Source organism: Streptomyces sp. NPDC019890 (assembly GCF_044903445.1).
Classification (GTDB): domain Bacteria; phylum Actinomycetota; class Actinomycetes; order Streptomycetales; family Streptomycetaceae; genus Streptomyces.
On record NZ_JBJDQK010000011.1, the window covers coordinates 210586 to 267662 of the forward strand.

48 protein-coding genes, 2 pseudogenes and 1 riboswitch (2 of these 51 only partly in view) are annotated in these 57077 nt (G+C 71.1%); of the genes and pseudogenes, 16 read left to right on the plus strand and 34 right to left on the minus strand.

Translation table 11 applies throughout. From position 1 onward, the window contains the following. The 16 genes from ACI2LP_RS27465 to ACI2LP_RS27540 form a co-directional block, all read right to left on the minus strand. Window positions 1-367, minus strand: partial view of a hypothetical protein gene (locus ACI2LP_RS27465; RefSeq protein WP_404727193.1) — the start only. 755 nt of this gene lie to the left of the window's left edge; only the first 367 of its 1122 coding nucleotides appear in the window; the start codon lies at window positions 365-367; the stop codon falls past the left edge of the window. After that, the gene (locus ACI2LP_RS27470) at window positions 364-1692 is read right to left on the minus strand and encodes a hypothetical protein (RefSeq protein ID WP_404727194.1); all 1329 of its coding nucleotides are present in this window, start codon (window positions 1690-1692) and stop codon (window positions 364-366) included. Before ACI2LP_RS27470 ends, ACI2LP_RS27465 begins: the two co-directional genes overlap by 4 nt. Continuing rightward, window positions 1689-3128, minus strand: coding sequence for a hypothetical protein (locus tag ACI2LP_RS27475; protein WP_404727195.1), 1440 nt, complete (start codon window positions 3126-3128; stop codon window positions 1689-1691). The genes ACI2LP_RS27470 and ACI2LP_RS27475 overlap by 4 nt, the downstream gene beginning before the upstream one ends. A gap of 3 nt (window positions 3129-3131) precedes the next feature. Further along, window positions 3132-5303 carry a putative baseplate assembly protein gene (locus tag ACI2LP_RS27480; protein ID WP_404727196.1) on the minus strand — a complete coding sequence of 724 codons (2172 nt, stop codon included), beginning with the start codon at window positions 5301-5303 and terminating at the stop codon, window positions 3132-3134. Then, the gene (locus tag ACI2LP_RS27485) at window positions 5300-7465 is read right to left on the minus strand and encodes a hypothetical protein (RefSeq protein WP_404727197.1); all 2166 of its coding nucleotides are present in this window, start codon (window positions 7463-7465) and stop codon (window positions 5300-5302) included. Before ACI2LP_RS27485 ends, ACI2LP_RS27480 begins: the two co-directional genes overlap by 4 nt. After that, complete coding sequence (locus ACI2LP_RS27490; protein ID WP_404727198.1) at window positions 7462-7941, minus strand: GPW/gp25 family protein; 480 nt, start codon at window positions 7939-7941, stop codon at window positions 7462-7464. Before ACI2LP_RS27490 ends, ACI2LP_RS27485 begins: the two co-directional genes overlap by 4 nt. Beyond that, window positions 7938-8669: a phage baseplate assembly protein V gene (locus ACI2LP_RS27495; RefSeq protein WP_404727199.1), complete on the minus strand. Its 732-nt coding sequence runs from the start codon at window positions 8667-8669 to the stop codon at window positions 7938-7940. Before ACI2LP_RS27495 ends, ACI2LP_RS27490 begins: the two co-directional genes overlap by 4 nt. 7 nt (window positions 8670-8676) lie before the next feature. Further along, window positions 8677-9891 carry a phage late control D family protein gene (locus tag ACI2LP_RS27500; RefSeq protein WP_404727200.1) on the minus strand — a complete coding sequence of 405 codons (1215 nt, stop codon included), beginning with the start codon at window positions 9889-9891 and terminating at the stop codon, window positions 8677-8679. 6 nt (window positions 9892-9897) lie between these two features. Beyond that, window positions 9898-10599 (minus strand): LysM peptidoglycan-binding domain-containing protein, encoded by a 702-nt coding sequence (locus ACI2LP_RS27505; protein WP_404727201.1) that lies wholly within the window; start codon window positions 10597-10599, stop codon window positions 9898-9900. After that, window positions 10599-10820, minus strand: a complete 222-nt coding sequence (locus ACI2LP_RS27510) for a putative phage tail protein (protein ID WP_404727202.1) — start codon at window positions 10818-10820, stop codon at window positions 10599-10601. Before ACI2LP_RS27510 ends, ACI2LP_RS27505 begins: the two co-directional genes overlap by 1 nt. A gap of 63 nt (window positions 10821-10883) precedes the next feature. Next, on the minus strand, window positions 10884-11399 hold the full coding sequence (locus ACI2LP_RS27515) for a phage tail protein (protein ID WP_404727203.1): 516 nt from the start codon (window positions 11397-11399) through the stop codon (window positions 10884-10886). Continuing rightward, entirely contained in the window at window positions 11396-13009 is a 1614-nt protein-coding gene (locus ACI2LP_RS27520) for a phage tail sheath subtilisin-like domain-containing protein (protein ID WP_404727204.1), read from the minus strand. The genes ACI2LP_RS27515 and ACI2LP_RS27520 overlap by 4 nt, the downstream gene beginning before the upstream one ends. 13 nt (window positions 13010-13022) lie before the next feature. Beyond that, window positions 13023-13478, minus strand: coding sequence for a phage tail protein (locus ACI2LP_RS27525; RefSeq protein WP_266484108.1), 456 nt, complete (start codon window positions 13476-13478; stop codon window positions 13023-13025). Between the two features lie 61 nt (window positions 13479-13539). Then, the gene (locus tag ACI2LP_RS27530) at window positions 13540-15363 is read right to left on the minus strand and encodes a phage tail sheath family protein (RefSeq protein WP_404727205.1); all 1824 of its coding nucleotides are present in this window, start codon (window positions 15361-15363) and stop codon (window positions 13540-13542) included. A 14-nt stretch (window positions 15364-15377) separates the two neighbouring features. After that, on the minus strand, window positions 15378-16109 hold the full coding sequence (locus ACI2LP_RS27535) for a hypothetical protein (protein WP_404727206.1): 732 nt from the start codon (window positions 16107-16109) through the stop codon (window positions 15378-15380). Then, window positions 16106-16738, minus strand: coding sequence for a DUF4255 domain-containing protein (locus ACI2LP_RS27540; protein WP_404727207.1), 633 nt, complete (start codon window positions 16736-16738; stop codon window positions 16106-16108). Before ACI2LP_RS27540 ends, ACI2LP_RS27535 begins: the two co-directional genes overlap by 4 nt. A 556-nt stretch (window positions 16739-17294) precedes the next feature. Here ACI2LP_RS27540 and ACI2LP_RS27545 point away from each other — a divergent pair. Then, a complete protein-coding gene (locus ACI2LP_RS27545) occupies window positions 17295-18128 on the plus strand; it encodes a DUF427 domain-containing protein (RefSeq protein ID WP_404727208.1) in 834 nt (277 codons plus the stop codon). 66 nt (window positions 18129-18194) lie between these two features. Here ACI2LP_RS27545 and ACI2LP_RS27550 read toward each other — a convergent pair whose 3' ends face one another. Genes ACI2LP_RS27550 through ACI2LP_RS27565 form a run of 4 tightly spaced genes read right to left on the minus strand, consistent with a single transcriptional unit; the run spans window position 18195 to window position 22311 of the window. After that, window positions 18195-19853, minus strand: coding sequence for a cation acetate symporter (locus ACI2LP_RS27550; RefSeq protein WP_404727209.1), 1659 nt, complete (start codon window positions 19851-19853; stop codon window positions 18195-18197). After that, a complete protein-coding gene (locus tag ACI2LP_RS27555; protein WP_404727210.1) occupies window positions 19850-20260 on the minus strand; it encodes a DUF485 domain-containing protein in 411 nt (136 codons plus the stop codon). Before ACI2LP_RS27555 ends, ACI2LP_RS27550 begins: the two co-directional genes overlap by 4 nt. Beyond that, the gene (locus ACI2LP_RS27560) at window positions 20257-20598 is read right to left on the minus strand and encodes a hypothetical protein (RefSeq protein WP_404727211.1); all 342 of its coding nucleotides are present in this window, start codon (window positions 20596-20598) and stop codon (window positions 20257-20259) included. Before ACI2LP_RS27560 ends, ACI2LP_RS27555 begins: the two co-directional genes overlap by 4 nt. A gap of 54 nt (window positions 20599-20652) precedes the next feature. After that, window positions 20653-22311, minus strand: coding sequence for a long-chain fatty acid--CoA ligase (locus ACI2LP_RS27565; RefSeq protein ID WP_404727212.1), 1659 nt, complete (start codon window positions 22309-22311; stop codon window positions 20653-20655). 269 nt (window positions 22312-22580) lie between these two features. Here ACI2LP_RS27565 and ACI2LP_RS27570 point away from each other — a divergent pair, with 269 nt between their 5' ends. After that, window positions 22581-23726 carry a GAF domain-containing protein gene (locus ACI2LP_RS27570; RefSeq protein ID WP_404727213.1) on the plus strand — a complete coding sequence of 382 codons (1146 nt, stop codon included), beginning with the start codon at window positions 22581-22583 and terminating at the stop codon, window positions 23724-23726. Beyond that, complete coding sequence (locus ACI2LP_RS27575) at window positions 23711-24355, plus strand: response regulator (protein WP_404727214.1); 645 nt, start codon at window positions 23711-23713, stop codon at window positions 24353-24355. The genes ACI2LP_RS27570 and ACI2LP_RS27575 overlap by 16 nt, the downstream gene beginning before the upstream one ends. Before the next feature lie 27 nt (window positions 24356-24382). On the opposite strand, the gene ACI2LP_RS27580 is transcribed toward ACI2LP_RS27575, so the two are convergent. Both ACI2LP_RS27580 and ACI2LP_RS27585 read right to left on the minus strand, forming a co-directional pair. Then, window positions 24383-24928, minus strand: a complete 546-nt coding sequence (locus ACI2LP_RS27580) for a DUF5988 family protein (protein WP_404727215.1) — start codon at window positions 24926-24928, stop codon at window positions 24383-24385. Window positions 24929-25006: 78 nt separating this feature from the next. Continuing rightward, window positions 25007-26328 (minus strand): annotated as a pseudogene (locus ACI2LP_RS27585) (beta-ketoacyl synthase N-terminal-like domain-containing protein). A gap of 618 nt (window positions 26329-26946) precedes the next feature. Between ACI2LP_RS27585 and ACI2LP_RS27590 the strand changes: the two are divergent. The 6 genes from ACI2LP_RS27590 (at window position 26947) to ACI2LP_RS27615 (ending at window position 31711) form a co-directional block, all read left to right on the plus strand. Continuing rightward, window positions 26947-27606 carry a hypothetical protein gene (locus tag ACI2LP_RS27590; RefSeq protein ID WP_404727216.1) on the plus strand — a complete coding sequence of 220 codons (660 nt, stop codon included), beginning with the start codon at window positions 26947-26949 and terminating at the stop codon, window positions 27604-27606. A 112-nt stretch (window positions 27607-27718) separates the two neighbouring features. Beyond that, entirely contained in the window at window positions 27719-27964 is a 246-nt protein-coding gene (locus ACI2LP_RS27595) for a ferredoxin (protein ID WP_404727217.1), read from the plus strand. After that, the gene (locus tag ACI2LP_RS27600) at window positions 27954-29345 is read left to right on the plus strand and encodes an NAD(P)/FAD-dependent oxidoreductase (protein ID WP_404727218.1); all 1392 of its coding nucleotides are present in this window, start codon (window positions 27954-27956) and stop codon (window positions 29343-29345) included. Before ACI2LP_RS27595 ends, ACI2LP_RS27600 begins: the two co-directional genes overlap by 11 nt. A gap of 142 nt (window positions 29346-29487) precedes the next feature. Beyond that, entirely contained in the window at window positions 29488-30717 is a 1230-nt protein-coding gene (locus ACI2LP_RS27605) for a cytochrome P450 (protein WP_404727219.1), read from the plus strand. Between the two features lie 128 nt (window positions 30718-30845). After that, window positions 30846-31295, plus strand: a complete 450-nt coding sequence (locus ACI2LP_RS27610) for a helix-turn-helix transcriptional regulator (RefSeq protein ID WP_404727220.1) — start codon at window positions 30846-30848, stop codon at window positions 31293-31295. A 5-nt stretch (window positions 31296-31300) separates the two neighbouring features. After that, window positions 31301-31711 carry a VOC family protein gene (locus ACI2LP_RS27615; RefSeq protein WP_404727221.1) on the plus strand — a complete coding sequence of 137 codons (411 nt, stop codon included), beginning with the start codon at window positions 31301-31303 and terminating at the stop codon, window positions 31709-31711. Between the two features lie 53 nt (window positions 31712-31764). Here the strand turns inward: ACI2LP_RS27615 and ACI2LP_RS27620 are convergent, their stop codons facing one another. From ACI2LP_RS27620 to ACI2LP_RS27630, 3 genes and pseudogenes are all read right to left on the minus strand, one after another. Then, entirely contained in the window at window positions 31765-32529 is a 765-nt protein-coding gene (locus tag ACI2LP_RS27620; protein ID WP_404727222.1) for an MBL fold metallo-hydrolase, read from the minus strand. A gap of 191 nt (window positions 32530-32720) precedes the next feature. Beyond that, entirely contained in the window at window positions 32721-33698 is a 978-nt protein-coding gene (locus ACI2LP_RS27625) for a GlxA family transcriptional regulator (RefSeq protein WP_404727223.1), read from the minus strand. Window positions 33699-33855: 157 nt separating this feature from the next. After that, a pseudogene (locus ACI2LP_RS27630) lies at window positions 33856-34029 on the minus strand (short-chain fatty acyl-CoA regulator family protein); the annotation flags it as partial. Window positions 34030-34130: 101 nt separating this feature from the next. Continuing rightward, window positions 34131-34325: riboswitch (cobalamin riboswitch) on the plus strand. A gap of 159 nt (window positions 34326-34484) precedes the next feature. On the opposite strand from ACI2LP_RS27630, the gene metE reads away from it, so the two are divergent. Next, complete coding sequence (metE, locus tag ACI2LP_RS27635; protein ID WP_404727224.1) at window positions 34485-36809, plus strand: 5-methyltetrahydropteroyltriglutamate--homocysteine S-methyltransferase; 2325 nt, start codon at window positions 34485-34487, stop codon at window positions 36807-36809. A gap of 91 nt (window positions 36810-36900) precedes the next feature. Here metE and ACI2LP_RS27640 read toward each other — a convergent pair whose 3' ends face one another. The 8 genes from ACI2LP_RS27640 to ACI2LP_RS27675 form a co-directional block, all read right to left on the minus strand. Beyond that, window positions 36901-37110: a Trm112 family protein gene (locus tag ACI2LP_RS27640; protein WP_404727225.1), complete on the minus strand. Its 210-nt coding sequence runs from the start codon at window positions 37108-37110 to the stop codon at window positions 36901-36903. Beyond that, window positions 37100-38008 (minus strand): DMT family transporter, encoded by a 909-nt coding sequence (locus ACI2LP_RS27645; RefSeq protein ID WP_404727226.1) that lies wholly within the window; start codon window positions 38006-38008, stop codon window positions 37100-37102. Before ACI2LP_RS27645 ends, ACI2LP_RS27640 begins: the two co-directional genes overlap by 11 nt. A gap of 4 nt (window positions 38009-38012) precedes the next feature. Further along, a complete protein-coding gene (locus ACI2LP_RS27650) occupies window positions 38013-38732 on the minus strand; it encodes a class I SAM-dependent methyltransferase (RefSeq protein ID WP_404727227.1) in 720 nt (239 codons plus the stop codon). Then, window positions 38729-40081, minus strand: coding sequence for a condensation protein (locus tag ACI2LP_RS27655; protein ID WP_404727228.1), 1353 nt, complete (start codon window positions 40079-40081; stop codon window positions 38729-38731). Before ACI2LP_RS27655 ends, ACI2LP_RS27650 begins: the two co-directional genes overlap by 4 nt. Further along, window positions 40078-44307, minus strand: a complete 4230-nt coding sequence (locus tag ACI2LP_RS27660; RefSeq protein WP_404727229.1) for an alpha-(1->3)-arabinofuranosyltransferase family protein — start codon at window positions 44305-44307, stop codon at window positions 40078-40080. The genes ACI2LP_RS27655 and ACI2LP_RS27660 overlap by 4 nt, the downstream gene beginning before the upstream one ends. Before the next feature lie 97 nt (window positions 44308-44404). Then, window positions 44405-45175 carry a class I SAM-dependent methyltransferase gene (locus tag ACI2LP_RS27665; RefSeq protein WP_404727230.1) on the minus strand — a complete coding sequence of 257 codons (771 nt, stop codon included), beginning with the start codon at window positions 45173-45175 and terminating at the stop codon, window positions 44405-44407. A 7-nt stretch (window positions 45176-45182) separates the two neighbouring features. Then, window positions 45183-46364 carry a glycosyltransferase family 4 protein gene (locus ACI2LP_RS27670; protein ID WP_404727231.1) on the minus strand — a complete coding sequence of 394 codons (1182 nt, stop codon included), beginning with the start codon at window positions 46362-46364 and terminating at the stop codon, window positions 45183-45185. Window positions 46365-46533: 169 nt separating this feature from the next. Beyond that, window positions 46534-47484, minus strand: a complete 951-nt coding sequence (locus ACI2LP_RS27675; protein WP_404727232.1) for a DUF3068 domain-containing protein — start codon at window positions 47482-47484, stop codon at window positions 46534-46536. Between the two features lie 166 nt (window positions 47485-47650). Here ACI2LP_RS27675 and ACI2LP_RS27680 point away from each other — a divergent pair, with 166 nt between their 5' ends. Together ACI2LP_RS27680 and ACI2LP_RS27685 are read left to right on the plus strand one after the other, a co-directional pair. Beyond that, window positions 47651-47815: a hypothetical protein gene (locus tag ACI2LP_RS27680; RefSeq protein ID WP_360865470.1), complete on the plus strand. Its 165-nt coding sequence runs from the start codon at window positions 47651-47653 to the stop codon at window positions 47813-47815. Window positions 47816-47840: 25 nt separating this feature from the next. After that, window positions 47841-49055, plus strand: a complete 1215-nt coding sequence (locus ACI2LP_RS27685) for a PucR family transcriptional regulator (RefSeq protein ID WP_404727233.1) — start codon at window positions 47841-47843, stop codon at window positions 49053-49055. 63 nt (window positions 49056-49118) lie between these two features. On the opposite strand, the gene ACI2LP_RS27690 is transcribed toward ACI2LP_RS27685, so the two are convergent. Next, entirely contained in the window at window positions 49119-50459 is a 1341-nt protein-coding gene (locus ACI2LP_RS27690; RefSeq protein ID WP_404727234.1) for a tetratricopeptide repeat protein, read from the minus strand. A gap of 138 nt (window positions 50460-50597) precedes the next feature. On the opposite strand from ACI2LP_RS27690, the gene ACI2LP_RS27695 reads away from it, so the two are divergent. The 4 genes from ACI2LP_RS27695 to ACI2LP_RS27710 form a co-directional block, all read left to right on the plus strand. After that, entirely contained in the window at window positions 50598-51944 is a 1347-nt protein-coding gene (locus ACI2LP_RS27695; protein ID WP_404727235.1) for a M64 family metallopeptidase, read from the plus strand. A 112-nt stretch (window positions 51945-52056) separates the two neighbouring features. Further along, window positions 52057-54516 carry a SpoIIE family protein phosphatase gene (locus ACI2LP_RS27700; RefSeq protein ID WP_404727236.1) on the plus strand — a complete coding sequence of 820 codons (2460 nt, stop codon included), beginning with the start codon at window positions 52057-52059 and terminating at the stop codon, window positions 54514-54516. A gap of 66 nt (window positions 54517-54582) precedes the next feature. After that, the gene (gene polX / locus ACI2LP_RS27705; RefSeq protein WP_404727237.1) at window positions 54583-56325 is read left to right on the plus strand and encodes a DNA polymerase/3'-5' exonuclease PolX; all 1743 of its coding nucleotides are present in this window, start codon (window positions 54583-54585) and stop codon (window positions 56323-56325) included. Between the two features lie 86 nt (window positions 56326-56411). After that, window positions 56412-57077, plus strand: partial view of a serine/threonine-protein kinase gene (locus ACI2LP_RS27710; RefSeq protein ID WP_404727238.1) — the 5' end (the start) only. Its footprint extends 1029 nt past the window's final position; only the first 666 of its 1695 coding nucleotides appear in the window; its start codon is at window positions 56412-56414; the stop codon falls past the right edge of the window.

Consider the following 57077-nt stretch of genomic DNA (forward strand, 5'->3'; position numbering starts at 1 on the left):
CATCCACGTCCTCGACGCAGCTGACCGGGATGTCGTTGCCCAGGCCGTCCACCGCGTGGCCCTCGCCGATGCGCACCGCACCGCGGGCGCAGCAGTCGCAGCTGACGGCGAGCCCGCACAGGACCGCGCCCTGTCCTTCGGGCGATACGTAACGCAGCCGGTTGTGGAGGCGGATGCGCCCGGTGGTCCAGGCGGCGAGCTGTCCGAGGTCGTCCTCGGTGAGCAGCTGGCCCGCCGAGAAGACCGGACGGACCGGTCCGCCCGCCCTGAATCCGGCAGGTGAGGTGATGGACGCGGTGCTGCCGCTTCCGCCGCAACCGCAGCCGCAGTCACGGGGACCGGCGGTGTGTGTGCCGGAGGTGGTCATGGCTGCCCCTCAGTGGTCTCGCTGTCGTCGGCCGCGCTGTCCGTCCGGTCGATGGGTTCCGCGTCGGCCTCGGCCTCGGCGGCCGGCCGGTGGTTGTCGATGAAGATCCAGCTCTCGAAGACGCCGGCCGCGCCTGCGGGCGTCCCGGAGGTGCGGGGTCCGCAGCCGTCGGGCGGCAGTAGCCCCGGACGGTGGGCGACCGGGCCGCCGGGCTGCGGTACCAGCCCGCCGGTGTGGGTGCCGTCCACCGGGTCGCCGCAGATGTCGAGGACGAACGGGGTGCGCAGCACCAGGTGGATCCGGTCGCCGTCGTTGAGGTACTCGATGTCCGTCTGCCGGATCGTGATCCGGTCCGTGGTCTCGTCGTCCGGCCCGTCCGTGTCGATCCGGGTCTCCAGGCGCATGACGGTGCCGTGGACGCCCCGCCCGCCGGTGACCTGGAACAGGTCGGCGATACCCGGGTCCTGGAGGGTGGCGGCGCGCACCGGCCGCGAGAAGCGGATCCGCAGGCCGCTTTCGCCCAGCAGTACGCGGGCCTGCTGGGTGGTCAGCCGGCCGCCGTGCGGCCAGGAGATGCCGGTGATCACGGTCGCGGGACGCCGGGAGAGGGGCCGGCGGACCTCGGGATGGATCTGCCCCGGGGCCAGCGCGCGGTCGGGGCGTACGTGGTTCACGCGGGCGAGCAGCAGCCCGGGGCCGAAGATCCTGCCGTCACCGCATCCGTGCTGCTCCGGTGCGCCCTCGGCGGGCGGCTCGCAGGGGTACGGAGGGTCGCAGGAGTCCGGCTCGGGCCGCCGGGTCGTCGCCCGCAGGGCGAAGCCTTCGCGGATGTGGGCGTAGGCGGTGCGCGGGAGGCCGTCGCAGGCTTCGGTGTAGACGGCGCGGACGCTGTCGACCGGCTCCTCGCAGTGATGGATCGTCAGATAGACGGTGACGCCGTCGCGACCGGAGCGGATCTCCTCCAGGGCGCGGCACCGTTCGTCCTCGTCGAGCAGTTGCCACAGGTCGTGTCTCGGCCGGACGCCACACGGCACGATCACCTCGTCGCCGTGCCGGTCGACGGCCAGGCCGTCGGTCATCTCGAACCAGGGGGCCGCGCGCTCCGGATCGGGGCACTCGCCGGCGGGTGGTGGCACCGGGCGTGTCCACAGCCCGTAGGCCACGCCGTAGCCGTGCAGGGCGAGGTTGTGCAGGCGCAGCCGTGCGAGGAACTGCCCCTGTTCCTGGCGGAGATCCTGTGCGGACAGCAACTGGCCGTGGAAGTACGTCAGCCGCCGCCGGCCGGTCCGCGGGGCGCTGTCACGCCCGGTCGGGGGAGCCGTCATGGGGTCCTGCCTTTCTTCTCGTCGGGGTGTGCGCCGGTGTCGCCCTCGTGCAGGGCGACCGTGCGGATGCCCGCACCTGACGTGCCGTCCAAGCGGATTCCGCGTCGCCCCGAACGGTCCGCCCCGAGCACGGTGTCGGCGCCCAGGAGAGCCACGCCGGCCGGGGACGGCGCGGGGCTGACGAGGAGGGTGTCCACGCCGACCGCGCTGCGCTCGCCGACAGTGAAGCCGAGCCCGCCGATGGAGACGGTCGCCGTGGTGTGGGCGGGGGAGAGCCGTTCGACCAGATCGGCGGCGGTTCTGGCCATGCCGTCGGTCGATGTGGGACGCCGGGTGCCAGGCGGCGGGCCCGGGGGGATGAGTACGCGGAAACGGAACGTGGTACCGGTCAGCGGGTCCTCGTCCGGGTTGCCCAGCGAACGCAACGGCGCTCCACCGCGGCGGGCGCGGGGTCCTGCCAGCCGCGAACCGAGGACCGCGGGGCCGCCGAGCCGCACCCGCGCAGCCGACCGTCCGAACAGCCGCACCTCCCCCAGGCGCGTGTCCCGGCCCACCGCACCCCACGGCGCTGCTGCCGGTTCCGCGATCGCCGGGCGCACCCCCAGCACGATCTCCAGGGCGAGGGCGAGCCCGCAGGGCGTGCCGCGCCGCCTGCGCAGCTCGGGCGCCGCGGCAATGAGCCGGCGCAGTACGGACGGCGGGAGCTGCGCGGTCCCCGGGTCCGGGGCACCTGGGTTCGTGCCGCTCCCGGGGCCGCCGCCGGAACTCGCGCCCGGCGCGGGGTCGGGGTCGGGCCCCAGATCGATGCCGAGCAGACCCGCGATCCACGGCAGCACACCGTCCGGCACGCCGGCCGGGTCGAGCAGTGCGGGGGCCCGTTCCGTGGCCCGGTCGAGCGTCCCGACCACTGAGTCGAACAGGGCGAGGAAGCGCTCGGTGAAGTCGTCGGCGCTCGGATCCTCGCGGTAGACGGCCGGGAGCAGGTCGGCGGAGGTGGCCCGGGGAAGGTCCAGACGCACCTGCCGCACGGCGGGACCCGGCGCGGAGGCGTCGGTACGGCCGAGCAGCAGCCGTACGACGAGGAACTGGCCCGGCGGCTGGTCCACCAGGACGTCGTAGGCCGGTCCGGCGACCGTCTGCCAGTCGTCGGGCCCCGGCACGGCGTCGGGGTCGTCGCCGGTGGTGGCGAGTTGGACGACCAGTGCGCTGCCGGACGGGACATCGGCGTCGATACGGATCCGGTGCCAGCGGCAGCGGGAGATGCCGCTGTCGAGCGGGACGGTGACCAGTGCCGCCTCTCTCACGCCGGGTGGCAGGACCAGCGCGTCGCGGTCCTGGACGGGTTCGGGGAGGGGATCTGCGGCTCCGGCGGACGGGCGCCAGCCCGAGGCGGAGTCCAGCAGCAGGTGCGCGGGTGCGTCGGTGCGGATGTCCATGTCTCACCTCCCCTTCTGCACGGTGGCGTTGGCGGTGGTGTTGGCGACGACGGAGGCCGTCACCCGTCCGACGCGGATGAGCGCGTGCGGCGGCAGCGGCGTATCGGTGCAGGGCTGCACCGGCAGGCCGTCCACCGTGAGCGTCAGCAGCGGCACGGCCGCGACCTCCTCGTCGGTGAGCAGCCGGTGCAGCAGCGCGGTGTGGACGAGTGGTCCGCCGAAGGGCCACCCGTCGCCGCCGACGCCTCCGTCGAGCGGGTGCAGGAAGCGGCGCAGCCCGTCCTCGGCGCGGCGTACGGCTGCGGCACGGTCGGCGCCCGTGGCGAGCGCCAGCACGATCCGGGCGTCGACGCGGACGTAGCGGGGAGTTGCGGCAACGACGGTGACACCGGCGGGGGCGAGGGCGCGCGTGAGGTGATCCGCGACGGCCGCGAGGTCGCCGGCCGCGGGGAGCGGCGCACCGGGGGTGGCGGGGTCCTCGTCGGGCGGCACCAGGTAGACGCCCACGAGGCCGGGCAGCCGGGCGCCGGGATGGTCCGGGTGGTGCCCGGGAACGGCGTGGGCGCGGGCGATGCGCGCACCCGGGGCGCGCATCGCCAGCAGCGCGTGGTCCGCGGGGGTGACGGCACGCCCGGCGGTGCGGATCTCGGCGGTGCCGCGCCGTACGGCCGCACCGAACGGCTCGGTGTCCGTTCCACCGGTCCCGGGCAGCGGGTTGGTCACCGAGGCAACCCCGGGCACCGCGGTGCGCAGCACGGTGGCCGTGTCCGCCGCGACGGCGCCCTGCCTGCCGCCTCCGGTGCGGTAGCTGACGGCCCGTACATTGCCCGCGCCGGGCGGCAGCGCGACCCCGTGCACCCCGTCGCCGAAGGTGACGACGCCGGTGTCGGCGTCGAGCGTGAACACCCGGTCGGTGGGGCCCGCGAGGGCCAGGTCGGGCACTTCCCGCCACACGGGCAGCGAGTCCTGCGCGTTGGGGGCGGCGCCTTCGACGGGGAAGAGCGGCGCGGCCGGGTCGTCGGCGACGGCCACAGTCAGGGATCCGGGAACGACGGGCGCCGTCGCCACCCGCAGCCGCACGCCGGCGCCGCCGTCCTGTTCCCCGGGATCCGCGGGCGCAGGACTCAACACCTCGTCGCGCACGGTCCGTACGGCGTAGGCCAGCGCCGTGTGCGGCAGCACGGCGACGAGCCGGGGCGGCTCGGCGTACATGCCTGCGGTGAGCCGCACCCGCAGCCAGCGCGCCTCGGGCAGATGGGCCCCGCCCGGCGGCCGGCCGGGCCGCCAGCCCGTCGGCAGCCGCAGCTGTACGGTCCCGGTGCCGGCCAGACCGCCGGTGTGGTCCACCACCACGTCGGCTGCCCGGAAGGTGTCCCCGTCCCATACGGACCAGTGCAGGTCCGGTGGGGCCGTCTCGGGCGGAGCGGCGCCTCCCCGTGCGGTGGCGGCGGGACCGCCGGGGCGCGGGGCCGCGACGAAGGCGAGCGAGAGCCCGCCCTCGGGCGCCTGCGGGGCGGTGAACCCCAGCCAGAGGGCCGAGCCGGGCGCGCTCCGCGCGCCGAACGGGAGGAAGCCGTCGGCATAGGGGTCCTGACCCGGCGTCACCTCATCCACGGGGCCCGGCAGAATGCCGGTCGCGGGGCGGCCCACGGCCAGGGACGTGAGTTCGGCGGGCGACACCCACATGTCGTCCACGGTCTCCATCACCACTTCGGCGCCGTCCTCGCCGGGCGCGCCGGCCTGGAAGCCGGCCGGGACCTGAACTCCCGCTCCGGCGGCCGCCGTTGCGGTCAGGCGCAGCAACACCTGGGCGGGCGCGGCGGGCAGCAGGGAGACCCCGGCGATCCGCAGATGCTCGACGAGGAGCTTGGCGGGCAGCCGGTCAACGCGTCCGGCCACCGCCTCGGCCATCAGCCCGAACAGCCGCAGCAGCGCGTCCCCCGCGTCGTCCGGGCCCGTCCCGGTCCAGTCGGGGGTGAAGCCGCCGACCCGGGCGCGCAGCGCGGCGACCAGGTCGTCCCGTGCGGCGCCCATCAGCACCGGGCGGCCGTCCGCGTCGAGCAGCGCCGTTCGCGCGGCGCCGGCGGACAGTGTCCACCACGGTTCGTCCGCCCCGGGGGCGAGCCTCGCGGAGGGATCGACGGCGGCGAAACGGTCGGGGCCGTGGGCGTTCATGCGCGCACCTCCCGTTGTGTGGCACCCGACGCTTGCGTGGTGCACACGAGGATCTTGACGGGGCCGGGAAGTTCACCGGGGCGCAGCGGCAGATCGCCGCAGGATTCGTAGGGGCCGTCGTCCAGGGCTGCGGCGACGGCCTGCACCGGTGTGCGGTCGCCCGCCGCTTGCAGTGCCCGTTCGGCCGCGCGTAGCAGCGCCGAGGGGCGCAGGACGCCGCCGAAGGGCCAGCCGGTGCCCTCGTCGCCGCCGGTGAGGGGGTCGAGGAAGCGGCGCAGTGCCGCATCGAGGAGCTGTCGGCGGGCGGTGTTCGCGGGGAGGGTGACGCGGACGCGGACCGGGCGGTAGCGCGGGGGCGCCGTGAACACCGCGGCGCCGAGCAGGCGTCCGGCTTCCAGTCGGGCGCGTACGGCGGTCAGCGTGCCGGGGTCGGGAACGGGCATGGGCACGGTGTCGGCCGCGGTGCTGTCGCCGGGTCCGCGCGGCGCCCGGGGGACGACGATGGCGGTCACGGCGCCCGGCACGTTCCGCGACGGGTGCGACGGGTGGGCGCCGACCAGCGCGTGGGCGCGGGCGACGGCGACCCCGGGGGTGGACAGGGCGAGTTCCTCGTGGTCGGCGGCGGTCACGGCCCGGCTGACGACGGTGAGCGCGGTGGCGGCCCGGCGGCGGGCGGCCACCGGGGTCTCGGGCTCGGCTCCGCCCAGGGACGGGACGAGGGCGCGCGCGGTGCAGGGGGCATCGGGTGGATCGGTGTCGGAGGATCCGCCGGTGAACACCCAGTCCCCGGGGGGCAGTTCTTCCTGGGCCGCGCGCTGCGGCTGCGGGCGGGCGAAGCCCGCCAGCGTGGGAAAGGCCAGCAGCGACGCCGCCGGTTCGGCAGCGCGGGCGGGGACGCTCACTGCCGGGTCCGCGCCGCCATTGCCGCTCGGCCCGCCGCCCAGCCGGTACTCCGCACGCAGCACCGTCCCCGGGCCGCTGACGTCGGGCCGGGGAATCCGCCCGGTCAGGCCGTCGCCGAAGCGCAGCGCCCCGAAGGCCCGGTCCACGGTGAACACCCGGTCCAGCGGGCCGCTGAACGCCAGATCCGGCACGGCCGTCCAGTCGTAGTCGCGACCGCTGTCGGCGTCGTCCGTCTCGCGCAGTGTGAAGCGCGCGACGTCGATCAGCCGTCCGGCGGCGTCGCCGGGCAGTACGACGGAGAGGCCGGGAAGCGGCGGGCGGTCGGCGAGTCGGGCCACCACGGTCCCGTCGGGTCCCTCCTCGATGCGCAGGCGCTGGGCGTGGTGCGCGGGAACGGAGTTGGGGGACAGCCGCAGAAGTCGCGGCGGCGCGGCGTAGGTGGCGGCGGGCGTGGCCAGCACCAGTTCCGTCTCGGCCCCGGCGGCCGTCGCCGGAAGGGTCAGCCGGACCAGGCCGGACCGGCGCAGTCCGCCGGTGCCGTCCGCCACAGCCCCCTCGGGCAGCGGCGCCGCGTGCCCAACGGGCCCGTAGGACCAGCTGAGTCGAGCCGGGGGAGGTACGTCGGGCGCGGCCCCCGCGGCCCAGCCGTCGGCCGTCCGGCTCCCGGTCCACGGCCCCGTCGGCTGCTCCAGTGCGAGCAGCAGCGAGAGGGTTCCGCCGTCCGGGAAACCGTCGCCGGACACGGAGAGCCGGATCCGGACCCGCGCCGGGCGGCCGTAGGGGCCGGCCAGGGGCACCGGGCGTCCGGCGGCGAGGTCGGCGGTGCGGTCCCGGTCGCCCGTAGCCTCCCGCACCGACAAACCGGCCACGCGCACCGGCAGTACGTCCAGGTCCCGGTCGAGGTAGAAGTCGCTCCCGCGCCCCGGTTCCCGGCTGAACGACGCGCCCTCCCGGATCCGCAGCCGGCTGCCGGGCGTTTCCGGGACGATCTGCAGCACCGTCACCGCGGCCGTCGCCGGTGCTGGTCCCGGCACGCCCAGGAGCCGGAGCACCGCGTGCACGACCGAGTCCGGGACCTGGTCGAGCCGGTAGACCTGCTGCTCCAGCAGATATGCCTGGAGGTCCAGCAGCGTCATACCCGGGTCGACGGGGGCGTGCAGGGTCCAGCGGCCCGCGGATTCGGCGGGGATCCGGGAGCGGACCGCGTCCACCAGATCGGCCCAGGACAGATCGTCAAGCCGCAGCGGTGCCAGGGTCATGGCGTGCCACCTCCGCCGACCGGCCCGCCCGCCCCGAACGTGCCCGCGCCGCCCACCAGTCCCGAGCCGCCGTCGAGGTAATAGGGGAAGACCAGCGTCTCGTGCCGCCCGGTCGCCCTGACCCGGTAGTCGACGAAGACGGTCACCCGCCACTCCTCGCCCGGCTGCGCCTGCGCCCGTACGTCGTCCACGGCCGCCCGCGGCTCGAAGTCGCGGATGGCGATCCGTACCGAGTCCTCGAGCTCGCGCAGCGAGCGCGAACTGCCCGGCGCGAAGACCAGCTCCGGTGCCCGGGTGCCCAGCGCGGGGCGCATCACCCGCTCGCCCAGCGCGGTGCGCACCAGCACCAGCAGGCAGTCGCGGACGCTTTCCTCGCCGGCCGCGTACGCCAGCCGCCCCGAGGCGTCCGGCAGCAGCGGGAAGCGCCAGCCCCGCCCGAGAAAGGCCTCCGCGCCGCCCGGCGCGCCGCCGTTCACAGCGCCACCTGCACCGTCGTCGACATCGGCGGCGGGCCGGGCGCGGGGAGCGCCGGACCGGTCGCGCCGGGCGAGGCGACCGGGTGGGTGTGCCCGATGAACCAGGGCAGAAAGGTCTCCCACGGGACCACGTGCTGCGAGGCGCCGGTACCCAGCCGCACCTGCGGCGCGTCCAGCGTCACCGAGCCGCCGGTGACCTTCACAGGGCCGGCACCTGCGCTGATCTCCACCGAGCCGTCGGCGGTCACCGTCACCTTGCCGCCGGACGCGGTGCGCACCACCACCGAGCTGCCCGCGTCGTCCAGTTCGATGCGGTGTCCGGCGGACGATGTGAGCCGTACGGCTTCCTTGCCGGAGCTGTCGTCGAGAGCCAGTTCGTGGCCGTGCTTGGTTCGCAGCAGCTTTTCGTCCCGGCCGCTCGCCCGGTGCGTGGGCGGCTTGTCCACGCCGTTGTAGAGGCTGCCGATGACGATGGGGAACCGCATGTCCCCCTGGTCGAAGGCGACGAGCACCTCGTCGCCCTTCTCCGGCACGAAGCTCGCGCCGTATCCGTTGCCCGCGTACGGCTGTGCCACCCGGCACCACTCGGTGATCGTGGCGCTGTCGAACCACGGCAGTCTCAACTGCACCCGGCACTCCTTCTCCGGGTCGTCCTCCACCCGCGCCACCACACCTGTGGCCACACCGAAATACCGCTTGTCCACGGTCGATCCGGGCATTCCCGTCATCGCTTCGTCACCGCCCCTCGGAAGTACGCCGTGCCTCGAACGAGGTGAAGAATCCGGATGAGTTGAAGGAGTGCGTCACCTTGGTCGTGTAGTAGGTGCCGCCGAACCTGCTCCCCACCCCGCCGATCCGGAGCGAGTCGCTCGGCACCAGGTCGGGGAGGCCGGCCAACTGGCCTGCACAGGTGACGAATTCGTACGACTTGCCGCGCAGCACGCTCACCGCCAGCGCCCGTGCCTCCTGCTCGGAGCTCACCGGGCGGTCCACGATGACCTCTTCCCGCTCGCCCATTTCCTGTGCGGCGGCCGCGGGACCGCTGCGCCCGGCGTCGCGCTCCGCCTGCAGATCCGCCTGTGTCGCACTGCCGACGATCGCCTTCTTCGTCCGGGGATCCCAGCCGCGCACCGTCACCTTGGCGACCTGTCCCGACAGGGTCAGGGTCGGGCGGAACGAGATCAGGTTGGGTGCGGGGGAGGTGGTGGAGGCCTCGCCCTGTTCCGGGCGTCCCGAGCGGGCGCCACGGGCCAGCACGGCGTACCAGAGGTCGAAGGTGCGCGGCTTGCGGACCGTCGAGCCCGCCCGGCCGTCGGCGGGGGTGACGAAGTACAGCTTCTCCACCCCGCTCTCCGGGTCGGGCGCCACGTAGCACTCCCGGTCGACGCCCTTCGCCCGTTCCAGCAGGAAGGCCACATCGTCCTGGTTCTTCTGCATCACCAGCGGATGCACCACGCCCTCCTTCTCCGCCACCAGCTCCAGCCCATGCCGCTCCGCCACCTTCTGCGCGATCTGCCAGTCGGCGAGGTCCAGATACTTCTTCACCTCGTCGGCCCGTGGCTTACGGGCCTTCATCTGGGCCGTGCGGTCCTGGCAGGAGAGCTGCAGCGTCGGCGGCCCCGAGGAGGGGAAGTCCGGCTGGATCGTGGTGACCTGGCCCTTGGCCACCACCGGCGGCCGGGGCTGCGAGGTGTAGCCGAGCCGGACCTCCACCAGCTGACCGGGGGCGAAGTGCTTCGGGTCGTCGAAACGCAGCCGCAGATTCAGCTCGTCCCAGTTGCTCAGCGCCAGCGAGAACGTTCCGGTCTTGTCCAGCTCTCGGACCACCTGGATGTCGAGCACGCAACTGCGCATCTGCTCGGCGATCTCGGAGCCGTCCAGCGCGACCTCGAAGCACGGGGCGTACGTGTCGGCCGGCAGCGGTGTCGCGGTCGTGTTCAGCAGCGCCATCACCCCTCACCCCCGGTCCAGTGCGGGGACGACGAGCGCCATCCCCGGGGCGAGCGCCCGCGGATCGGACAGAGCGTTGGCGGCCGCCAGTTCCCGCCAGCGCCCGGAGTCCCGGTACACCGCGGCCGCGATGGAGGAGAGCGTGTCGCCGCGCCGCACCGTCCAGACCTTCTGCACGGTCGGTGAGCTCAAGGGCGTGCTGAGGCTCTGTTCCTCCGCCGTTCTGAACTCCTTGAGCGACAGCGACACTTTGGCCCGGGTCGGCGTGCCGTCCCGGTCGAAGAGGATGTAGGTGATGGAGAGGCTGTCCACCACGCCGGTGAACGAGGGATTGGCCCCCCAGGCGAAGGTCACCACCGGCGGTGCGTGGGTGGTGCTTTGACGGATCGTCAGAGACTGGAAGTCGTTGAGCCACCGCTTCTGCACATCGCGGCGCCCGCGCACCGGCTCCTCGACCGCGTCGACCAGCGCGTCCAGCTTGAGGGTCCGCGCGCCACCCCGTACGAACTGCAGCGGGGGCGCGTCCAGGCCCGGGACGCCGATCTCGGCGAACGTCACCGCCTTGGAGACGGCGTACTCGGTCGGATTGACCGGCAGCGTCAGCAGCGGGGTCGCGGGACCGGACACGGAACCGGGCGGGCGCACGGTCAGGGTTGCCAGTGTCGGAGCGGTGTCCCGTCCCGACGGGAGGCCGGGCAGTGGAAGCATCAGGCACCTCCGAAGCAGCCGGCCGCGGACCCGCCTGCGGAGTCCTGGCCCGGCCCGTCACCGGTCAGGGACGCCTCGCGGGCCAGCAGACGGCCGCGGGCCCTGGCGTCCTCCTGTCGCTGCGACCACTCCCGGATGTGTTCCGCGAAGAGCCGGGCGAAGACCGCCGTGTCATCGCCGCCGACCTCGAAGTCGACAGAAAGGTGATGGATCGTCAGCATTGTTCTCTCCCGAACCCGTGATCACGACATGCCGTGCTATCCCTGCGGCCGTTGCCGCGTACCTCAGCCCAGCCCCGGCACCGCCTGCTCCACGGCCACCAGACCCTCGTGCGCGATCTCCAGCTGCTCCACGGCCACTTCGCTGCGCTCCGCGTGCAGATCGGGGCCTGTCCACTTCGAAGCCAGGCCACCCCGGAAGGCCCACACCGCGCCGGGCAGTCCGGCCCCGTCCAGCAGCAGCACCGCCCCGCTGCGGCGCGCGCCCAGCGGATTGCCGAGTCCGGCCTGGTACCAGGCCCACAGGCCCGTGCCCCGGGCCACCCCGCGGTGCAGCACGATCCGGTTCCAGGAGTGGCGTACCGGGAACTGCCGGACCCGGTCGTTGACCCCGCCCTCCGGGTACGAGGTGACCTCCAGCTGCGCGCCGAGTCCGGTGACCTGCTGGAAGGCGCCCTGGGCGGTGAGCGGCAGCAACGCCGTCTGTGCGGGCGGCAGATGGGCGGCGGCCGGGCCGAGCACCACCAGGAACCGGTACTTCGGCAGCGGTTCGGTGAAGAACTCCAGCGCCTGCTCGGTCATCCCTCCACCACCTCCAGCCGGTCCCGTCCGCCCATCAGCAGCCGGATCGCGATGAATTCCATGGGGGCGGCCGGAGCCACCTCCACCTGACAGACCACCTGGCCGAGCGCCGCCAGCTCCGGAGGGTTCAGCCCTTCGTCGCATCGCACCCGGAAGGCCTCCGCAGGCCGGTCCCCGGCCAGCGCGCCCGCCTCGAACAGTCCGAGCAGTACTTCGGTCAGCCCCTGGACGAGCAGCAGCCGCAGACCGGGTGTGTCGGGCTCGAAGAGCAGCGGCTCGGCCACCTCGCGGGCCGCTCGCACCAGCCGGTGGACGAGCCTGCGATGGGCGATGAACCAGCCGTCGCCCACACCCTGGGCCTGCGGTTGCGGCACCGCCGTACGGCCGCCCCACACCAGCGGGCCTCTGCCGGGCGGGCAGCGCAGCAGGTTGGCACCCGACCCGTAGAGCGTCACTTCCTGATCGTGGCGCAGTACGTGGGCGAGGTCGACGACGTCCTCGAGCGCGGCGTTGGCCGGAGTCGCGAACACGCCACGCTCGCGGTCCAGCCGCGCCGCCACTCCGGCGACATGGCCGGAGGCGGGCACCGTACGCAGCGCCGGGAGCGCGGTGGCCAGCGGGTCGGGCACCCGCAGCGGTGGCCAGTGCACGGCGCACGCCTGCAGGCCCGGTATGTCGTGACGTCGGCGCAGTGCGTCCATCCAGCCGGTGGCCTGCCGGGTGGCCGCGGCAGGGTCGGAGGTCCTGGCGCCCGTGAGAGGCGGGTCGAGCAGTGCCAGCCGGTCGAGCGCGCCGGCGCACCCCTGCACCAGCAGATCGGCCAGCTCTTCCCGGTGGGTCTCCCCGACCCCGCAGCGGTCCAGATCGGGCAGCGCCAGCAGGGCGGGTTCCGGCAGTTCCACCATGGCTCGTACGGCGTCGGCGTAGGCGTCGGCGAGGGTCCCGGTGTCATCCCGGCTGCCGGGGGCGGGAGTTCCTCCGGTGAGGGTGGCCGTGTGCGTTCCCGCGTGCGCGGCCGGTGCTGGGCCGACGGGTGCGGGGCCGTCGGGTATGAGCCTGATGAGCCGGGAGGTGGCTGCCACGGCGTCGGGGAGTTCGGTGGGGCGCAGCCAGCCGAACGACTCGGGTGACTCCCCGGGGGCGTCGACCCGCACCAGTACCTGGGGGTGCCCGGCGGATCCGGTCAGACGATGACGGACCGTCACCCGGGTGCCGTCGGCCCAGCCGCCCGGGGACGCGGCATCGATCCGGCAGCCCGCCGCGGGTGCGAAGGGTGAGGGTGCCCCGGCCGGCCAGGCGGCCGTGGCGGCGGTTGTGCCTGCCGGATCTGTCCGCAGTACCCACAGCGCGGTGCCGCCGTTGGCGAAGAATCCGCGGACCGCGTAGGGCAGATCGAGTGCGGCGTCCAGATCGCCGAAGTCCGCGGTGTAGGCCGCCCAGTCCGTGACGCGGACCGGGGTGCCCACCGGGCCGCGCCGGGTGCGCCCCGCGAAGCAGGCCACATCGGTACGCAGCGGCTGGACGGGGTCGGCCGCCGCGGCTGCCGTCGCGGTCAGTCCCGGCAGCAACGGCTCGGCGGGCAGGGATGGTTCGAGGGCGGATGCGGACACGGCGGTCTCCCGGTCACACGTCGATCTGGAGGTCTTCGACGCAGAGTTCGAGCGTCTCCATCGCGATCTCGTTCTTGGTCGCGCCGAGCGAGGGACCGGTGTACTTCACCGGCCAGCCGCGGTCGAAGTTCCAGCGCATGACCTCCTGGCGGTTTTCGTCGAGGAGGAGGATCGCCCCCGGAGCGCGCTGGGTCTGGCCGTTCATCGACTTCTTGATCCAGTTCCAGAACTCCGGATGGCCGGTGATGCCGCGCTTCAGCGTCAGGTTGGAGAATTTCTTGAGGCCGGGGATCTTGCGCACCCGGATGTCCTCGCTGCCGTTGCGGTAGTCGATCGGCTGGATGTCCACGGTGAGCCCTGAGACCTCGGTGAAGGACGCCTGGACGTCCTGGCCGTTGGCGGCGACGCCGGTGACCTGCACGAGGAAGTTATAGGCGCCGTACGGATCGTCACGCTGAACGGGTGGCACAGCCGTCCCCTTTCTTTTGCGGCGGTTGAAGCGTTGTGAGTGGTCGCGGCGGTGTGGGTGTTCAGGACGTGTTCGACTCGCGGGTCGCCTGCTGGATCCGCACGATCACGAACTCGGCGGGAAAGACGGGGGCTACCCCGACCTGGCAGACCAGGCGGCCCTGCGCGAGGTCGTCCTCGGTCATCGTGGTCCGGTCGCAGACGACGTAGAACGCTTCTTCCGGTGTGGTGCCGGCCAGCGCGCCGGCCCGCCAGACCTCGGTCAGGAAGCTGCTGATGCTCTGCCGGACCGAGGCCCACAGCTGCTCGGCGTTGGGCTCGAAGACGACCCACTGCAACCCCTCGTCAAGCGACTCCTCGATGAAGAGGAAGAGCCGCCGGACGTTGACGTACCGCCACCGGGTGTCGTCCGACAGGGTCCGCGCGCCCCACACCCGCTGGCCCAGATTGGGGAAGGCCCGCAACACGTTGATCCCGACGGGATTGAGGGTGTCCTGCTCGCGCCGGGTGACGTCGGAGGCCAGACCGGCACCGGGGACGATGCCGCGCAGTACGGTGTTGGCCGGTGCCTTGTGGACTCCCCGCTCCACGTCCGTACGGGCGTAGACGCCGATCATGTGCCCCGACGGGGGCGCCTTCGCGGTGCCGGCACCCGCCGGATGCGGCACCTGGAGCCAGGGGTAGTACAGGGCCGCCCGGTCGGTGGACAGCGGCTGGCGGAAGTCCCTGATGCCTTCGAGGTCGGCGGTGGGAGGTCCGTCGAACACGGCGAACCGGTCGCCGAGGATCTCGCAGTGCGTGTTGAGGCCGTCGAGGACGGTCGGCTCCCAGACGCCGGGCACCGCGCAGATCGCCACCTCGTCGATGTCCTCGAGGGCCTGGATGCCCGTACGGTTCCCGCTGCCTCCGTCCACGCCGATGTAGTCGGCGGGCGTGAGACCTCCCCCGCCGCTGACACCGCCGGCCAGATCGAGTGTGGCGAGCGGCCGGCCAGGGTCGGTCCTGGAGATGCCGCTGCCCAGGAACGGCAGCGGATCGGCGCCGATGGTGAGCGAGAGGAGCGCGTCCGGGTCCGATCCGACGGCCGTGGCGAGCATCCCCAGGTCGGCGGCCGGCGGGTTGGGCGCCGAAGGGATCGTCCGGGTCTGCCGCGCGACGCCGGGAGGCGCGTCGATGATCTCCAGCCGGAAGCCGGCCAGGACGAGAGTGTCGCCCGCGACGGCCGCGGCTGCGGGCGGGCGGTCCAGGGTGAGCGTGTGGTTGACGCCGTCGGGGGCGTGGCTCAAGACCGTGTGCAGACTGGGCTGCTGCGTACGGTCGGCGGGGACGAGGAGGACCGTGCTGCCGTCTTCGATCGCGCCCAGGCCGGCGATCGTCACGGTGGCCGGGGGGTCGCCCGCGGGCGGGGCGGCCGGCGCCACCACGGCGAAGGTGGCGGAGCGCGCCATCCGCAGCACGGCGTGCAGGCTGTTGCCTCCCTCGCCCGCCTGCGCAGCCTGCGCACTGAGGACCGGCACCGGCGGGGTGGCAGCGTCCAGCAGCGTCGCGGAAGCCGTGGTGCTTCCGACGGCCGGGGGCACGATCCGCTTCACGTAGAGCCGTTGTCCGCCGTTGTCGAAGAACCCCTTCACCGCCAGCGGCAGCAGCCACCACCGGATGCCGTTCGCGTCGGCGGTGGCCACGTCGGCGTCGCTCGGCCGGGGCAGAAAGCCGCCGAAGAGCCGGTGGAAGTCCAACAGACTGGTCACCAGCTTGGGTTTGCCCGAGTCCGGACCCCGGGCGGTCACCCCGACCATGCCGGCGGTGCTGGTGGCCACCCCGGTGATCGGCCTAGGGCCGGTGGAGATCTCCTCGACAAATACGCCTGGGCTGAGATATTCGGGCATCGGGGCTTCCTCCGCTACGGGATCTCGATGAGCTGCTCGGTACCGCTGATGTCCTGCGCGGTCAGATGGATCGACGCCTCGGGGCCGCCGGCCTGGCCGGGATCGGCGAGCGCCGTGACCGTGAACCACTCGGCCTCGGGCGCGGCGGGATCCGGTGCGGGCAGTTGCGGCTTGCTGCCGGGCCGCCGCAGCGGCAGCCGGAAGGCGCCGTCCCATGCCGTCGCCGCGTACTCCACCCACTCGGCGACCCGCGGGAGATGGTCCGCGTCCGCACGTGCCCGGCCGGTGACCGCCGCTCCGGCCACCGCCGCACCTGCGGGCCCGCCACGCCGCACCCGCCCGCGCAGCAGCCGGGTTCCGGGCGGGAACGGATAGGCGGGCAACGGATACAGCCGTACACGCGTCACCGCGGGCGCCGCCGACGCCGGGGCGTCGAACTCCACGCCGCCCGGATGCTCCGCGTCCAGCAGATACGGCGAGACGAGCCGGATACGCAGCCGCTGCACGCCGCCCGGCAAGGGAGCCGGATGCGCACTCGCCAGGGAAGGCAACACGATCGCGCCGCCCGGAGTCGTCACCACCGGCACGTCGTCCTCAGCGGCCCATTGCCCGCCGGCCAGGCGCCGCTCGACCACAGCGGTGACCCGCAGGACGGGCGCGCGTCCGGTGAAGGCGTCCAGCGGCAGCAGGCAGACCGGTCCCGGCGCGATCCGTACGGTGTCCACCGCCGCGCCGCCGGCCGTCACGGGCGGGCTCCCGCGCGCTGTCCGACGCCGACGCCGCCGCCGGTGACGGCCGAAGCCTCGGTGATGTCGCGGGAGGCCAGATTGACCACCCGCACCTCGTAGTTGAGGGAGAGCCGGTACGGCTGCGAGATCGCCCACCACACCTTCGCCCGCTCGTCGAGCGACAGCGGGGCCAGGCGCAGCTTCAGCGACTCCCCGGCCTCGGCCACGCTGTTGCTCTCCGCGGCCGGCACGAGCAACGGACCCTGCAGGATGGCGTCGTCGTACAGCGCCCGCATCGCCCGGCCGAGCATCCGCTGCTGGGCGTCCGGGGTGCCGCCGGTCGGGACGAGCAGATAGCGCAGCAACAGGGCCATGTCGGCCCTGCGGAGCTCTTGGCGGACCGCGCCGGTGACCGGGTCCTCCAGCACGGTGTGGCGGGGACCGCGGTTGCGTGCGCTGGGGTCCTCGGCGACCTCGTAGAGGAAGAGCTCGAGACCGAGCCCGGCGTTGCCGCCCTGCTGCTGACCGATGAGGTCGACGAGACGCACCTGGGCCTGGGAGCCGGACTCGCGTACCGCGGCGGCGAGTACCTTCAGCAGGATGTCGGACACATCGGCGATCACATCGGGACTGCCCACTGCGATCACCCCCTGATCGTGCGGATACGGCACGGACGCTGCCCGACAGTTGTGTGCCGGACCGGTCAGCCACCTGCGAGGCTAGGGGCGGGTGACACCCCGGGTCTTCCGGGAAATCCCTGGTTCCCTCCCTGGATCCGCACGCCGCAGCCAGGCCGGAGGCGGCGCTGGGAAGCCTGGGCCTGCTATAGGGGCTCTCCTGACATCGGCACACGTCGTCCGGGAATCCCAGCGGTGGAGGCCATACGCGGACTGCCCCTGATGCCCAACCCTGGGATCCCCGGATACCTCGAGCACAGCCGTGATCGTGTCCGCCCGCCCCCTGCTGCCGGGCATTGGGGAACTCAGCGCGCTTCCTGACAGCCCTGTCGAGGACGAACCGCCTTCCAGAGTGTGGTCGTCTGTGAGCGGTCAGTCAGCCGCCGACTGGCCGCCGCAGTTCCGCCGAAGGCGGCGTTTGCGGGGAGCTCCGATCCGGAGCAGCGTGGAGATGGATGCCGGCGCGGCACCGCGGCATCGGGGGCACTGGCTTCCAGAGGCACCTGCCAGAGCGAGGAGGAGAGCGATGACCACTCCGCATGGGGGCCCGGAAGGCGTGCCGGTCGAACGCCGTCGGCCCGATTCGATCGACAGCGTGACGTGGGAGCCGAGTGAGCGGTGGGTGCGTGCGACGAAGGGCGAGGTCACGGTCGTGGACAGCCGCCGACCCGTTCTTGTGTGGGAGCCCGGTTGTCCCGTACCTCTGTACGCCTTCCCGGCCGCAGACGTCCGGATGGATCTGCTGCGAAGGACCGAGCGGCCCGCCAACCCGCGGCGTCACGGGGGAGCGACGGTCTTCTACGACCTTGCGCTCGCCGAACGGACCGTCCAGGCGGCGGCCTGGAGTTATCCCAGCGAGGAGCTGGCCGGTTACATCAGCTTCGAATGGTTCGGGCACGAGGTGCTCGACCACTGGTACGAAGAGGACGAGGAGATCTTCGTGCACCCGCGTGACCCGTACAAGCGGGTGGACGCGCTGCCCAGCACCCGGCACGTCCAGGTCGAGATCGAGGGCACCGTCGTCGCGGACACGCGCACGCCTGTTCTGCTGTTCGAGACGCACCTGCCGGTCCGCTACTACATTCCGCGGGAGGACGTCCGCCTCGATCTCTTCACCCCAACCAGTGCGCGAACCCGCTGCCCGTACAAGGGTGTGGCGACCGACTACTGGTCGTGGGCGGGCAGCGCAGACGTGCGGCCCGACATCGCCTGGAGCTATCCCGATCCTCTGCCGGCCGTGTGGATCATCAGGGACCGGGTGGCCTTCTACAACGAGTCCGTCGACATCGTCGTCGACGGAGAGCGGCAGCAGCGTCCGGTCACCTTCTTCAGCAAGCCGTCGCCTGAGCGTTCGGGATGATCCGTACCGCGCGCAACCGCCCCGTCGTCGGAGCGTAAACCCGGCGCCCGTGCGGGAGTTCGCCTCTCAGCGGTAGCCCCATCGGCGTGCCGGCTCCGGGCGGCCGGGCGGCGCACCGGCAGCCGGCTCGTATTCCGGGACGGCGTCGGCTCCCGCGAGGATGCGGACCTCGGCTTCGGTGAACTCCGCCCCGTCCACCTCCCTCGGGTCGAGGAGCGATCCCAGCCAGCCCAGCAGGAAGCCCAGAGGGATCGACACCACCGCGGGGTTGCTGAGTGGGAAGAGCGCGAAGTCCGCGTCCGGCAACAGCGCGGTCGGACCTCCCGACACGGCAGGGGACAGCAGCACCAGTCCCACCGATGCGAAGAGCCCCCCGTAGATGCTCCAGAGCGCCCCTCTCGTCGTGAAGCCCTTCCAGTACATGCTGTACAGGAGCGCGGGCAGGATCGCGGACCCCGCGACGGCGAAGGCGAGACCCACCATGAACGAGATGTTCAGACCCTGGGCGTACATGGACAGCACTGTCCCAACGAGACCGATGAGCAGCACCGAGCCCTTCGCGACCAGAAGTTCACTCTTCTCCGACGCCTTGCCGTTCCTGAACCCGACCTGGTACAGGTCGTGCGCCAGCGCGGTCGAGGCCGCCAGGACAAGCCCCGCGACCACGGCCAGGACCGTGGTGAAGGCAACACAGGAGATGAGTGTGAGGAGAAACGCGCCCCCCAGGAACTCGGCCAGCAGCAGAGTGGCCGAATTGCCCGAGGCGCTGTCTGCCGTGATGGCGCTCCGGCCCAGCAGCGCCACGGCACCGAATCCGATCACCCCGGCCAGCAGACAGAACGCGAGCGTCATGTAGGCCGCCCACTGGACCGATCCGCGTGCCGCGCGCGCGGTGGGTACCGCGCCGAGCCGCATGAGCAGATGCGGTAGTCCCGCTGCTCCCAGCAGAACCGCCAACTGCAGGCTCAGCGAGTCGAGTTTGCTGACGCTGTCGTCGCCGTAGCGCACACCGGGCTGGAGGAAGGCATCCCCCAAGCCGCTGCTGTCCGCCGCCCGGCTCAGCAGGCCCGCGGGATTCCAGCTGAACTTCGACATGACCAGGAGAGCCAGAAAGGCGCCCCCGCCCAGCAGGATGACGGCCTTCACCAACTGGACCACGGTGGCCGCCCGCATCCCGCCGATCACCACGTAAATGATCATCAGTATTCCGAGCGAGGCCACCATCACCTGTCGCGCACCCGGTCCGTCCAGGCCCAGGATGGGTGCGGCCAACGCCCCGGCGCCGACCAACTGGGCGACGAGGTACACCAGGCAGATGACGAGCGAGGCGACCCCCGCGGCCCGGTGGACGGGCCGCGAGCGCAGGCGCCCTGCGAGGCTGTCGCCGATGGTGAACCGCCCGGTGCTGTGATACGGCTCGGCGACCAGCAGGAGCATCACGATCCAGGCGACGATAGGTCCCAGCAGGTAGGGGATGCCGTCGTACCCCGTCAGCGCGATCACCCCCGGGGAGCCGAGCAGGGTCGCGGCCGACATGTAGTCACCGAACAGGGCGATGCCGTTGCGAGCCGGGGTCAGCCGGCCGTCGCTGATGTAGAAGTCGCCCGGCGTGATCCGGTCCGTCGTGACCAGGATGGCCAGCAACAGCGTGCTGGCGACAAAGACTGCGAAGACCACGAACACGGGGAACGCGTCGGAGTCGGCGAGCTTCAGAGCAGTGGTCAACGCGCGTTCTCTCTCTTCTCGAAGCGGGCCCTCAGCCGCCTGCCGTCAGGGTCGAGGAAGGTCCTGGCATGACGCGCGTACCACCAGAGGGCCAAGGCCGTGGTGAGGCACTGGATCAGGCTGAGGACGAGACCGATGTTCAGCGGTCCGGCTACTCGTACGGCCATGAAGCCCCGCGCTTCGCCGGCCAGCAGGGCGTTGAGCAGGTACAGCGCGACGACAGCGCCAGCGACGGCGAAGACCGGGCGTCGGCGTGCCGCCCGCAGTCGCTGCAGGCCCTGGTCGGACTGGAGCTGCTCGAAGACGGACAGCACCGGATTCCGCGGTGGGCCCGGTTCCCACAGCGAATCCGGCTCCCGCGGCGTACCCGGTTCCCACGGCGGGGGCGGCGGCACAGAGGGGGTCACGACGCCCCTCTCAGCGACGCGGTGCGGCGGTCGGCGGCAGCGGGCCGGTCCGTGGTCCGGCGCACCTCGCCGGTCCGGTCGCGGGCCAGGTCGTCCGCCATGCGAAGGGCCCACCTCCGTCGCACCTGGCTCATGCCGCCGGCCCTCGCTCCCGCGTGGCTCAGGGCTTCGGCGTACCGGGAGCCGAGCGCGCCCGGCTCGCCGAGTTCCGAGACGGTCTCGGCGATGGCCTGGCGCAGTTCGGCGTCGGAGTACAGGGACTCATGGTCGAGTTGGCTCAGGTACAGGGCGGACACCGGATATGGGTCCTGTTCGGGATGCAGGGGAATGCGGCTCATTGCGTGTCCTGGACTGGAAAGGGGACGGATGGTCCGTGCCTGGGGGAGAGGGGGCTATGTGATGACGTCCACCTCCAGCTCCCCGTCCGCGTACTGCTTGCGCACCCTCTTCTTGTCGAACTTGCCGACAGATGTCTTGGGCACCTCCTCGACCAGCGCCCAGCGCTCCGGGAGCTGCCATGCGGCGACCTTCCCGGCGAGGAAGCCCCGCAACTCCCCGCAGGCGGCGGTGCTGCCGGGCCGCAGTACCACCGCGGCCAGGGGGCGTTCACCCCACTTGTCGTCCGGGACGCCGACGACACACGCCTCGGCCACGCCCGGGTGCGCCATGAGGTGGTTCTCCAGTTCGACGGACGAGATCCACTCCCCACCGGACTTGATCACGTCCTTGACCCGGTCGGTGAGCGTGAGGAAGCCGTCGGAGGCGATCGTGCCCACGTCGCCGGTCCGCAGCCAGCCGTCGTGGAACTTCTCCGGGTCGTCGTCGAGGTAGTACGAGCCGGTGATCCACGGGCCGCGCACCTCCAGCTCGCCGACGCTACGGCCGTCCCAGGCCAGGACCGTCCCGTCGTGGCCGATGAGCCGGGCCTCCACCGGCGCCGGGAAGCGGCCCTGGGTGAGCCGGTAGCGCCAGGCGTCCTCGCCCTCCGCGCCTTCGGGCACGCGGGCCAGGGCGCCCAGCGGCGACACCTCGGTCATGCCCCAGGCGTGCAGCAGCTGGATGCCGAGCTCGTCCTCGTAGGTACGCATCAGGGACGGCGGACACGAGGAGCCGCCCACGACGGCCTCCTGGAGGGAGGAGATGTCGGCCTCCGGGTGCTGGGCGACATGGTTGGCCAGGCCCTGCCACACCGTGGGCACACCGGCTCCCTTGTTGGGGCGGGAGGCGGCGATGAACTCCGCGAGGGGCGCGGGGGCCAGGAACCTGTCCGGCATGGCGAGCGAGGCGCCGGTCAGGAACGCCGCGTACGGCAGGCCCCAGGCCTGGGCGTGGAACTGCGGGACGATGGCGAGCAGGCGGTCGCGGGCGGAGATGCCCATGAGGTCCGGCAGGCTGATGCCCAGCGAGTGCAGGTACAGCGAACGGTGGCTGTACACCACGCCCTTGGGATTACCCGTGGTGCCGGACGTGTAGCACATGCCTGCCGCCTGGTTCTCGTCCAGGTCCGGCCAGTCGTACGTCTGGGGCCGCTCCGCCAGCAGACGGCCGTAGTCGTGTACGGCAGCCGGCCCGTAGGGCAGGACCGAGGACTTCGTCTCGCCGTTGATGACCACGTGCCGCACGGCGTGCATGTCGGGCAGCAGCTCGGCGAAGACCGGCAGGAGGGAGGCATCGACGATGACCACCGTGTCCTGGGCGTGGTTGGCGATGTAGGTGAGCTGTTCCGGGAAAAGGCGGATGTTCAGGGGGTGGATCACAGCGCCCATGGCGGGTACGGCGAGGTATGCCTCCAGGTGTTCCTGGTTGTTCCACATGAACGTGGCCACCCGGTCGCCCGGCTGTACGCCGAGGCCGGCCAGCGCGTGCGCCAGCCTGGCGGCGTTGCGGCCGACCTGGGCGTAGGTGGCAGTCCTTGTGCCGTTGTCGGTGGCCGTGATCACTTCACTGCCGCCGTGCAGGTTCATGCCGTTCTCCAGCAGTCTGCGGACGAGCAGCGGCACGTCCTGCATGGTGCTGGGGACGGCGGGACGGCTGGACACTTCCATGGTCATCTTCGGTTTCGGTCCCGTGTCGGTTCGAGGGCCAGTGGCTGGGCCGGTAAGCGGTGCCGAGCTCACATCAAGCCTCCGTCGCTTCCATCGCCCGCTGTGGCGATGGGCGAGAGCTTGGGTTTCGCCGGGGAGGGCGGGTAGCTCCAGGGGGAGGTGTAGCTTCAGAGGTCTCCATTCGGAGATGGACTCAGCAGCCGCCCCAGGTCACCATGTGTGCAGCGGAGCACAAGCGCGTTCGACACGGTCCGCAGGGCGTGAGGCGACTTACCATGACAGACGAGGCAGGCAAGGGGCGGGAACGGCCCTTGCCGAACGCCCTGTTCGAGCTCACCGAGGGATACAGCCAGATCCTCGGCCTGCTCGACCAGTCGGTCGCCATGCACCGGGTCGTGGACCATGTGCCCGAGCTCAGCGGGGTCGATGTGGCCTGGGTGGGCGAACCGGACGGCGAGGACCGGATCGTGCTCGGGCACACGGTGAACACCCGGACACCCGCCGTGAACGGCCTGGTCGTACCCTCCGGATGCGGGCTCGGCGGGCAGGTCATGCTCCGGCGCCGGCCTCTGTGGGTCAGTGACTACCGCAGCTCCGACACCATCACCCATCACTTCAAGGCCCAGGCCGAGACGGAGGGCCTGGGCGCGATGATTGCTGTGCCCGTGATGCACGAAGGCCGGCTGTTCGGTGTCCTCTACGGCGCCAACCGGGAGACCGACCCGTTCAGCGACCGGACTGCCCAGGCCCTGGAGCAGGCGGCGAGCCAGGCCGCGGCCGCCGCCGTCGTCGCGGAGCGGGCCCGCCATGCGGCCGAGGTCGCCGTGCACGAGGAACGACGTCGGCTCGCGTTGGAACTCCACGACACCATGGGGGCCATGCTGTTCTCCCTGGGGGCGGGCATCCGCACCCTGGCCGACGAGCTGCCGGCCGAGGACAGCGTGCAGGCACGGCTCAGTGACCTGGAGGAGCAGGCCGTCCAAGCCGCCGCCGCGCTGCGCGTATCCCTCCATGCCCTGAACGCGCCGCCGGAGCAGGTCGCCCTGGGAGTCGCGCTGCGCGGCGACTGCCGGGCCTTCCAGGAGCGCACCGGAGTCGTCGCCCGCCTCATCATTGTCACCGAGGTGCCGGTTCTCGCGCCGGCTCCGGTCAAGGCACTGTCCTACGCGATACGGGAAGCGCTGCTGAATGTCGAGAAGCATGCGCGGGCCCGTTCCGTGGTGGTCAGCGTCTTCACCCTGTCCGGGGGGCTCTGCGTGACCATCGCCGACGACGGAGTCGGTCTGCCACCGATGGGCGGGCACTCCCACGGCCTCGGCCTGTCCGCCATGTCCGAGCGCCTGGAGCGGGTGGGCGGCAAGGTGCACGTCTTCCGCAACGAGGACGGCGGCGTCACCGTCCAGGCATGGGTGCCGGCGTGAACGAGCCGACCGTGCATGTGCTTGTGGTGGATGATCATCCCATCGTCCGCGACGGTGTCGCGCTGGCGCTGGGCAACGCCTCCTGGATCACCGTGGCGGGATACGCGAGCTCCGGCCGGGAAGCGGTCGTCGAGGCAGAACGCCTGAAGCCGGATGTCGTGCTGCTCGATCTGCGCCTGCCCGACATGCTCGCCCCCGAGGTGATCCGGGCGCTGCGGACCCATGTTCCCGGTGTCAAGGTGGTGATCTTCACGGCCTACCCGGAGCACGCGGCTCTGGAGGAGGCGCTCGGCGCCGGAGCGCAGGCCGTGGTCGTCAAGGACGCCGAGCGATCGGATCTGGTGGACATCGTCCGCCGGGTCAACGCCGGGGAACGAGTTGTTCGAACCAGCCCGGACCATCTCCTCAATGTGCTGCTGGCCAGAAGGCTCAAAGAGAGCGGGCTGACCCGCCGTGAGTACGAGATCCTGCGCAGGGTGGCGATGGGCGAAACGAACCCGGAGATCGCAGAAGTCCTGGGGCTGACGAGGAACACGGTCAAGACCTACCTCCAGCGAACGCTGGAGAAGCTGGGCGCGCGCAACCGCGTAGAAGCGCTGGCCCGCGCCAGCGAGCGAGGGATTCTCTAGGTGGTGTCCCGACTCAAGCGCATGCGATCACTCGGCGATGTACGTGCGGTAGACCCAGCCGTAGACCGGCATGGTTTCACCGTGCAGGGTGCGGTACTCATGCGTGAACTCGAAGTGCTCGTAGGCGTTGTGGCGCAAAATCTTGACCGGCTCTCCGCACCCTCCGGGTGGCATCGCCCAGACTTGAGGAAGGTCGTCCGGGCCTCCCTGAAGGAACACTAGACTCGATTGGTGCAATTCCAGTGCCTCCCAGGCGACCTCCAGAAGTAGCCGGTGCTGCGGGTCGAGCACGTCCGCCTCACGTCCGGAGACCCCGAAGAAGTCCGCGTCGAAGCCGAACACGTCCCGCAGATAGCCGCCCTGTCGAGCCATCGGATTCCCGGACCCGACGCTGCCGTGCTGAGCGCCTGATGCCCCACGGCCGGCGGGAGGATCCCCGACGGCATCCAGACCCTCGGCAAGCAGTCGCCACAGTGCGGCGGACGAATCGACATCGCCGGGAAGTCGGCACCCCAGTCCGACAACGGCGATACGCTCGTCCTCTCCGCTCGCAGGGTACTCACGCTGAACCATGGGATACCTCCCCCTCCCGTTAGTCGGACGGGCCCGGATCGAAACGCACTGTGGACGGGTTGTACGCCGCTCGGGTTCTCAGCCCCGCTGACCGGCGTCCAGGCTTCCCAGCAGGACGGCGCTCTTCACGCCGCCGATCTGGTAGGTGCGGGTCCGCACACCGGGGACCGGATCGAATATGAGACCGTCGGCCGGCTGCTCACAATTCGCCGTAGGACATACCTCGCCACGTTCCATCATGAGGAGGGTCAACGCCACTCCGAGGCATCCCGCCGGGGCTCCGTTGTGGCCGAAACAGCCTTCCTGGGACGTCATGAGAAGCCGGGCCGCGGCCGAGCCGTACAAGTGTCTGACCGCATTGACTTCAAAAGCGGTGACGACGGCGTCGCCGTCGCTGCCGCCGTGAATGTAGGGCACCTGCTCGATGGACCACCGGTCTCCGAGGCATGCACGGACGGCGGCCACGAGCCCCATTCCGCTCTCGTCGCTCGCCAGCGGGTTGGCGAGCCCGTCGCGGGTCGTGGCCTGTGCGAGTATCTGGCCGTATGCATGGGCACAACGCCGATGTGCGTGGTCCCGGCTTTCCAGGATCAATGTCACAGAACCCTCGCCGTAGTTCACGCAGTCCGCACGCCGGTCGTACGGCCGCATAAGGCGGTCGAACGACGGCAGGAGCGCGGGTTTTCCGGCCGATCTGATGGACGCGTTCGCTTGCTGCGCGACACGTAACAGACGCTGTGCGTTCCGGACCAGACCGACGTTGAAAACGTCGACGCCGGTCACCACCGCAATGTCCACCACGCCATCGGCAATCATGCGGCGGGCATTTCCGAGCTGGACGGCGGACGACGCACAACCGCAGGACACCGTGTAGCAAGGACCGGTGGAGCGGGTCACCGCTCCCTGCACCAGTGCGACATCGGAAGGGGAAACGGCCAGTTCGGTGCCAATGAAGAGATCCATCGCCTCCAGGGCGCTGATCGTTTCAGGATCGGCCCTCAGGACGGCCTGGTAGCTGCCCACCTGGGCATCCACCCCGCCCCGGCCGGCCAGAATCGCCGCGGCTGTCAGGTCTCCCGCGTACGGGTTCAACTCGGCATCCGCGCACGCCTCTGCCAGCGAGACCAGGCCGAACCGATGCGCGGCGGTGAAGTGACGGGCGAAAACCCCGGGAATTCGGGCAGACGTTCCTCGAACATCGAGTCCGAAAGGTGCACCGGTCCGTGATAGACGCCGTCACGCAAGAGACATGAGCGTCCGTGTGACGCGATGTCCCAGACTTCCTCCGCGGTGAAAACGGGCCGGCCGTCCCCCGGCAGGCAGAACCCCATCCCGGTAACCACAACATCCCGCGCACTCGCTCCCGAACTTGCTCGGGTTGCCGTAGCTCGACCGTTCATGTCACACCTCCGCACGCTGGACGGCATGGCGAAGCATCACACCACTGCCAGGGGCTGGGTCGGTCAGGACCCGGAATGCCGAACGCACTGGTGAGCGGCCCGGCTCGCAGCCGGGACCTGCTCGAAGACAACTGGCGCCTTTTCGCGGGGCGATGAGTGCCCGGCGTACCTGCCGACCGCCGACAGCTTGAACAAAGCCGAATACGGTTGGTTTGGAAAGGCTGTCCTTACCTTAAGGCGTTACGGGCAGTTACCGATGGGCCAATACCACGGCGCTCGAAGCACTGATTAACGGCAAACGTGCGCCTGAACTCCACCGGCGTATTCCGCTTTCCCGAAGACCGGGGTTCGACGACTGAGAAAGTTGGAGATTCTCAGTGCACCCCGAACGCAAGTGCCGGGCACACTCGCTCGGGCTCAGCGGGCAAGGTGCCCGGCACAGGCGCAGTCGGCAGGGACGCTCGGACTCGGCAGCCCATGTCCGGACTGCTGAGGCCGCGTGTCACCCTCACGCGCGTTCGGGGTGGCGCAGCCACGATTACGGGTTCTTTCTGGTTGCAGTGGTCCGTCCCGGAATCGGGTGACCCACGGACGCGGAGAGGAAGCGAGCGGCCGCCCATGGCGAGAAGACATCAGGCGCTGCGTACTCCACGGGCCGCGGGCCTGGTGGGCGTCATCTTCGCTCTGTTGCTCGGCGCCGCCATCGTTCTGGTCCGCCTGGCGCTGCCCGGCGAACCGGGTGATGTGGGCGGCGACTGGTTCTCCGATGCCTCGCGGCGGCGCACGGTGCAGACGGCGCTCGGCCTCATCCCGTTCGCGGGCATTTTCTTCCTGTGGTTCATGGGCGCTGTACGCGCACGTATCGGGGACGCGGAGGACAAGTTCGTCGCCACTGTGTTCCTGGGCAGCGGTCTGCTCTTCGTGGCGACCCTCTTCGGCGCCGCGGCGGCAGCGGGAAGCCTGCTGGCCGCGGCGGGTGCGTCCGGGACCGGCTCCGGGCAGTTGCAGTACTTCGGCCAGCACTTCACCTACGGCCTTCTGACCACCTATTCGATGCGCATGGCAGCGGTGTTCACCCTGTCGACCTCCTCCATCGGGCACCAGCTCGGAGTCCTTCCCCGATGGCTGTCCGTCCTGGGCTATCTCGTCGCCCTGACGCTGCTCTTCGTGACGGACAGCATCGCCTGGTCGGAGCTGGTCTTCCCGCTGTGGGCCCTGGTTGTCAGCCTGCACATCCTTGTGGCCGGTCGGCGGTCCGCATCGGCCTCCCCGTCATGACGCGCTGTTCCCGGGCGTTGCGGACCCATGACGCTTCTGGCCCGTCTGTGCTCGCGACAACGCGACAACACCCGCAAGCTGAGGAACGGAACCACTGGAAGGGCGCACCTTGATGAGGCTTGTCGTCGATCTGAACCGCTGCCAGGGATATGCGCAATGCGCGTTCCTGGCGCCCGATGTCTTCGCCATGCATGGCGACGAGGCACTGCTGTACAACCCGCAGGCCGACGCCGAGCAGAGGGAGCACATGGCGCGTGCCGTGGCCGCGTGCCCCGTCCAGGCCATCCTCGTGGAGGGCCTGGACGAAACGGCCGGTGCTCCTACCGCGCCCGGTGAGGAGGCATCCCGTGGACGGTGACCGCCAGCTGGAATGGCTGAGGCGCGAGGGACGGATCGTGATTGTCGGCGCCTCACTGGCCGGCCTGAGGGCCGCGGAGACGCTGCGTGAGGAGGGCTTCGCAGGTTCCCTCACGCTGATCGGCGACGAGCCGTACGAGCCGTACGACCGGCCGCCCCTGTCCAAGCAGGTCCTGCTGGGGAAGGCTGCCGCCGACCGCACCGCGCTACCTCGGCGACGGGACCCGGACGCGCAGTGGCGCCTCGGGGTCGCGGCCACCGGTCTCGACATGGCGGCGAGGCGGGTGCACCTCGCCGACGGAGACGAGGTGGCGTACGACCGGCTGCTGATCGCGACCGGTGTACGGCCCCGTCCGTGGCCGAACCAGAGCGAGGCGGAGCTCGACGGGGTCTTCGTCCTGCGCACCCGCGACGACGCGGCCCGGCTGCACAGCCGGCTCGCGCAGGGACCACGCCGGGTGCTCGTGATCGGCGCGGGATTCACCGGCTCGGAGATCGCCTCTGCCTGCCGGGAGCGCGGAATTGCGGTCAGCGTCGCGGAACGCGCCGCCGCGCCCCTGGTCGGTGCCCTCGGCGGTGTGATCGGTGATGTGGCCGCACAGATGCAGCGCGAGCAGGGCGTGGACCTGCGCTGCGGTGTCATGGTCACCTCGCTGGAGGGTGACTCCGCGGGGCGGGTGCGCTCCGCTCACCTGTCCGACGGCGCCGCGGTCGAGGCGGACATCGTGGTCGTCTCGCTCGGCGCGACCCGGAACACGGAATGGCTGGCCGGATCCGGACTGGGTGCGGGCCCGCGTGGCATCGCGTGCGACGCGGGATGCCGTGCCTTCGACATCCGGGGCATCGTGACCGACGACGTCTTCGTCGCCGGCGACGTGGGGAGGTCCCCGCACCCCCTGTTCGGATACCAGTTCCTGTCCCTGGAGCACTGGGGCAACGCCGTCTCGCAGGCCGAGATCGCCGCGCACAACATGGTCAGCGCCGGCGCGGACCGCCGCCCGCACATGTGGGTGCCGGCTTTCTGGTCCTCCCAGTTCGGGGTGAACATCAAGTCGGTCGGGGTGCCGTCCATGGGCGAGGAGATCCTCATCAGCCAGGGTGCACTCGCGGAGCGCAGGTTCACGGGAGTGTACGGATACCAGGGACGCGTCATCGGCGCCGTCACCTTCGACAACTCGCGGTGGCTGCCGTTCTACGAGCGGCTGATCGAGTCGACCGCGCCGTTCCCGCCGCCGTTCCCGACCCTGGACAGGCGCTCCGACGGACAGCGCCCGCTCCCGGCCGATTTCCCCGACCCCTCCGTGCCGACCCACGGTCCGACCGTCACCCTCGGCGGCTACTCGCCCGCCGACCGGCGGATGGTCTTCACCCCCGGCCGATGACGACCGCGAGCAGTCCGAAGACCGCGGGCCGTCCGACGGCAGCCCCTCCCGTGCGGGTCCGTCCGGGGCCGGACCACTCCACCGCCCGAACCGCCTCCGGCAACGTCTCCACGGCCGGCGCCCACGCCAACAAGGACCTGTCATGACGTCACTCCTGCGGCAGATCACCGACTACTCCAACCGCGCCAACCCCTACCCCCTCTACGCGGAGCTCCGGAAGACGCCGGTGGCCCACGACGAGGACGGTCCGTACGTCATCAGCACCTACCACGACATCCTGAGCCTGCTGCACGATCCGCGGATCAGCTCCGAGGCCCGGAATCGCACCGCGTCGGTGGCCGACGAGCTGCAGCAGCCGGAGGAGGAGACGAGCCTGCCGCCCGGCTTCCTGCGGCTCGACCCCCCGGAGCACGACCGGATGCGCCGTATGACCAACCGCCCCTTCGGGCCACCACACAGCCCCGTGCACATCGAGAGCATGCGCCCGGAGCTCGGTGAGATCGTCTCCGGCCTCATCGACGGACTCGCGAACGGAGGCCGCATCGACCTGGTCGACCAGTTCTCCTACCCGTTCCCCGTCACGGTGATCTGCCGACTGCTCGGGGTGCCGCGTGAGGACGAACCACGCTTCCACACCTGGGCCGACACCCTCGCCGCCAGCCTGGATCCCGCCCCGAACGAGGACCACGCCGAGCGGGACCGCATCGCGAAGGAGGCCAAGACACAACTGGGCATGTACCTGGCCGGGCTGATCGAGGAGCGGCGCAAGTCGCCGCGTGACGACATGCTCTCCGAGCTGGTCACGGGTGGTGGACCGGACGGAGCCATGACCACGATGGAGGTGCTCAGCACCGCGGCTCTGCTGCTCATCGCAGGCCATGAGACGACAGTCAACCTGATCACCAACGGGATGCTCACCCTGCTGCGCCACCCCGATGTCCTTCAGCGCCTGCGGGACGAGCCGCGCCTGGCCGTGCCGATCGTGGAGGAGCTGCTGCGCTACGAACCACCGGTGCAGTTGCTGCCGCAGCGCACACCGATCGCCGACATCGAGGTCCGCGGTGTCACCATCCCCAAGGGATCGTCGTTGTGGCTGGTTCTGGCGTCGGGCAACCGTGACCCGCAGCGCTTCGAGGACCCCGACCGCTTCGACCCGGACCGGAAGGACATCCAGCACCTGGGACTCGGCAGCGGTATCCACAGCTGCTTCGGCGCGCCGCTGGCTCGCCTCGAGGCCCAGACCGCCCTGTCCGAGCTCGCCCGCAGGCTCGTCAGTCCCCGCCTGGTGGAAGATCCTCCGCCCTACCGCCAGAACGCCGTCCTGCGGGGACCTCGCCATCTGAACATCGAGTTCGACGGCCTGCGGCCCTAGGTGTGTTGCCGGGCGGGAGGACTCTGGGCGCATGGCCAGGAGGAACGTCCGGCGGTGCAGGGACGCGGAGTGGGGTGGGACGCCGGCGGCGCTGGGCAACTCCGGCGCGACGTGGCACGATCGCGTAAGTGACCAGCAGACCCGACGAAGCGCAGCACCTGCGCGACCTCGCGCGGCTGCGCCGCGTCCGCGACCGGATCGACCGGGAGTACGCGCAGCCGCTGGACGTCGAGGCGCTGGCCCGCGGCGTGAACATGTCGGCCGGGCACCTCAGCCGCCAGTTCCGGCTCGCCTACGGCGAGTCGCCGTACGGCTATCTGATGACGCGGCGGATCGAGCGCGCGATGGCGCTGCTGCTTCGTGGCGACCTCAGCGTCACCGAGGTCTGTTTCGCGGTCGGCTGCTCGTCGCTGGGCACCTTCAGCACTCGCTTCACCGAGCTGGTCGGTATGCCGCCCAGCACCTACCGGCGCCAGGCGGCGCGCGGGACGGCGGGGATGCCGCCGTGCATGGCGAAACAGGTGACCAGACCGATCAGGAATCGAGAAGCGCGTGTCACGGAGTCGCAGCTAGCGTGAGTGCCATGGACATCACCATTCACACGAGCTTCCTCCCGCACGACGACCCGGATGCCGCCCTGGCCTTCTACCGCGACACCCTCGGCTTCGAGGTCCGCAGCGACGTCGGAAACGGCAAGATGCGCTGGATCACGGTCGGCCCCGCCGGCCAGCCCGGCACGTCCATCCTCCTGGCGCCGCCGGCCGCCGACCCTGGGGTCACCGACGACGAGCGCCGCACCATCGTCGAGATGATGGCCAAGGGCACCTACGGCTGGATCCTGCTGGCCACCAAGGACCTCGACGGCACCTTCGAGCGGCTGCAGGCCGGCGACGCGGAGGTCGTCCAGGAGCCGACCGAGCAGCCGTACGGCGTTCGCGACTGCGCGTTCCGCGATCCCGCGGGCAACCTGATCCGCATCCAGGAACTGCGCTGAGCCATCCGCGATCGCATCCTCCGCGCCACGCCTCGCCCTCATACTCTTCGGGCTCAGGTCTGCCCCCCGGGGTTTCCCGCGCGAGTGGAGAGGCGTCCGCGGGTGGCCAGGCGGGAAAGGTGCTGGTGTTCCCGGGTTGCCCAGCGTCGTACGCGGTCGGGGTCGAGCGCGGTGCCGTGGCCCACGTGGAGGCGGGTGGGGTTGAGGGCGAGCATCTCGCGCAGGCTGGCCAGGTTGCGCAGGGGGTCGTCGTGGAAGGGCGGGTTGGCCGGTCTTCCGGGGATGAGGCCCATGAAGGAGTTGGCTATGAGGTCGCCGGCGACGAGGTCACCGGTGTCGGTGAGGACGGAGACCGAGCCGGCGGTGTGTCCGGGGGTGGGCATGATGCGGGCCGCGATCCCGAAGTCGTCGAGGTTCGTCTCGCCGCGGACCAGCACGTCCGGTTCGAAGGGGTCGGTCTGGACGTGCACATTCCTGTTCCGGTCCAGGAGGCGGCCCATCGGGCCGGTCGGCAGGTACGGTTCGCGGGCCCGGCCGGTGCGGAACGGTTCAAGGTCGGCGACGTGGCCGGCGACAGGGGCGCCGGTGAGCCGGTGCAGCTTGGCTGCCGAGCCGAAGTGGTCGATGTGGCCATGCGTGATGACGATCAGCGCGATGTCCGTGGGATCCACTCCATGCCGGGCGACCTGGTCGTAGATCCTGCGGGCGCTCCCGGGCATGCCGGCGTCGACGATGACGGGACGTCGGCCCAGCAGCAGGTACGCGTTGATGGTTCGCTTGCCCAGGATCGGGATCGGAATGACCTTTGTGTGCGGCATGGTGTCCTTCATCGGGTAGTTACTGTTGTGCTTTCGGGCAGTTGAGGTACTCGCCGCGAGTCGGCGGACGCTCCCAGCCATGGGTCGTGCGTACGGCTGTGATCGGCCGGGGCCGGGGTCGGGAAGATGACACTCGACCGGGGCAGCCGGACACCGCACTGCGATCTGGGTGGGTCGGTGTGCGGGCCGGCCTAACGGAAGCGGCGGCGGTACTCGGCCGGAGTGGTCCGCACCCGGCGCTGGAAGGATCGGTGCAGGGTTTTCACGGAGCCGAGGCCGCTGGCGGCGGCGATCTCCGGCAGGCTCAGGTCCGTCTCTTCCAGCAGTCGGCGGGCTGCCTCAAGCCGGGCGGTCTCGACATAGGCGGCTGGAGTGCTGCCGGTGCGCTGACCGAACAGGCGCGAGAAGTGACGCGGACTCAGGTGCATGCGTGCGGCGAGGGCTTCGGCCGAGAGGTCCTCATCGAGGTGTTCGCCGATCCACCGGCACAGCACTTCAATCCGGTCACCTGCGGGAGCCTGGACGGAAAGCGGCACGCTGAACTGGCTCTGTCCGCCGGAGCGCTTGACATACATGACCATCATGCGGGCGGTGGCGAGCGCGAGGGGCTGGCCGTGGTCCTGGGCCACCATGGCCAGGGCCATGTCCATCCCCGAGGTGACACCCGCGCAGGTCCACACCCTCCCCGACCGGATGAAGATCGGATCCGGCTCGACGCTGATCTCCGGGTGCTCGGCGGCCAGTTGCTCGGCGGTGAGCCAGTGGGTCGTGGCCCGAAGGCCGTCCAGAAGCCCTGCCGCGGCCATCAGATGTGCCCCGGCACAGATCGACCCGATCCGGCGAGCCCGGGGCTCGGCCCCGCGCAGCCAAGCGGTGACCCTCATGTCGACCACCGCTTCGACGCTGCCTTCGACCTCGGTGATCGCACCGGAGACCAGCAGGGTGTCCACCCGGCCGTCCACTTCCTCCAGAGTCAGATCGGACATCAGCCGAACGCCGCTGGAGGTGCGTACGTCACCTCCGTCAGCCGTCGCGATCTGCACCTGGTAGCCGGGACGGCCCGCTCCGGCGACGCGGGAGGCCACCGAGAACACCTCGGCCGGCCCCGTGACGTCCAGCAACTCGACGCCGGGGAAGGCGACGATGACGACTCTGTGCGGTGCGGGCATGTGCTGATGATTTCGCCTCGCTGCTGTGGTCCGCAATGACGAGCTTGTCTCACATCCGGCCATCGGAGACCCGGGCGGGACGCACACGGAAACCACTGGGTAGGTGGCGCAACTCCCGTCTCAACGGCATGTGTCCGACGAGCGCGGCGGGCGGAGATCAGCGGGGTTTGCCGTCCCGCACCGGATAAGGGACGAAGGTGCTGCTGTTCTCGTCGATGGCGAGCGACCGCCCGAGCGGGGGCACGGCGCGCTGCGGGCAGTCGAGGCGTTCGCAGACGCGGCAGCCCATGCCGATCGGGGTGGCCGCGGAGGCGTTGTCCAGGTCGAGCCCGCTCATTTCAGCGTCCGGACTGTGAACGGAAGTGTCCGCGACGCCGCGCAGCGCATAGTCTGGCCGGGCAGCTGGTTCGCTGCCCGTCCTCCCCTTGCCTTCTGCATGGGGCTCTAGCGGGCAGCGTCGTAAGAGGGAACCCGGTGGAAATCCGGGACTGCCCCGCAGCGGTGAGCGGGAACGACCGCCGTCATACGCACTGGACCCGGCCGGGTCTGGGAAGCAACGGCCAGTAGGTGTCTGCCTGGCAGATGTGCCCGCGAGTCCGAAGACCTGCCCGTTGCCCGCGCGCGACCATTCGTGCGCGGAGTCCCGGTGACCTCGAGGGCGGGTCGGCGTACATATCAGGCGGTCACGCGCGACAACACAGCACGTGGTTCGCCCGGTCTGCCATCCCCTTCGCGTCTTCGACCCGTCCCGGGCCGCTTGACAAAGAGCTCGCGAAGGAGAGTTTCGTGACCAGCAAGTCCACAGCCGCAGCCGCACGGGCCACCGTGCACGGCTACCCCCGCCAGGGCCAGGGCCGGGAACTGAAGAAGGCAATCGAGGGATACTGGAAGGGCCGCGTCAGCGCCGCCGAACTCCAGCAGACCGCCTCCCAACTGCGCGCCGCCAACTGGCGCCGGCTGGCCGACGCCGGCATCCACGAGGTCCCGACCGGAGAGTTCTCCTACTACGACCACGTCCTGGACACCAGCGTCATGGTCGGTGCGATCCCCTCCCGGCACCGCGCTGCCGTGGCGGCGGGTGCCCTCGACGGCTACTTCGCGATGGCTCGCGGCACCCAGGACGTGGCGCCGCTGGAGATGACCAAGTGGTTCGACACCAACTACCACTACCTTGTCCCCGAACTCGGCCCAGACACCGTCTTCACCGCCGACTCGGCCAAACAGGTCGCCGAACTGAAGGAAGCCCTCACCCTGGGCCACACCGCACGCCCGGTCCTGGTCGGCCCCATCACCTACCTCCTGCTGGCCAAGCCCGCCCCCGGCGTCGCCGCGGACTTCGTCCCGCTCACCCTGCTCGACCGGCTGCTGCCCGTGTACGCCGAGGTACTCACCGACCTCCGCGCGGCCGGCGCCGAGTGGGTGCAGCTGGACGAGCCCGCTCTGGTCCAGGACCGCACTCCGGCCGAGCTGAACGCCGCGGCCCGTGCCTACCGCGAGCTCGGCGGCCTCACCGACCGGCCCCGACTGCTGGTCGCGTCCTACTTCGACCGGCTCGGCGATGCACTGCCCGTCCTGGCCAAGGCCCCCATCGACGGCCTCGCCCTCGACTTCACCGAATCCGCCGCCGCCAACCTCGACGACCTCGCCGCTGTCGGCGGACTTCCCGGCAAGCGCCTGGTCGCCGGCGTCGTCAACGGCCGCAACATCTGGATCAACGACTTCGAGAAGTCCCTCGCGATCCTCGGTACCCTCCTCGGCCTCGCCGGCCGGGTCGACGTCGCCGCCTCCTGCTCCCTGCTGCACGTCCCGCTGGACACTGCGGCCGAGCGGGACATCGATCCGCAGATCACCCGCTGGCTCGCCTTCGCCCGCCAGAAGACCACCGAGGTCGTCACCCTGGCCCGGGGTCTCACCCAGGGCACCGGCGCCGTCACGGCCGAACTCGCGGCCAATCGTGCCGATCTGGCATCCCGGGCCGGCTCGGCGATCACCTACGATCCTGCGGTCCGCGCCAGGGCTGCCGCCGTCACCGACGCCGACGGCCGCCGCTCCCAGCCGTACCCCGAACGGGCCGCGGCCCAGCGCACCCACCTCGGACTGCCGCTGCTGCCGACGACCACCATCGGCTCCTTCCCGCAGACCGCCCAATTGCGCCTGGCCCGCGCCGATCTGCGTGCGGGGCGGATCGACACCGCCGCCTACGAGGAGCGGATCAAGGACGAGATCCGCGACGTCCTCTCCTTCCAGGAGCAGGCCGGAATCGATGTCCTGGTGCACGGCGAGCCCGAACGCAACGACATGGTCCAGTACTTCGCCGAGCAGCTCACCGGCTATCTGGCCACCCAGCACGGCTGGGTCCAGTCCTACGGAACCCGCTATGTCCGCCCGCCGATCCTGGCAGGCGACATCTCCCGCCCCGAGCCGATGACCGTGCGCTGGACGACGTACGCACAGTCGCAGACCGCCCGCCCTGTCAAGGGCATGCTCACCGGCCCCGTCACCATGCTCGCCTGGTCCTTCGTCCGCGACGACCAGCCACTCGGCGACACCGCACGCCAGGTCGCGCTCGCGCTGCGCGACGAAGTGAACGATCTGGAGGCGGCCGGGACGTCGGTCATCCAGGTCGACGAGCCGGCCCTGCGCGAAACGCTGCCCCTGCGTACCGCAGACCACACGGACTACCTCGTCTGGGCAACCGAGGCATTCCGCCTCACCACCAGCGGCGTCCGGCCGGACACCCAGATCCACACCCACATGTGCTACGCCGAATTCGGCGACATCCTGAAGGCCATCGACGACCTCGACGCCGATGTCATCAGTCTGGAGGCCGCCCGCTCCCACATGCAGGTCGCGGGGGAACTCGCCGTCGCCGGCTACCCCCGTGAGGTCGGCCCCGGCGTCTACGACATCCACTCCCCGCGTGTGCCCAGTGCGGACGAGGCGGCCATCCTGCTGCGCAAGGGACTTGAAGCCATCCCCGCCGAGCGACTCTGGGTCAACCCCGACTGCGGCCTGAAGACCCGCGGCTGGCCCGAGGTGCGGGCCTCGCTGGAGAACCTGGTGACGGCAGCCCGCACGGTCCGGGGCGACGTGACCGCCGCGACCTCCTGAGACACCAGTGGCCGGGGCGAACACAGGAGTGTCCGCTCCGGCCCACCCCTCGGTCGAGAGGAGTGTCTGGAGCAGCACCCGGCGGCACGTGTCATGGACCGATCCGCTTGAGGATCCGCTCGTGCTCCTCGTCGGGTACCCGGGCCCCGGAGGAGGGAAGCAGCTGTGGGATCCCGTCGATGATCGGATAGCGCCGGCGCAGCCGCGGGTTGTAGAGGACCTCCTCGGGCAGGAGCAGCGTCAGCCGCCCCTTGTCGATCGGGCAGGCGATGATCCGGAGCAGCGGATCGTCAGGCTTCATGGGCCAACTCCTTCGCCGGGGTGGGGGGTTCGTCATGACGCGGAAGCATCAGCAGTACGGAGACGGCGAGTGCGGTGCCGCCGAGCCGCAGCGCGAGCCGCAGCGGGTCTTCCGGCAGGGACTCGCCGAAGACGAACGTGCCGAGCGCGGCAGTGAACAGACAGGTGACGGTGGTGCACACGGGCACGATCAGGGATGCCCGGCAGCGCTGCAGCGCGGTCTGCGACAGGACCAGGCCGGTGACCGAGGTGACGAGCAGGATGTACGGATAGGGGGACTTCAGCAGGGCCAGGACGGCGTCCCCGATGCCGTGGGTCGTCAGATGACCGGAGACGCCCTTGATGGCGAGCGAGCTGACGCCGTACAACAGGCCGACGGCGACGCCGTATTCGACGCCCGCGGTCGGCAGCCGGTGGCGGCGGTGCGTCCGGCGTTCCACGGAGCGGTAGAGCCACAGCCCCGCTGCGAGCGCGGGCAGGCAGATCAGCAGGACGCGGCCGGCCGAGGCATGTCCGCCCACGGCGTCGGAGCGCTGGAGGGAGGCCACCACCATCAGCAGGGCGAGGGTGATCACGACCACGCCACGTCGCTCGCGGCCGCTGGGGCGCTCGCCGAGGACGACCGAGGAGAGCAGCAGGAGCAGCACGAGACCGGAGACGAAGATGCCCTGCGCGGCCGCGATGGGAAGGGTGCGGTAGACGGCGAGCTGTGCCGCGAAGCCGGCGGCGAGCGCGAGCGAACCGACGAGCCACAACGGGCTGCCGATGAGCAGCCGTACGACTCGGGCCGGTTGTCCCGTGCTCAGTCGCGGCAGGCGGGACAGCGCCCGCTTCTCGAGTACGAAGCCGGTGCTGTAGAAGACGTTGGCCAGCAGAGCCGATGCCACCCCCCACCACATGGCGCTACACCCGCCTGGCGTGCACCAGGAGGATGGAGGCCAGGGACGGTGCGGCACAGGCGGCGCGGTCCACCAGGCGCAGGGGGCGTGGGACACCGTGGAAGGGGGCGCCCGCCAGGGTGACCACCTCGAAGCCCGCGGCGGTGAGGAATCCCCGCAGTGCGCGGGTCGTGAACAGGCGCAGATGGCCCACCACTTGGGATCCCGGGCGGCCGTGAATGCCGCGCAGGCTGACCTCCGAGAACACGGGCTGCACCCCGAAGGCGAGCAGTACCCGGTTGTACCAGGCGGCCAGGTTAGGGGTGGAGAGCATCAGATGGCCGCCCGGTTTGAGGATGCGGCGCAGTTCGTCCATGGCGCTGTCGGGATCCACCAGATGCTCGATCACCTCGCTGAAGAGCACGGCGTCGGCACTCGCGTCGGCCAACGGCAGGCCGCCCGACGTCAGTTCACCCCGCACGACATGGTTCATCCGGGTCGCGGCCCGGCGCAGCGCGTCCTGGGACCAGTCGATACCGACGAGACGGTGATCGCCCAGGAGTGGCCCCGCGGTGGCCGCCGCGGTGCCGTCGCCGCAGCCGACGTCGACGACGAGGGCGGGCTCGGGCAGCAGTACCCGGGCCAGCATCATTGCCTGGCGGCGGCTGCGCTCGTCTCCGGAGGCGACAGGGACTGCCGGGTTCTCGTAGAACTCGCGCAGTCCCGCGGGGAGAGTTCCCGTCATGACCTGTCCCCTCCTGAAACGGCCGGCAGAGCCGCCATGGCGGCCAGACAGTCCGTGAAGAAGTCGCACAGTCGCTGCCCTGCCGCGTCGTCGAGCAGAGCGCGCGACCAGCGCAGCGCCAGATGCAGCCGTCCTGACGTGCTGGCGGTGGTCACGGTCAGCCCGCGCGGCATGGCGGCGGGAGCCGAGAACCAGACGGCCTCCGCCCGGCCCGCCTCCGCGAAGTCCAGCGGGTACGGAATGCGCCCGATGTTGCTGAGCAGCGTCGTCGAGGTCCAGGGAGCGGCAGCCCACCGAATGCCACGGGTCAGGGCGGCCCGCATCCCGACGGGCAGCGCGGGCGCGGTGAGGAGGGTGGCGGCATGGCCGAGTTGAGGGCGGGGTGCCGACTTCAGGGCGCGCGTGCGCTCGGCGGTGCGATGCAGCAGGGCGGCGAGAGCCTCGGGGCCGGGCTCCGGTGCGCACTCCTGCGCCCCGAATCCGACCTCCACGAGGCGGGTGCCGTTTCCGATGGGCATCTCGGCGCCGCGGGGCCGGTCGTCGACGGGCATGGTGATGCGCATCGGGCGGGGCGGGGCATCGTGCAGCCGGTTCCAGCGGGCGATCATCAGGCAGGTGGCGACGAGGAGTTGGTCGTTGACGGTGTAGCCGGCCCCGGCCGGTCGGCGAGGCACCGGCAGATCGGCCAGCAGCAGGCCGTTTCCGCCGGCTCCCCGGACATCGGTCGCCGGTGCCACACGGGCGGGTCTGGCCGGCCCGCCCGCGCGGCCGGGCGGCAAAGGCCCCGGCCCTGTCGAGCCGACGGGATTGCGTACGGGTGAGGTGGGGGATACGGCGGCGCCGCCGTACAACTCGGCGGCCGTGGCCAGTACGCGCAGACAGGCGGGTCCGTCCAGGGCGGTGTGGTTGAGCGTCAACAGCAGCACACAGGAGCCGCCCGTCGACGACGGCCGGACCACCTCCAGCCGGACGGGTGGGGAAACGGACAGCGGCGGAGCCTCTGCCAGCGCTCTGTCCCTGGCCCGCTCCAGCGCACCGGCCCCCGGCGCCGGGAAGCGAGTCGGATCCACGTCCGGGGTGCCCGTCAGCTCCCATTCGTAGCGCCGTCGGTACCAGGGTCCGGGTGCCTCGCGCACCAGGATCCGCGGGTGACGGTGCAAGGCCTCGCCGAACGCGGCCCGAAGCCGCTCCGGATCCGGCTGCCGGGGCAGGTGCACCTCTATGTGTACGGTCTCGGGCTCCTCCTCGCGCAGACAGTGCCGGGAGATCTCGTCGACTACCGGGAACGGAATCCGGCCCGGAGCGGGCTCGGGCGGCCGCCCGGGCCGGGCGGGTTGCAGGGCGGTCATCTCGGCGGAGCCTCCCTCGGGTCGAGCGGTGCGGTACCCGGCGGTTCGGCGTGGGGCGGTGCGGTACCCGGCGGATCGGCATGCGGCGGTGCGCTCCGGTGCGGTTCAGCATGGGTCGCAGGGCCCGGAACGGGGCTCCCAACAGGGCCATTCGCCGTCCGCACCCGCTGAGGCAGGGGCTGGGGATCCGGTGGCGCGGAGCCAGACGTCGCCCGTACCCGCCGGTCCACGGTGACCACGGCCGCGCACAGCGCGATGAGCGCCAGCAGTTGGGCCGTCGGGCTGAATGCGCCCCTGCCGGCGGAGACCGGATCGCCCGCCCCCGTTGCGGCCGCGATCCCGGCGCCGGCCATCGACACCAGTGCGATCGGCACCAGCAGCGAGTGCCGCAGGCGGGCAACTACCGCAAGCGCGGGGACGATCAGCGCGAAGGGACCCGCCACGACCGCCACCACGAGAGTCAGTGCGACGCAGCCCAGGACCCATCCGGGGGCGGGTGGGGCCATCGCCTCGGCGGCCGGGGTGGAGCCCCTGCGGCGTATGAGTGCGAGAGCCGCCAGCAGCGCAACCGCCACCGCGCCGCCGATCATCCCGATGTCGTAGAGCAGCACGGGTTCGTACTCGAGCTCCACCGTGCCGCCCGCGCCTGCGGGGATCAGCCAGGCCTGCTGCCAGCCGTCGATCCGCAGCGGGATCAGCTTCTTGCCGTTCAGGGCGGCTTTCCAGCCGTGGTTGGCGTTCTCGTACATCTGGAGGTAACCGGCCTCGCCCGCGCCGACGGTGACGGACCGCCGGTCGCCGCGCCAGTCGGTCGCGGTCGCCTCCCGCTGTTCGCTCACGGCGGGCGCCCGGACCTCGCCGCGGGTCAGCGTGATGTCGGTGAGCGCGAGGGGACCTTCGTCGCCCGCCTCCACCTGGTGCAGCCCGGGCCCCAGCGGCAGGGTGCTGTCCGGTGTCCGGCACAGCGTGACCTCGACGGGCCGGCGCTCGGTCAGATCGCGCACCGTTCCCGACGCGCTCGTCGCGTGCAGCGTGCCGTCGACGGCGACGGGCGGACCCTCGCCGCACGGAACGGAGAACCCTGAGCGCGAGTCCGGCGGCGGTGTGCGCAGGTCGGCGAGTGCCGGAACGTACACCTCGCTGAGTCCGACCGGCAATTGCATCGGGTTGTCGGCAACGGGGTTGTGAACGGTCAGCGGCGCGGCCCGGCTGATGGTGATGTCGAGCCGGTCCGTGCTGATCGGCTCGAAGCGGGCAAGGCCGTTCTCGTCGACGCCCGCCGTCACGGCGCCGTTCGGGGTGCCGATCAGTATCTGCTCGGGCCGGGTGGAGAGTCCGCCCGCGGCCGCGAGGACGATCTCGTCGATGGTCTTCCGGCCGGGCCAGCGCAGATGAATGACCGGCCGGTCGCCGGCGATCCATGCGGTGGTCAGGTCCTCGTCGACGAGATTGCGCGGGCTGAGGCCGTTTCCGAGTCGGCTGGTCGAGTCGGCGGTCACCGTGATCCGCCGCCCCTGCCGCGGATCGGCGCCGGTGACGAGCCGGTCCAGCGCCTCGCCCGGCACCGGCAGCGCCTTGGCCGTGATGGCGAAATCTCCGCCCCGGCCGACGCCGAACCGGCGGTGCAGGCCCGCCTCGGCCGAGACCGGCGAGAGGCCGCCCGGATCGCTGCCGCGATGGAGCGAGAAGACCTCGGCCCGGGCCTCGTTGGCGTGCGCGTCGGTGGGAAGCCGGAGCAGCCGGGTGACCTGGACGCCGGGGACGGATACCTCGCTGAAGCCCGCGCCGCCCAGTCCGGCCTTGGGGGACTGGGCCGCCAGGACGGTGATCTTCAGCCACTTGGCCTGCCCCGCGGGCGCCTTGACCGGCTGCGGGATTCCGTTCGGTGCCAGCGGGCTGTCCTCGAAGCCCTGGTCGGTCTCGACCCGTACGAGTGTGGGGGCGGCGCGCATTCCGTCGCCGGGCAGCGGGGTGAGCTGAAGCGAGGCGGGGATACCGGTGGGCGAGGAGAAGCCGATTCGGAGCCACTGGCCTGCGGCGTTTGAGGCGCTGCCCTCGGCCCACGCGGTCCCCGGGTTCCCGTCGAAGGCGTTCACCGGGTCGTACTGCGGCAGGTGGAACAGCCAGTTGCCGCTGCTGGAGGCGGTCACCGAGGCGGCGCCCCGCAGGACGGCTGTCGTCTGGTGCCCGCTGCCCTTCGTCGGCAGGATCTGCCGCGGTTGCTCACCCGGGTCCTGCAGGCTTCCGGTGGGGTTCCGCTCGTCCGCGGTGTAGGTGTACGAGGTGTTGCTGTTGACCAGTCCGAAGCGGGTGTCGGCACGGCGCAGCCCGTCCGCGACGTACTGCGCGGCGGGTGTGCCGAGCCCGGGGTGGTTGTCCCCGGTGAGCACGGTGGGCCTGTTCCGCAGGTGTGGATCGGCGGACAGTTGCAGCAGCGCTTCGGGGCCGCCGCTGACCACGGCGGTGTCGGCGACCGCCTGCAGGCCGACCTGCCCGGGCCGCCGGGTGTTGCCGGTTGGCTCGTAGATCTCGACGGCCTGCATCCGCGGGAAGATGCCCTGGACCTGCAACGGTGTGCCGCTGGGAATCCGGCCGCCGGTGAGAACCGGGTTGAATCCGGCGACCCTCCGGTACCCCGAGGCCTCCAGGGTGCGCTTCACGGTGATCGGCGGGACGTATCCGATCTGGTCCGGGTCGAGGTCGTTGCGTACGACGACGAAGTAGAGGCCGGCGCGTGACAAGTAGTCACGCAGGCCGGGCACTTCACTGCCGCTCATGAGCGCCTGCTCCACCGCGTCCATCGCACGCCGCGAGCCTGGCGTCCCGAAGGGCACGAAGTCGCGCTGCGCCCAGCGGGAGTCGCCGAGCACGTCGAAGGGCTGGTCGATGGGCGAGCCCCAGGTGTAGATGCCGTGGGCGGTGGCGGGGACGACGAGGGCGCGGCTGTCGGGGGAGTTCTTCTGCAGCCAGTCGGCAGCCTGCGTCCACTGGCCGGGCAGCTTCTTGAAGGCGCCGGGCTGCAGGATCGTCCCGTTCACATACGGCCAAGCCAGGCCCGGCAGGACCAGGAGCGCGGCGATGAGGGGAGCGTAACGCCGGGCGGGCAGCGGCCGGGCGCCGCGGCTCTCGCTCGCCGTCGCCACCAGGTGCATCAGCCCTAAGGCGAGCGCGAGAGCGAGCCCGGGCTGGAACTTGTAGACGCTTCTGAAGGGCCGCAGCGTTCCGTTCAGCCACTCCCGGACCGGGTCGTGGAAGGGGGCGCCGAGGGAACCGCCGTATCCGGCCAGCGCGATCAGGACGACGGTCAGCACGGTGAGCAGCAGCCAGCGGCGCTCGGGCAGATCGCGCCGGGCCAGGCCCGCGAGCCCCAGGGCGGCGGCGAACGCCGAGCCGAGGATGGTGATCGACGCGGTCGCCACGGTCCAGCCGGCGGGCAGCCAGGCCTTGCCGAAGTGGAGGTAGGCGACCCAGTTGCCGGCCCCACGCAGCAGTTCGGTCGCCGACATCGTGCCGGTGGTGGTGTCGGCCTGTTCGACGTACGGCATGAAGTCGTTGCCGTAGACGCCGAGCAGCAGCAGCGGGACCACCCACCAGGCGGTGGCGAGCACGACACCGGGAACCCACCAGGCGATCAGGGCGCGCTTGCGGGGCCCTGCCGGGCGGCTGAGCAGATAGAGCCCCACCGGCAGCAGCGAGGCGAGCGTCGATGCCGCGTTGACCCCGCCCATGAAGGGGATCAGCAGCGCGGACGTGGCCGCGGCCACCCGTGGGGTGCGGGTCCCGGTGAGCGGCAGCAGCACCCACGGAAACAGCGCGCCGGGGAGCGCGGCCGCCGATGTGGAGCCGACGACGATGGTGAAGGTGGGCCACAGCGCGTAGCCGACGGCGCCCAGCAGCCGGGTCCGTGCGCTGCCGATGTCCAGGCGCTCGGCGAGCCGCAGGGCGCCCCAGAACGCGGTGGTCACGATCAGCGAGAGCCACAGCCGTTCGGCCAGCCACACCGGGATGTGCACGAGGTCGGTGAGCGCGTAGTACGGGAGGGTCGGGAAGGCGTATCCGGCGTACTGGTTGGAGAGCCCGCCGAAACCGGCGCGGCTCTGCCACAGCTCGCCGAGGTCGCCGATGAACTTCCATGGGTCGGCGACCACCCCGAGCTTGGTCTCGAAGGTCATCCTGCCCGGTGACACGGAGAGGAACGCGACGAGGACCGCGGCCCAGAAGGCCAACAGCCACGATCTGCGGCGCGGACCGCCGGCCGGCGGCGGGGGCGGCGCGGTGGGCCGGGGCCGGCCGGGCCGGCTCGGGGGGAGGGTCAACGTCGTCTCAGCCACGGGTGGCTCGCAGTGGGCTGTTCATCGCTGATGCCGTTTCTGTTCGGCGCCGGAGGATGAGGAGGAGGTTCCAGGTGGCGATCTCGCGCAGGCCCGGAACACGCGTGACGGCCTGCGCGAGGAACGGCCAGTACCGCGAGCGGGCCGTTACGAGGGACACGTCCTCGCGGGCGCGTACCTGACGCAGGGTCGGACCGATGTGGATCGCGAAGAGGTTCTCGCCGAGGGCGTGCTTGGCGGGGCGCCCGGTCCGTCTCAGGTACCGGCGGCGGGCGCGGTCCGCGCCCAGGTAGTGCCAGGGCGCCCACTCGTGACCGCCCCAGGGGGAGAGCCAGTTGGTGAACGAGACGTAGATCAGCCCGCCCGGCCGGGTGACGCGGATCAGTTCGCTGAGAAAGGTCTGCGGGTCGGCGACGTGTTCCAGCACGTTGGAGGAGAAGCAGATGTCGGCGACGCCGTCGGCCAGGGGCAGCAGATAGCCGTCGGCGACCACCGAGCCCGCGGGGACGGTGCCCCGCGCGCCAAGCTCCCGCAGATCGGGCTCGAAGAGGTAGCTGCGTGCTCCACGCCGGCGGAACTCCTCGGTGAAGTGGCCGCGTCCGCCGCCCACGTCCACCACCAGCCGGTCGTGCAGGGGCATCTGCCGCTCGAGCTGCTCGGCCGCGTCATGGGCGAGCAAGGTGTAACACCGCTCCGGGTCGGTCTGCTCGCCCAGGAACGCCCGGAAGAGGGCGAGGGACCTGCGGATGGAGGGGTCCTTCACAGCCAAATCACCTCCACTGCAGCGTGGCCTCCGTGTCCGCCGCCCGGACGGCCTCCGAGGCCGCCGCCCGGAACTGCCGGACCGTGGCGCCCCAGCGAAAGTGCGCGGCCCGCTGCCCGGCCGCCCGGCCGAGCGCCTCGCGCCGCTCGGGGCTCAGCGCCAGCGCGCACCAGGCCGCGGCGAACGAGCTCTCGCCGCGGGCCAGTACGCCGGTGACGCCGTCGTCGATCGAGTCTCTGAGTCCGGGCACGTCGAAGCCGATGGCGGGCGTGTACCGGGCCGCCGCCTCGGTCACCACCAGCCCCCAGCCCTCGACGAGCGAGGGGTGCAGCAACACCCAGGCCGCGCACAGCAGCCGGTGCTTCTCCGCCTCCGAGACCCGTCCGGTGAAGGTCACGCCGGGCCCGGCGAGGGCTTCCAGCCTGTCTCGTTCCGGCCCGTCACCGACGATGACCAGCCGGCCTCCGGTGACCGGTCTGACCCTCTCCCACAGACGCAGCAGCAGCTCGATCCGCTTGTACTCGACGAGGCGTCCCACGGCCAGGAACAGCGGCTCGGCCGATGTGGGGGCGAGCGGGCCGGGCTCCTCGACACCGTTGTGGACGAGCCGGATCCGCTCGCGCGGGACGCCGAGACCCTGGAGCGCGTCGGCCGTGGAAGGTGAGACGGCGACCAGCAGGTTGCCGCTGTGGGCCCGGGTCAGTGCCCAGCGCTCGAGCCTTCTGCCCAGCCGGGCGGCGGGGCCGGGGAAACGCTCGGTCCAGATGTCGGTGTGGACATGGTTGACCAGGCAGAGCGTCGGTCCGCGGTGCCACAGCGGGGCGAGGTACGGCATGCCGTTGCACACCTCGACGAACAGGTCGCAGTCGCCGATCTGCCGTTCGAAGGCGCGGCGGGCGCGCAGAAAGTGTCCGGCGTCCCCGCCGGCCGAGACCACGCGGTAGTCGCGCAGGGCGGCGGGACCGCCGCACAGGAGCGTGACCTGGTGTCCGTGGGCGGTGAGTCCCTCGGCGATGCGGTCGATGAGCAGTTCGGAGCCGCCGGCGGCCGGGTTGCCGAGGTCGCGGCGGGCGAGGAAGACAATCCGGCGGGGATGCGGGGGAGGGCCGGAAGGAGGGTCGTGCTGTGGGGACTTCGGCGGGTGGTGGGGGAGTGGCGCGCGCAAGGTGGGGGGTACGTGCTGGGGCATTCGAGCTCCAACTCGCCTCGAGGTGCGGGATGTCGGGGGATGGCGGTTGTGCGCGAGCGGTCTGCGGCGGGGTGGGTTGGTAGTGTCCGTCCCGCTGTTCGATGCCGCTACTCACCGTGGTGACAAATTTGGCCTGCTTTAGAGCTGACGTCCCATCACATTGTGCGCATTACGAGGGATTTGGGCGTTCCCTGCCGCGCACGACGAGTCCGACACCCGCGGCCGCCAGCACGAGTCCGGCCGCTCCCGCGCCGATCGGCGCGGTCACACCCAGCGCCCGCAGTTGGCCGCTGTCCGACTTCGCCAGCGCCACGGTCTCGCGCTGAGTGCCCGCGGTGAACTCCAGTCCCGCGCTGTCCAGCAGGACCACCTTTGCCTCATCGGCACCGGGAGCGCGCAGCGTCTTGCGGGGAGCGATCCTCGCGTTGAGGATGCGTCCGGTCCGCCGGTCGACGACGAGCTCGATGCCCTTGTTGGCGTACCACTCCTCGGCATGTACCTGGCTCAGCTTCGGCAGGCCGACCAGCCGGCCCGGTACCTGGCGGGTGCCCGTCCGGGTGTCCTTCACGGATCCGGTGAACCGGTAACCCTCGTATCCCGCGACCTTCTTGGTGCCCTTGAACTCCAGCCGGACAGTGGCTCCGAGCGTGTTGTCCCACCAGAGGTAACCGCGCTTTTGGACGTTGAAGGGGAACTTGAGATAGGCCTCGCCCTGAAACGCCGGCGTCTCCCCGCAGCAGTGCACCGGAGCGTTGGTCCGGCGGTCGGTCACCCAGCGCTCCAGTGTCCACTGATACGACCTGCGCGGGTCGCGTAAGGCCAGCGTGTCCGGCGTGTCGATGGCCGTGGACACGTCCCACACCGCCCGCCCACTGCGCTCGCTCGCGGCGACATCGCCCAGCACGCGCCGGGTGATGGTGATCGGTTTGTCCCGGACGGGTCTGAGGTTCTTCGTGTCGAAATATTCGCCGGTGCCGGTTAACACCGTGGTGACATCGACATCGGTCGGGGTGCGTTCGGCGCGCGGCTCCACGTACCGGGCGAGCAGCGGAGCCAGTACGAGCAGAAAGACGCCGACACCCAACAGGACCAGCGACAACGGTGAGGCGGTACGACGCATTCGGGCACTCCCTGGGAGCGAGGACGGGTTCAGGACGGTGCGCGTCTGTACGGCCCGGGACCGTATGCGTCCTCTTGACGGAGTGTCAATGACACTCGCAGACTGAGCAATCGCCGAGCCGGAGCCGTGGGGCGGGGTGCCTTCCGACCGAAAGGCTCGCTGAACCATGCACAGACTGATCGCCGCCGTGCTGACCACCATGGCCGCCGCCGCCCTCGCCGTGGGGGCAGCTTTCGGCATCGTTGCCGCCCTGAACGCCACACCCGAGCAGCCCAACGTGCCTCTCGTCTCCTTCGAGACGGGGCGGCCGACAGCATCCCCGCAGCCGTAGCCGGCCAGCAGCGAGGGAGGAACCCATGCCCGTGCGCACGGCGTGGCGGGACGTACCCCGCCTGCGGGCACGCAGATTCGCATCGCTGGCCATGGCCGAGGTGCCCGCACTCGCCCAGGTCATCCTGGTCGAGATCCGCAAGGAGTTCCCCGGCCTGCCGCTCGTCGTCGACGACTCGGGCGAGCCCATGGCGCTGATCGGCATCCGCCGGGCGCTGGAGGACTTCGTGGACCACCTCGTGGTGGAGGAGGACCGGCCGCACGGGCCTCAGCTGGAGGTCTTCCAGGAGTTCGGCCGCGGCGAGGTGATGCAGGGCCGCAGCCTGGATTCGCTCCAGGCCATCTACCGGCTCGGCGTACGGCTTGCCTGGCGTCGCCTCGCCGAGATCGGTCAGCAGGTCGAGATCCCGCCGCCCGCCATGTACGAGCTGGTGGAGTCGGGATTCGAGTATCTCGACGGGCTCGTCGCACAGTCCGTACGCGGCTATGTCGAAGCCGCCGCCCGCCAGGCCGGCGAACGGCTGCGGCTGCAGCGGCGGTTGATCAGCCTGATGCTCAGCGAGCACCGCACCGATCCCACCGATGTCCTCGCCGAGCATGCCGAGCGCATCGGCTGGCCGCTGCCCGAACAGGTCGCGGTCGCGGTACTGCTGCGACCGGCACCGGAGTCCGTCGCCCCGGCAGTGGGCCAGGACGTGCTGCTGGACATGGAGTACGAGCAGCCTCGCATGGTCGTCCCCGAGCCGCACGCGGCCGGCCGGCCGGAACTCCTGGGGCGCGCGATGACGGGCTGGTCCGGCGCGATGGGACCGCCGGTTCCGCTCGCCGAGGCCGCCAAGTCGCTGCACTGGGCCGGCGCCGCCGTACGCCTGATGGAACGCGGGCTGCTCCCGAACGGTCAGGTCCTGCAGTGCACGGAACACACCGAGGCACTGGTCCTGCTGCCGCCCGAGGAGCTGATCGAGGATCTGGCCCGTCGCTGCCTGGCGCCGCTCGACCAGTGCGCCCCCGCGCACAGCAGGCGACTCGTCGAGACGCTGCTCGCCTGGCTGGAGACGCGAGGCGGCGCTCCGGAGGTCGCGGCACGACTCGGCGTCCATCCGCAGACCGTGCGCTACCGATTACGTCAGATCCGCGAACTGCTCGGTGACGAGGTGGACGATCCGGACCGGCGCTTCAAGCTGGAGCTGGTGTTACGGGCCCGCCGCCTGCGCGATGCGGGGGTGGCCCGTTACGGATGAACCCCTGCCGGGCGGGAGAGAGACGCGGAGCGGGAGTACCGTGCCCCTCCTGCGGGACCGCCCTCAGCGCTGCGGAAAGGACGGAGCCGCCGGGGCCGGTCCCAGGGTCGTCGTGCCGGGAGCCGCCCGGTGGCCCAGTCCCGTACGGTACGCGTCGAGTGCGGCCTCGGTCCGGCCGCTGCGGCGCAGCAGGTCGCCCAGCAGCCGGCACAGGTCGGCGAGGTCACCGCTGGCCCCGCTGCGCTCCAGCAGGGCGAGCGCCAGGACGTAGTGCTCCTCGGCGGCCTCCACCTCTCCCCGCTCCTCGGCGATCAGCCCGAGCAGCCGGTGCGCGCCGCCCGCGTGCACCGCGCCGTGCCGGTCACCGAGTTCCAGTAGGGCCGAGAGCAGCTCGGCCGCCTCGTCGTGCCGCCCGAGTCGCCGCAGTACATCGGCCAGCTCCACCTCCACCTGGGCGGTGTAGAGCACGGCGCGCTTGGCGGCCAGCATGTCCCGGGCGGTGCGCAACTCCTTCTCCGCAAGGGTGAGGTCACCGTTCTGCGCCTGCACATAGCCGCGCATCCAGTGGCAGTGCGCGAGATCGGTGCGCAGCCTCAGCTGCCGGTAGATCGTCTGTGCCTTGGCGAGCGAGGCGTCTGCGTCGGCCGTGCGTCCTTCGGCGAGGAACGTACGCGCCACCTGCCGGTGCATGCTCGCCACCAGCGCCGGGTCGTTGACCTGCGGCGCCAGGGCCAGGGCGAGTTCGGCGGCGTGCGCTGCACGGGCGTGGGCGCCCATGTCGATGTACGGGCCGATGACGGCGGCGTACAGCAGTACCAGCGCCTCCGGGTCGGCCAGACCGCTCGCGCCGAGTTCGTCGATGGTGGACTCGAGGAGATAGCAGGCGTAGCGCAGCTCTCCGGCCAGGAGGTGCGCGATGGCGCGGCCCCGGATCGCGCGGGCGCGGCGGGGCAGCGGTTCACTGGCCAGTAGCCGCTCCGCCGCCTCGAAGTGCCGTCCGGCATTGGCCAGTTCGCCGGTTTCCAGAGCGCAGTCGCCGAGTCCGAGCAGCGCCTCGGCCTGCTCGGGAGCGAGGCCGAGGTGCTCCGCGTCGGTGAGGAGCCGGCGGTAGCTGACGGCAGCCTCGTCGGCGGCGCCGGTGGCGAGCTGCTGCTGGGCGTCGGTGAGGGCGAGCCGCAGCTCGGTGGCCAGATGGGCGGGGCGTCCGGTGGCCAGCTCCTCGAACGATGTGCCGAGCCGCTCCGCGAGGAAGCGCAGCGCTGTCTCGGAGGGCCGGACCTTGCCGGACTCCAGTGTCGAGACGTACGCGGGCGTGTACGAAGGCTCGGCCAACTGCCGCTGTGTCAGGCCGCGTTGGTTACGCAGCTGCTGCACCCGGCGACCGATTTCGGCCGGTTCGTCCATGGGACCCCCCAGGTTCTTGAACTCCCCAGTATTCAGGGGCATCAGGGATTGCGCACGTCTTGTTCCGCCCCCTAGTTTAAGCCTCCAGTTCATCGCACTTACTCGGTTACTTAACTTCCGTATCAGGGGGAGGACTTCATGAGTTCAGCACGGCGCAGAGTTATCGCGGCGGTCGGCGTGGCCGCTGCGCTCGCGGCCGCACTGGCCACCGCACCCGGCAGCGCGGCCGCGGATCCGGCACCACCCGGCGGGGTCGAGGTCGAGATACCCGGCCCCCAACACGGCACAGCCGCCGGATCCGGCCACACACACGTACCGCAGGAGGGCCGTGACCGGCCGCCCTCCCGGCTCTCGGCGGCCGAGGAGGCAGCCGACGGCGAGGTCACCAAGCTGATCGACAACGGCTCCACCGGCGACCGGCTGGACATCGTCGTCGTCGGGGACGGCTACACCGCCGCCGAGCTGGACCAGTTCCACATCGACGCGAAGGAGAAATGGGCCGAGGTGGCGGCCGTCGAGCCGTACACGACCTACCAGAACCTCTTCAACGTCTGGACGGTCGACGCCGTGTCGAACCAGTCCGGCGTCTCCGGCGACCCCGGGAAAGACGTCGTCCGGGACACCGCCCTGGGCTCGTATTTCTGGTGCGACGACATCGAGCGGCTGCTGTGCATCGACCAGGCCAAGGTCGACGGGTATGTGGCGAAGGCGCCGGAGGCCGACTTGGTGCTCGTCCTCGCCAACAGTGCCAAGTACGGCGGTGCGGGTTACAACGAGCCGAGCGCGACCCTCGGCTACGAAGGCATCTCGACCGCCTCGGCGGGCAACGACAAGTCCGGCCAGGTCGCCATCCACGAGACGGGCCACTCGCTGGGCAAGCTCGCCGATGAGTACTTCTACCCCGGCTACCCGGGCTACGAGCAGTACCCGGGCCCCGAGCCCGCCGACTCCAATATCTCCACGCTGGCCGCCGGGGACATGTCCGGGCAGCGCGCCAAGTGGTACCGCTGGCTCGGCGAGGAGTCGCCCGACGGCGGCACGGTCGGCACGTACGAAGGCGGGGGCTACTACGTCACGGGGCTGAACCGGCCCACCGACAGTTCCCTGATGCGTGTCCTCGGCAAGCCCTTCAACCTGCCCGGTGTCGAGGCGATGATCGCCGGCTTCTACCGTCATGCGAAGATCGTCACCCCCGTCACCCCCACCGGACGCAGCCTCCGGCTGCGAGACACCGCGAAGGCCGCCGTACCCCGGCTGACCGGCGCGGACGGGCGTCAGCTCAGGATCCGCTGGTATCTGGACGGCAGGGAGTTGAAGCGCTTCGCGGGCCGTACCCAGGTGCGGGTGTCCGACCTGGCCCTGCGGCTGATCGATCAGCGCACGCACACGTTGTCGGTCACCGCGCAGGACCGTACGCCCTCGGTGCGGGATCCGAAGATCGCCGGGACGCTGAAGTCCTCCACAAGCTGGAAGATCCGCCTCTGACACCACCCGCACGATCCGGAGACCGCACCGCCCAATGGTGCGGTTTCCGCTGTTGCGCGGGCCCGGTAGCAGGCGGATTCTGGACGTGATGAAAGCGGGCCGGTGGGGCGCCATGAGCGCAGGGAAGGCGGCTGGGAACGGCGATTTCCGTGGTCCCCTGGACGTCACCAGGGCGGCCACGATTGTGCTGGACAGCCGCGGCACCGTCATTGGCTGGAGTCCCGCGGCACAGCGCCTGCTCGGCTACCGGCCGCAGGAGATCATCGGGCAGCCGCTGAGCACGTTTCTGAAGCCGGCGACCGAGTCCCGGGCCGCACCCGAGTCCGTCGATCGTTCGGCCGGGCCGACCGTCTCGCCGTTGGAGGAGGGTGACGAATGCGTCGCCGTCCACCGGGACGGCCACCGCGTGCTGCTTGTCACCGCGGTCTGTCCGCTGTCCGACGCCGGAGTGGCCGAACGTGTCCTGGTGGCGGCAGAGCGCGAGGGGCTCATCGAGTGGGAGTCCCAGCTGGCCATGCTGCACGGTCTGGCCACCCAGTCGCCCGTCGGCCTCGCCATCCATGACACCGACCTCCATCTGACCTGGTGCAACGCTGCCTACGAAGAGGAGATCGGGCTTCCGTTCGCCGCGTTCCGCGGCAAGCGGGGCGATGAGCTCTACCCCGAGGGCAGGTTCGTGACACCGGGGTATCCGAAGACACTCGACGCGGTCATCCGGCACGTACTGGAGACCGGCGAGCCGTTCCTCGACCTGCACTTCCGCGGACAGCAGCCCAGCGACCCAGGGCTGGACCACCTGTGGTCCTGCTCCTACTACCGGCTGCAGGATTCCGACGGCTATGTGTTCGGCGTGTGCGAGGACGCCTTCGACATCACCGAGCGCTACAAGGCTCAGCAGCAGCTGAACCTGCTCGTCGAGGCGGGCCGTCAGGTCGGCACCACATTGGACGTCGTCATCACGACGGAGGAACTGGTCGGGGTGGCGGTCCCCGAGTTTGCCGACGCGGTCGAGGTCGACATCGCCGCCGCGGTACTGGAAGGGGAGCTGCCGGACGCCACCGGCATGGCGGGGACGCAACTGATCCGCACCGCCTCGCGCTCGGCCACTGCCGACAGTACGGGCCCGACCCCTGCCGACGGCACGCCGGCGGCCGGGGGGCAGCTGGTTCGTCCGCCGGGCCCGGTGACGTACCCGACCGGCTCGCCCCAGCTCCGCAGCCTCGCCTCGGGCGGGCTCGTGCTGGACGAAAACACCCTGGTCGTGCCGTTGCGAGCCGGGGGCAACGCCCTGGGGCTTGTCACTTTCGTCCGCAGCAGCGGGCCCGGCATCTTCGACAGCGGTGCCGTCGCCCTGGCGGACGAGCTGGTCACCCGGGCAGCGGTGTGCATCGACAACGCCCGCCGCTTCACCCGCGAACGCGCCGCGGCCCTCGCCCTCCAGCGTCAGCTGCTCCCACAGCACCTGCCACCGAACTCGGCGGTGGATCTGGCCCATCGCTACCTGCCCACCGACGACCTGACCGGTGTGGGCGGAGACTGGTTCGACGCCATCCCGCTGTCCGGAACGCGCGTCGGACTCGTGGTCGGGGACGTGGTCGGCCACGGGCTGCACGCCGCGGCCACCATGGGCCGGTTGCGTACGACCGTACGCGCGCTCGCTCCCCTGGACATACCTCCCGACGATCTTCTCAAGCGGCTCGACGACCTGGTGGGGCAGTCCGCGCAGGACTCGGCGGACGTCCGTGACACGTCCGCCGACAGCGACGACGTGGCCACCGGAGCGACCTGCCTCTACGTGGTCTACGACCCGGTGTCGCGGCGCTGCACCATGGCCCGCGCGGGCCATCTGCCGCCCGCGGTCGTCTACCCCGACGGCCGTGTCACCTTCCCGGATCTGCCGGCCGGCCCGCCGCTCGGGCTCGGCGGGCTGCCGTTCGAGTCCGTCGAGATGGAACTGCCGGTGGGCAGCCTGGTGGTGCTCTTCACGGACGGTCTGGTGGAGTCGCGCGACCGGGACATCGACGAGGGGATGGAAATCCTGGGGAGGGTTCTCGGCGAGGACCACGGGTCCCTGGAGGACCTGTGCGATCGTGTCGTCTCGGAACTGCTGCCGGCCGGAACGACCACCGATGACACGGCACTGCTGCTGGTGCGCACCCGGGAGCTCGACGCCCACCGGGTCGCCGCCTGGGACCTGCCGGCCGAACCGGTCTCGGTCGGCCGCGCCCGGGAGCTGGTCGCCGACAGGCTGCGTGACTGGGGGCTCGAGGAACTGGTGTTCTCCACCGAGCTGATCGTCAGCGAGTTGGTCACCAACGCCGTCAGGTATGCCGAAGGCCCGCTGTACCTGCGGCTCATTCACGACCGCACGCTCGTGTGCGAGGTCGCGGACACCGGCCACACATCCCCGCACCTGCGCCACAGCGCGGACGACGACGAAGGCGGGCGAGGTCTGTTCATCGTGGCCCAGCTCGTCCAGCGATGGGGGACGCGCTACAGCCGCTCGGGCAAGACCATCTGGACGGAACAGGCGCTGCCCGGGCCGGACGACCGAACGGCCATGCTCGCGTGAGCGGGGCGGGCGTGCGGCGTCGCTCCCAGACGTGCCTGCCCGCCGGTATCGGAGCACCCTGGAGTTATGGTCCGAGCCAATGAGGAGGTCGAAGCGCTGCTCCAGGAGTACGCCGACCTCATCGCGATCAGCGGCGGGGACGCCTTCAAGGCACGTGCCTACGAGAAGGCCGCCCGTGCCATCGGCGGCTACCACGCGGACGTCTCGAAGCTCGATGCCAAGGGACTGCGGGAGATCCCCAACGTCGGCAAGTCGATCGCCGACAAGATCGTCGAATACCTGCGCTCCGGCCAGATCGCCACCATCGAGGAGACGAGGACGTCGATCCCCGCGGGCGTCCGCGAGCTGATCACGATCCCCACGCTCGGTCCCAAGAAGGCGATGGTCCTCCACGAAGAGCTGAACATCTCCTCCGTGGACCAGCTGCTGGACGCCATCCACGAGGAGCGGTTGCGCGACCTCAAGGGCTTCGGCGAGAAGACCGAGGAGAACATACTCCACGGCATCTCCCTGATGCAGCAGGCCGGTGACGGCCGGATCCTCATCGGCGCCGCCATGGACGTCGCCGAGCAGATCGTCTCCGAGCTGTCGGGGATCCCCGGATGTGAACGGTGCACCTACGCGGGCTCGCTGCGCCGCATGAGGGAGACGATCGGGGACATCGACATCCTGGTGGCCGCGGAGGAGTCGGCGCCGTTCATGGCGGCCCTCGGCAGTTTTCCGCACACGGCCGAGGTCATCGCGTACGGGGAGAAGAAGACGTCCATCCGTACCACCAAGGGCCTCCAGGTGGATCTGCGGGTACTGCCACCCGTCTCCTGGGGAGCGGGACTGCAGTACTTCACCGGTTCCAAGGCGCACAACATCCGCACCCGCGAGATGGCGGTGCGCGGCAAGCTCAAACTGTCCGAGTACGGGCTCTTCGACGCCGAGAGCGGAAGGATGATCGCCTCGGAGAAGGAGGAGGACATCTACGCCCGGCTCGGCCTGCCGTGGATCCCGCCGCCCCTGCGTGAGGACCGGGGCGAGATCGCGGCCGCACTGCGCGGCGAACTCCCCGCCATCCTGGCCGAGAGTGACATCAAAGGTGACCTGCACACCCACACCGACCTGACCGACGGCCTCGCCTCCCTGGAGGACATGGTCGCCGCCGCTGCGGCCCGCGGCTATGCGTACTACGCCGTCACCGACCACGCCCCGAACCTGTACATGCAGCGCATGACGGACGAGAAGATCCTCGCGCAGCGTGAGCGCGTACGGGAACTCGACCGCAGCCACCGCGGGATGCGGCTGCTGCACGGCACGGAACTCAACATCGGCCCGGAGGGCGACGTCGACTGGCCCGACGACTTCCTGGAGGGCTTCGACCTGTGCGTGGCCTCCGTGCACTCACACTTCAACCAGAGCCGGCAGGCCCTGACCCGCCGCATCGTGCGCGCCTGTGAGAACCCGTACGTTGCCGTCATCGGCCATCCGACCACCCGGCTGATCGGCAAGCGCCCCGGCATCGACGCCGACTTCGACGCGGTCTTCGAAGCCTGCGCCCGAACGGGGACCGCCCTGGAGATCAACGCGCATCCGGAGCGCCTCGACCTCCGCGACGAAGACATCCTGCGGGCGAAACGGTACGGCGTGACGTTCGCGGTGAACTCCGACGCGCACTCCGTCACGCATCTGCCCTATATGCGTTACGGGGTTGGCACGGCGCAGCGTGGATGGCTGACGAAGGACGAGGTCATCAACACCTGGCCGCTGACGAAGCTGCGCCGTTTCCTGCGCAAGGGACGCACTCGGGCGCAGGAACCATGAGTGCCGCGCGTGAACTGCCGCGGGGCACCGAGTGCGGGCAGGTCCGCCGGGAAGCGGCGGTGCCACGCCTCGTAAGCTGACCCGCTATGAACACCAGGGGGGCCGACAGACGGCTCATCGACGGCCGTTTCGAATTGCTGGGCAGGCTCGGCAGTGGCGGCATGGGTACCGTGTGGCGGGCTCGCGACATCGTGCTGCACCGCGAAGTGGCGCTGAAGGAGGTGCGCCCCGCGGATCCGGCGATGCAGGATGCGGACCCCGCCCGCACGCGCATGCTCAGCGAACGCGTACTCCGCGAGGCGCGGGCGCTCGCCCGCCTCGCCCACCCGCATGTGGTCACCATCCACCACATCGTGGAAAGCGCCGACGGCCCCTATCCGTGGATCGTCATGGAGCTGGTGCGCGGGCAGTCCCTGCACGACCGGCTCGTCCAGGGCCCGTTGACCGTCCCCGAGGCGCTGACGGTCGGCCGCGGTGTGCTGGCCGCCCTCCGGGCCGCCCACGCCGAGGGCATCCAGCACCGGGATGTGAAGCCCGCCAACGTCCTGCTCCGTCAGGACGGCAGCCCCGTCCTGACGGACTTCGGCATCGCTGCGTTGCGCGAGTCCACCAGTCTGACGGCTACGGGCGACCTCATCGGCTCGCCCGAGTACATCGCCCCCGAGCGCATCCGTGGCGAGGAGGGGAACCCGGCCTCCGACCTGTGGTCCCTCGGCATGCTGCTCTATGTCGCACTGGAGGGAGGGCACCCC

What these genes read in the sequence shown, in the direction of transcription:
- ACI2LP_RS27470 (WP_404727194.1), bottom strand. Translation starts at nt 1,692, where the DNA reads ATGACGGCTCCCCCGACCGGGCGTGACAGCGCCCCGCGGACCGGCCGG.
- ACI2LP_RS27475 (WP_404727195.1), bottom strand. Translation starts at nt 3,128, where the DNA reads ATGGACATCCGCACCGACGCACCCGCGCACCTGCTGCTGGACTCCGCC.
- ACI2LP_RS27480 (WP_404727196.1), bottom strand. Translation starts at nt 5,303, where the DNA reads ATGAACGCCCACGGCCCCGACCGTTTCGCCGCCGTCGATCCCTCCGCG.
- ACI2LP_RS27485 (WP_404727197.1), bottom strand. Translation starts at nt 7,465, where the DNA reads ATGACCCTGGCACCGCTGCGGCTTGACGATCTGTCCTGGGCCGATCTG.
- ACI2LP_RS27495 (WP_404727199.1), bottom strand. Translation starts at nt 8,669, where the DNA reads ATGACGGGAATGCCCGGATCGACCGTGGACAAGCGGTATTTCGGTGTG.
- ACI2LP_RS27500 (WP_404727200.1), bottom strand. Translation starts at nt 9,891, where the DNA reads ATGGCGCTGCTGAACACGACCGCGACACCGCTGCCGGCCGACACGTAC.
- ACI2LP_RS27505 (WP_404727201.1), bottom strand. Translation starts at nt 10,599, where the DNA reads ATGCTTCCACTGCCCGGCCTCCCGTCGGGACGGGACACCGCTCCGACA.
- ACI2LP_RS27510 (WP_404727202.1), bottom strand. Translation starts at nt 10,820, where the DNA reads ATGCTGACGATCCATCACCTTTCTGTCGACTTCGAGGTCGGCGGCGAT.
- ACI2LP_RS27515 (WP_404727203.1), bottom strand. Translation starts at nt 11,399, where the DNA reads ATGACCGAGCAGGCGCTGGAGTTCTTCACCGAACCGCTGCCGAAGTAC.
- ACI2LP_RS27530 (WP_404727205.1), bottom strand. Translation starts at nt 15,363, where the DNA reads ATGCCCGAATATCTCAGCCCAGGCGTATTTGTCGAGGAGATCTCCACC.
- ACI2LP_RS27545 (WP_404727208.1), top strand. Translation starts at nt 17,295, where the DNA reads ATGACCACTCCGCATGGGGGCCCGGAAGGCGTGCCGGTCGAACGCCGT.
- ACI2LP_RS27560 (WP_404727211.1), bottom strand. Translation starts at nt 20,598, where the DNA reads ATGAGCCGCATTCCCCTGCATCCCGAACAGGACCCATATCCGGTGTCC.
- ACI2LP_RS27565 (WP_404727212.1), bottom strand. Translation starts at nt 22,311, where the DNA reads ATGACCATGGAAGTGTCCAGCCGTCCCGCCGTCCCCAGCACCATGCAG.
- ACI2LP_RS27570 (WP_404727213.1), top strand. Translation starts at nt 22,581, where the DNA reads ATGACAGACGAGGCAGGCAAGGGGCGGGAACGGCCCTTGCCGAACGCC.
- ACI2LP_RS27575 (WP_404727214.1), top strand. Translation starts at nt 23,711, where the DNA reads ATGGGTGCCGGCGTGAACGAGCCGACCGTGCATGTGCTTGTGGTGGAT.
- ACI2LP_RS27580 (WP_404727215.1), bottom strand. Translation starts at nt 24,928, where the DNA reads ATGGTTCAGCGTGAGTACCCTGCGAGCGGAGAGGACGAGCGTATCGCC.
- ACI2LP_RS27590 (WP_404727216.1), top strand. Translation starts at nt 26,947, where the DNA reads ATGGCGAGAAGACATCAGGCGCTGCGTACTCCACGGGCCGCGGGCCTG.
- ACI2LP_RS27595 (WP_404727217.1), top strand. Translation starts at nt 27,719, where the DNA reads ATGAGGCTTGTCGTCGATCTGAACCGCTGCCAGGGATATGCGCAATGC.
- ACI2LP_RS27605 (WP_404727219.1), top strand. Translation starts at nt 29,488, where the DNA reads ATGACGTCACTCCTGCGGCAGATCACCGACTACTCCAACCGCGCCAAC.
- ACI2LP_RS27615 (WP_404727221.1), top strand. Translation starts at nt 31,301, where the DNA reads ATGGACATCACCATTCACACGAGCTTCCTCCCGCACGACGACCCGGAT.
- ACI2LP_RS27620 (WP_404727222.1), bottom strand. Translation starts at nt 32,529, where the DNA reads ATGCCGCACACAAAGGTCATTCCGATCCCGATCCTGGGCAAGCGAACC.
- ACI2LP_RS27625 (WP_404727223.1), bottom strand. Translation starts at nt 33,698, where the DNA reads ATGCCCGCACCGCACAGAGTCGTCATCGTCGCCTTCCCCGGCGTCGAG.
- ACI2LP_RS27640 (WP_404727225.1), bottom strand. Translation starts at nt 37,110, where the DNA reads ATGAAGCCTGACGATCCGCTGCTCCGGATCATCGCCTGCCCGATCGAC.
- ACI2LP_RS27645 (WP_404727226.1), bottom strand. Translation starts at nt 38,008, where the DNA reads ATGTGGTGGGGGGTGGCATCGGCTCTGCTGGCCAACGTCTTCTACAGC.
- ACI2LP_RS27650 (WP_404727227.1), bottom strand. Translation starts at nt 38,732, where the DNA reads ATGACGGGAACTCTCCCCGCGGGACTGCGCGAGTTCTACGAGAACCCG.
- ACI2LP_RS27655 (WP_404727228.1), bottom strand. Translation starts at nt 40,081, where the DNA reads ATGACCGCCCTGCAACCCGCCCGGCCCGGGCGGCCGCCCGAGCCCGCT.
- ACI2LP_RS27670 (WP_404727231.1), bottom strand. Translation starts at nt 46,364, where the DNA reads ATGCCCCAGCACGTACCCCCCACCTTGCGCGCGCCACTCCCCCACCAC.
- ACI2LP_RS27675 (WP_404727232.1), bottom strand. Translation starts at nt 47,484, where the DNA reads ATGCGTCGTACCGCCTCACCGTTGTCGCTGGTCCTGTTGGGTGTCGGC.
- ACI2LP_RS27680 (WP_360865470.1), top strand. Translation starts at nt 47,651, where the DNA reads ATGCACAGACTGATCGCCGCCGTGCTGACCACCATGGCCGCCGCCGCC.
- ACI2LP_RS27685 (WP_404727233.1), top strand. Translation starts at nt 47,841, where the DNA reads ATGCCCGTGCGCACGGCGTGGCGGGACGTACCCCGCCTGCGGGCACGC.
- ACI2LP_RS27690 (WP_404727234.1), bottom strand. Translation starts at nt 50,459, where the DNA reads ATGGACGAACCGGCCGAAATCGGTCGCCGGGTGCAGCAGCTGCGTAAC.
- ACI2LP_RS27695 (WP_404727235.1), top strand. Translation starts at nt 50,598, where the DNA reads ATGAGTTCAGCACGGCGCAGAGTTATCGCGGCGGTCGGCGTGGCCGCT.
- ACI2LP_RS27700 (WP_404727236.1), top strand. Translation starts at nt 52,057, where the DNA reads ATGAGCGCAGGGAAGGCGGCTGGGAACGGCGATTTCCGTGGTCCCCTG.
- polX (WP_404727237.1), top strand. Translation starts at nt 54,583, where the DNA reads ATGGTCCGAGCCAATGAGGAGGTCGAAGCGCTGCTCCAGGAGTACGCC.